The 43,677-nt window shown below is 38.8% G+C and carries 34 protein-coding genes (1 of these 34 running past the window's edge); 2 read left to right on the top strand and 32 right to left on the bottom strand.

Translation table 11 applies throughout. The annotated features are described in order from the left end of the window. From B5X70_RS09110 to B5X70_RS09015, 20 genes are all read right to left on the bottom strand, one after another. Positions 1-195: DUF4372 domain-containing protein (locus B5X70_RS09110; RefSeq protein WP_143255056.1), on the bottom strand; the 195-nt coding region annotated here is incomplete at its 3' end. Between the two features lie 675 nt (positions 196-870). Then, on the bottom strand, positions 871-2,016 hold the full coding sequence (gene lepB, locus B5X70_RS09105) for a signal peptidase I (RefSeq protein ID WP_079557592.1): 1,146 nt from the start codon (positions 2,014-2,016) through the stop codon (positions 871-873). Between the two features lie 146 nt (positions 2,017-2,162). Further along, positions 2,163-3,644 (bottom strand): TolC family protein, encoded by a 1,482-nt coding sequence (locus tag B5X70_RS09100; RefSeq protein WP_079557591.1) that lies wholly within the window; start codon positions 3,642-3,644, stop codon positions 2,163-2,165. Between the two features lie 465 nt (positions 3,645-4,109). Next, entirely contained in the window at positions 4,110-7,157 is a 3,048-nt protein-coding gene (locus B5X70_RS09095; RefSeq protein WP_079557590.1) for an efflux RND transporter permease subunit, read from the bottom strand. Positions 7,158-7,235: 78 nt separating this feature from the next. Further along, positions 7,236-7,628, bottom strand: a complete 393-nt coding sequence (locus tag B5X70_RS09090; protein ID WP_079557589.1) for a four helix bundle protein — start codon at positions 7,626-7,628, stop codon at positions 7,236-7,238. A 226-nt stretch (positions 7,629-7,854) separates the two neighbouring features. Continuing rightward, complete coding sequence (locus B5X70_RS09085; RefSeq protein ID WP_079557588.1) at positions 7,855-10,998, bottom strand: efflux RND transporter permease subunit; 3,144 nt, start codon at positions 10,996-10,998, stop codon at positions 7,855-7,857. Between the two features lie 371 nt (positions 10,999-11,369). Continuing rightward, on the bottom strand, positions 11,370-11,741 hold the full coding sequence (locus B5X70_RS09080) for a GxxExxY protein (RefSeq protein ID WP_079557599.1): 372 nt from the start codon (positions 11,739-11,741) through the stop codon (positions 11,370-11,372). A gap of 132 nt (positions 11,742-11,873) precedes the next feature. Continuing rightward, entirely contained in the window at positions 11,874-12,944 is a 1,071-nt protein-coding gene (locus B5X70_RS09075) for an efflux RND transporter periplasmic adaptor subunit (protein WP_079557587.1), read from the bottom strand. Between the two features lie 37 nt (positions 12,945-12,981). Next, a complete protein-coding gene (locus B5X70_RS09070) occupies positions 12,982-13,458 on the bottom strand; it encodes a hypothetical protein (protein WP_079557586.1) in 477 nt (158 codons plus the stop codon). Then, entirely contained in the window at positions 13,451-14,614 is a 1,164-nt protein-coding gene (locus B5X70_RS09065) for a 6-bladed beta-propeller (RefSeq protein WP_079557585.1), read from the bottom strand. The genes B5X70_RS09070 and B5X70_RS09065 overlap by 8 nt, the downstream gene beginning before the upstream one ends. A gap of 137 nt (positions 14,615-14,751) precedes the next feature. After that, positions 14,752-15,183: a hypothetical protein gene (locus B5X70_RS09060; RefSeq protein ID WP_143255055.1), complete on the bottom strand. Its 432-nt coding sequence runs from the start codon at positions 15,181-15,183 to the stop codon at positions 14,752-14,754. A 416-nt stretch (positions 15,184-15,599) separates the two neighbouring features. Then, complete coding sequence (locus B5X70_RS09055) at positions 15,600-17,708, bottom strand: O-antigen ligase family protein (RefSeq protein ID WP_079557583.1); 2,109 nt, start codon at positions 17,706-17,708, stop codon at positions 15,600-15,602. 353 nt (positions 17,709-18,061) lie between these two features. Next, on the bottom strand, positions 18,062-18,622 hold the full coding sequence (locus tag B5X70_RS09050) for a hypothetical protein (RefSeq protein ID WP_088328515.1): 561 nt from the start codon (positions 18,620-18,622) through the stop codon (positions 18,062-18,064). A gap of 378 nt (positions 18,623-19,000) precedes the next feature. Further along, complete coding sequence (locus tag B5X70_RS09045; protein ID WP_079557581.1) at positions 19,001-20,182, bottom strand: 6-bladed beta-propeller; 1,182 nt, start codon at positions 20,180-20,182, stop codon at positions 19,001-19,003. 94 nt (positions 20,183-20,276) lie between these two features. Continuing rightward, entirely contained in the window at positions 20,277-20,639 is a 363-nt protein-coding gene (locus B5X70_RS09040; protein WP_079557580.1) for a hypothetical protein, read from the bottom strand. 304 nt (positions 20,640-20,943) lie between these two features. Then, a complete protein-coding gene (locus B5X70_RS09035) occupies positions 20,944-23,094 on the bottom strand; it encodes an O-antigen ligase family protein (RefSeq protein WP_079557579.1) in 2,151 nt (716 codons plus the stop codon). 335 nt (positions 23,095-23,429) lie between these two features. Beyond that, complete coding sequence (locus B5X70_RS09030; protein WP_143255054.1) at positions 23,430-23,849, bottom strand: hypothetical protein; 420 nt, start codon at positions 23,847-23,849, stop codon at positions 23,430-23,432. 183 nt (positions 23,850-24,032) lie between these two features. Beyond that, positions 24,033-25,259, bottom strand: coding sequence for a 6-bladed beta-propeller (locus tag B5X70_RS09025; RefSeq protein WP_157666448.1), 1,227 nt, complete (start codon positions 25,257-25,259; stop codon positions 24,033-24,035). A 460-nt stretch (positions 25,260-25,719) separates the two neighbouring features. Further along, a complete protein-coding gene (locus B5X70_RS09020; RefSeq protein WP_143255053.1) occupies positions 25,720-26,097 on the bottom strand; it encodes a hypothetical protein in 378 nt (125 codons plus the stop codon). A 377-nt stretch (positions 26,098-26,474) separates the two neighbouring features. Further along, a complete protein-coding gene (locus B5X70_RS09015) occupies positions 26,475-28,517 on the bottom strand; it encodes an O-antigen ligase family protein (RefSeq protein ID WP_079557575.1) in 2,043 nt (680 codons plus the stop codon). A 483-nt stretch (positions 28,518-29,000) separates the two neighbouring features. On the opposite strand from B5X70_RS09015, the gene B5X70_RS18060 reads away from it, so the two are divergent. Beyond that, entirely contained in the window at positions 29,001-29,138 is a 138-nt protein-coding gene (locus B5X70_RS18060) for a hypothetical protein (protein ID WP_157666447.1), read from the top strand. Between the two features lie 138 nt (positions 29,139-29,276). Here B5X70_RS18060 and B5X70_RS09010 read toward each other — a convergent pair whose 3' ends face one another. From B5X70_RS09010 to B5X70_RS08960, 11 genes are all read right to left on the bottom strand, one after another. Next, positions 29,277-29,795: a hypothetical protein gene (locus B5X70_RS09010; RefSeq protein ID WP_079557574.1), complete on the bottom strand. Its 519-nt coding sequence runs from the start codon at positions 29,793-29,795 to the stop codon at positions 29,277-29,279. 240 nt (positions 29,796-30,035) lie between these two features. Next, positions 30,036-30,545 carry a hypothetical protein gene (locus B5X70_RS09005; RefSeq protein ID WP_079557573.1) on the bottom strand — a complete coding sequence of 170 codons (510 nt, stop codon included), beginning with the start codon at positions 30,543-30,545 and terminating at the stop codon, positions 30,036-30,038. Between the two features lie 88 nt (positions 30,546-30,633). Next, a complete protein-coding gene (locus B5X70_RS09000) occupies positions 30,634-32,376 on the bottom strand; it encodes a hypothetical protein (RefSeq protein ID WP_143255052.1) in 1,743 nt (580 codons plus the stop codon). Between the two features lie 179 nt (positions 32,377-32,555). Further along, complete coding sequence (locus tag B5X70_RS08995; protein ID WP_079557571.1) at positions 32,556-33,080, bottom strand: hypothetical protein; 525 nt, start codon at positions 33,078-33,080, stop codon at positions 32,556-32,558. A gap of 70 nt (positions 33,081-33,150) precedes the next feature. Continuing rightward, positions 33,151-34,197, bottom strand: a complete 1,047-nt coding sequence (locus B5X70_RS08990; RefSeq protein WP_079557570.1) for a hypothetical protein — start codon at positions 34,195-34,197, stop codon at positions 33,151-33,153. A gap of 99 nt (positions 34,198-34,296) precedes the next feature. Next, entirely contained in the window at positions 34,297-34,518 is a 222-nt protein-coding gene (locus B5X70_RS08985; RefSeq protein ID WP_079557569.1) for a hypothetical protein, read from the bottom strand. 316 nt (positions 34,519-34,834) lie between these two features. Further along, positions 34,835-35,899 carry a BF3164 family lipoprotein gene (locus tag B5X70_RS08980; RefSeq protein WP_079557568.1) on the bottom strand — a complete coding sequence of 355 codons (1,065 nt, stop codon included), beginning with the start codon at positions 35,897-35,899 and terminating at the stop codon, positions 34,835-34,837. Between the two features lie 59 nt (positions 35,900-35,958). Beyond that, on the bottom strand, positions 35,959-36,189 hold the full coding sequence (locus B5X70_RS08975; protein ID WP_079557567.1) for a hypothetical protein: 231 nt from the start codon (positions 36,187-36,189) through the stop codon (positions 35,959-35,961). 405 nt (positions 36,190-36,594) lie between these two features. After that, entirely contained in the window at positions 36,595-38,853 is a 2,259-nt protein-coding gene (locus B5X70_RS08970) for an O-antigen ligase family protein (protein WP_079557566.1), read from the bottom strand. Between the two features lie 396 nt (positions 38,854-39,249). Continuing rightward, positions 39,250-40,365, bottom strand: coding sequence for a DUF4221 family protein (locus B5X70_RS08965; protein WP_157666446.1), 1,116 nt, complete (start codon positions 40,363-40,365; stop codon positions 39,250-39,252). Between the two features lie 138 nt (positions 40,366-40,503). Beyond that, positions 40,504-40,881 (bottom strand): hypothetical protein, encoded by a 378-nt coding sequence (locus tag B5X70_RS08960; RefSeq protein ID WP_079557564.1) that lies wholly within the window; start codon positions 40,879-40,881, stop codon positions 40,504-40,506. Between the two features lie 616 nt (positions 40,882-41,497). On the opposite strand from B5X70_RS08960, the gene B5X70_RS08955 reads away from it, so the two are divergent. Then, positions 41,498-42,640: a helix-turn-helix domain-containing protein gene (locus tag B5X70_RS08955; RefSeq protein WP_079557563.1), complete on the top strand. Its 1,143-nt coding sequence runs from the start codon at positions 41,498-41,500 to the stop codon at positions 42,638-42,640. Positions 42,641-42,658: 18 nt separating this feature from the next. Here B5X70_RS08955 and pheT read toward each other — a convergent pair whose 3' ends face one another. Continuing rightward, on the bottom strand, positions 42,659-43,677 hold the end of the coding sequence (gene pheT / locus B5X70_RS08950) for a phenylalanine--tRNA ligase subunit beta (RefSeq protein ID WP_079557562.1). The gene runs 1,432 nt beyond the window's last position; the window shows 1,019 of its 2,451 coding nt (coding positions 1,433-2,451); its start codon lies beyond the right edge, outside the window — the gene reads right to left on this strand; its stop codon occupies positions 42,659-42,661.

Below are 43,677 nucleotides of genomic sequence, written 5' to 3'. Positions count from 1 at the left end.
AGCGTCAAGTGCAACAATCAAATCTCTAAGACTTTCACGATTTGTTAATTGCCCGAACATCAGAGAAAGCAGTTGGTTCCAACAAGTGAAATGTTTTACATATTTGTCTCCTTTGTATTTGGCAACAATACGATTGAATTTGCTTCTATTCAGAAACGAGACCAGTTGAGCGAAAACGTATTTGTCTTGATACATATGCAATCAGATTAATCTGATGCAAAACTAAAAATTCAAGTCCGTTCGCTCGAAAAACGTCCGCAACTAACTAAATTTCAAACTTTTCAAAGAGCTTTTTTAGATTTTAATGGGACAGTAATGATCCAAAACAACTAATAAATAAAATGTTTTTTAAAAGCATGACATTTTAAATTTTTAATTCTACTATTTTTTCTTTGACACATTTGATGATTTTCAGTTTGGGCTATGATGTTTTTACCCAAAATAGTTATACTAACCCTGAAAGGGTTTAATCAATAACCCGGGGTATAGCCCCGGGGTGATGAAACAAAAAAGCCACAGCTCTGAAAGGGCGACAGCAATTCTAATCCAATAGATTTTCTTCATCGAAACACTCATTTTGAATTGGGAAGATTGAATGATGTTCTTCATAATTATTTGTATCGTGCTACATTGCTTACGCCCTTTCAGGGCTAAATTTGATTTATATACATTTTCATAGGGCGTTGCCCTATGCTGATGATGTCGCCCCGTTGGGGCAATACAAAATCTTCTCTTCAAAGGACGGCCATTTTACTATGCAACACACAACATCCACAGGGTGTTGCCCTATGTTGCATATTACACCCCCGTTGGGGCTTCAAAAAGTTCACAAAATTTATTTTATGTCAACTTACATTCTCTCTCATTAAATCACCTTAATCTTTTCAATATCCGGGACATCGCTTTATTATTTTTCGAACTTGAATAAATTATAAAAGAGGCCTTTCCAATTAAATACTCTTCCCTTACCGGGCCAAAGTAGCGGGAATCCTCACTATCATGAAAATTATCGCCCATGAAAAAGTAATAGTCCTGGCAAAAGGTAAAGTGGCCACAGCTATCATTCACATGTCCACGGCGAAACTGAGCATCGTAATTCATCAGATCTTCGTAAATCGTCAGATTGTCAGGCGATCTCTTCATAACCAGTCCTTTTTTTGGCAGTACGTATGGGCCATAATTATCAATACTCCATGAAAGATGGTGCGAATGAGGAAAAACTGACCATGCTGTATCGGGTCTGACTGGGTCAATACCTGTATTAATCACCCGCGGATGCTGTTTTAGAATGTCCGTGTCACTTTTGGTTATATTTCCGTTAAACAGATATTTTTCAGAGACACTATTATTATGATACATCCTAATATTTAGACTGTCAAGAATAAAATATGCATCCTGTAAATCCTTAAACTGTGCTTTGGAATAAATGAGTCTGTTCTTAGGAGTTTCCTGCTTTTTTCCATTGATATATAAATCGCCATGAACGATCTGTAGAGTATCGCCCGGCAAAGCGACTATACGTTTGATAAAGATGTTGCCATTATGTGGATGGTTAAATACAGCAATATCACCCCTTTTGGGTGAAGAGTAGCCTTTGAGCCGGTTATATTCCCACCATCGCTTTTCAAGATCGGCACTTTTGCCCTCCCACAACCAGACAAGCAGATTAATCCATGAAACTTCGTAGGGAGAATAAGGTAACCTTGGCCCGTAAGCAAGATTGTTAACATATACCACATCGCCAGGAATTATGGTTTTCTCCATGGAGCCGGACGGAATGGCGTATATTCCAAAAAAAAGCGTTTTAAAAGTTATGGCTGCCAATACTGCTCCAATGATGACCAGTGGATAAATTAGCCAGGTAATTTTTCGAAACTTCACAATGACCGGCAACTTTGAGGTTCCCATCCAAAACAGAAGCCATACAATTCCCCACCCCATAGCCATCCACCATATGCCAAGGATAAGATGCAATAATATTAAGAATGGGAAAATGTAATTGATATATTTAATCATGGTTGTTGTAAGAGTTTTATCGTTTGGTTATACAATTTCCCCAAGGCGTTGCCTTGGGTTGGAATGAGTTGCCACGCTGTGGCGTATTGAGATGTCGTCCATCACTCATCCGATGACTTTGAGTCATCGGATGAGTTGTAATAATTTCACCTTCCATTCATTAATTTGTCTTCATCAAAAACAATCTCCTCCCCTTTTTCGAAATCGTACAGGGTTAATCTTCTCAGATAAAAATAACTTTGCCAGTAATCATTTATCGCATTGATGTATTGCAACCGGGCATTGTCTTTGGCTGCTTGGGAGGAGGTTAATCTGAGTACATCTGCCTGTCCGGTGCTGAAACGTGTCATGGTCAGCTCGTAGCTTTCGGTTGCCAGGGTGTCGGACAATGCCGCTGATGCTACCCGCGATTTTTGAATATTGAAGGCAATGGCTCGGGTGATGGCGCTTTGCTCGAATTGCTGAAGAGACTGCTGATTGGCTATTTCAGCCACCTGTTGACGCGACCGGGCCATTTGATACTGCCCTTTGCTACGCCCCCAATCTAATATCGGGATGTTGATTCCCACAGATATTTGTTGATAATTATCGAATTCGGGGCTGTAAACATTACTCAGTGTGCCGTCATTTTTACTCATTCCGTAGGACATGTTTACATCGGCCTGAAAGTGGCGTGCTGTTCTGGCTTGCTCAACATTTCTGCTGTTTTCCAGAATGCTTTGCTCCATTTGCAATATTTCAGGATTATTTTTCAGTGCTTTTTCCAGAACAAGCTGAACATCTACCTCATGAACGGGTATGTGTCGAGGCAGATCTATTTCCAGCTCAATGTTTACAGGCAGCATCAGAAAATTTAAAAGATTCTCTTTGGCTTCACGGTAATTAAGATTGGCCTCTTGCAGGGTTATGGCTGCATTGTTCTCCGACAACCGCAAATCCAGCAACTCTTCGCGGGAGACGGTTCCCAGTTCAAAACGCCTGTGCGCCACCTGTAGCAGATTTTTGGTGTTCTCCATATTGGAGCGTGCAATTTCCATTTGAATAGAAACACGTATCAACGCAAAAAAGTGCCTTACTGTGGTGAGGTGCATTTCCTCTACAGATTGCAGATATTCCTGTTTGGCTTTTTCAAATTTCAGAGGTTCAATTTTGCTTTGCCATTTCATGGCGTTAAATCCGAATAGTTGTTGCGAATACCCAATTCTGAATGGCACAGAGGAGTACTGAGTATAACTGTTCTCTCCAAAATTTTCTATGCGTCCCAGTTCCGATTGGACAAAGAAGGTTCCTCCTGTAGCCGCAACCCGCTGAGAAATATTGAGATTCAAATCTGAACTGAGATTCTCGGTACGTATAAATTCATCGGTTTGCGATAGTGAATTATAACGCAACCTGGATGCGTTGGAATATGACACCGGATTGGCTCGCAGAGTAACCGACGGCAGATAGTTGGCACGATAGCTCCGGTATGCCCAATAATCGGCCATATAGTAATGGGTGTTAAGAAATGACTGTAATGACTGCTCACGGGCCAACTCTAAAGCGTCGTCTAACGTAAGGCGAATGGAGCCTTGAGAAAAACAGGTTAGCTGGTGCAGAAACAAAATGATTATGATTTTTAGTTTCATTTTTTTAAAGTTTGATGTTCTATGTTTAAGGTTCGAGGTTGATGATTTTTTTTGTTACACGGAGTTACACTGAGTTTTAATTGTTTTCTCTGTGAATCTCAGTGTATTTCTCTGTGCAACTTTGTGTCACTTTTCTTTGTTACACGGAGAACACTGAGGAAGCACGGAGTTACACTGAGGTTTTATATATTTTTTTACTCTGTGTTGCTCTGTGTATTTCTCTGTGCAACTCTGTGTCACTTTTTTTTGTTACACGGAGAACACTGAAGAGACACGGAGATTCACTGAGTTTTAATTGTTTTCTCTGTGAATCTCGGTGTATTTCTCTGTGCAACTCTGTGTCACTTTTTTTTTTACACGGAGACCACTGAGGAGGCACGGAGTTACACTGAGGTTTGATATATTTTTTACTCCGTGTTGCTCCGTGTATTTCTCTGTGCAACTCTGTGTCACTATATCTCCATATCACTCATTTTTACACAAATAATAATAGCACAACGGAATAAAGTATAAACTCACAAATGTGCCCAGCACCATGCCGCCAATAACGGTCAATGCCAGTGGTTTTTGGAGTTCGCTGCCCATTCCGCTGCCCCACATTACCGGGGTGAGTGCTAAAATGGTTGTAATACTGGTCATAATAATGGGTTTAAGACGCCTGCGGCCTCCCTCTTTTATGGCCTTTTCAATTGGCATACCCGAACGGTAAAGCCTGTTGATGGTGTCAATTTTTAATATGGAATCATTGACAATGATTCCACTCATTACCACAATTCCAATCATGGACATGATGTTAATGGTTCCTCCAAAAATCCATAGCAGGAACAAAGCTCCGGCAACATCAATGGGAACCTCCAAAAGGATAATAAGTGGTTGTCTCAACGATTCAAACTGCGCCGCCAGAATGAAATAAAGCAGGAGCAATGAAATTAAAATCACCACAGACATCTCTTTCAACATCTGTCTGGCGCCAAACCAATTGCCGGAAAAATTCACATTGACATCAAATTTCTCCTTTAGTTCTCCGGATACAGTTTCGAGCCATTGCGGAACATTTCTGCCGGGAATTTTATCCATATTGAGAGGGACAAAAGCTCCCTGCGTGCTGCCATACAAAACTTTATAATCGTCGCGGTTGTTTACGGAAATCAATGTACTGACCGGTATCTCGGTGTTTTCGCGATTGATGACTTTGAGTTCGTTGAACATCCGGTTAACAGGCACGGGAGAATTCCCAATAACCATTGGCACATATTCGACTCCCGTGTGTAAAACCCCTACCTGAAATGCATTAAGTGCTGAAAGCATGCGATTGTACAACACCTGATGATCGACATTATACAGTGCCATCATTTCACTGCGTGCCCTAATTTCAATGTGCGATTCAGAGGCCGGAGGCATCACCTCTGCACCTGTCACTGTCCTGGTTAGATATTGAGCCATTTCTGTGATTTTTGACAATTCCGGAATACCCCTTTCGCCCTCATCACTCACCCGAATGACCAGAAGCGCTTCGTCCTGATGAAACAATTTCTCGAAAATTGTTTCAGGTGCGGCGAAAGAGAGTATGGCATCGGGCCATTTTGCTCTGATTACCGCAGAGAGGTGCTCCTTTAGTTGGTCAACATCCTCTTCCTTATCGCATTTGAAATATATTTTTGCTTCCGATACCGACTGATCCAAATCCTTATGCAACATATAGTTTTGAGTACCGGTATAACTGTTGCTGAAATTTGCCAATGAGCCTGCTTCCTCTTTAATGGTGTTTACCCTTTTGATGTTTTCATTGAGGGTGATGTTTGAATCCCAATCTATAACAACGAACACATCGTTATGAGTAAAGGCGGGAAAACGCTCTTTAGGCATGTAGATAGCCAGTAAAAACGCCGGTATTATAAGTGCCAGAAACACTATAATAAAGAGAGTCCTATGGCGGAATACCTTTTCGAAACCCTTTTCATAAAGGGTTTCGGTTTTGAAAAGATTAATCCTCTCCAGAAATCGTGTAACTCTGCCCTTGCGAACCTGTTTTTCGCTATTTGAGTTTCGGTTAAAGAGATGAAACAAAACCGGAATGAGCGTTATGGATACGATCAGTGAAGCCAGCAGGCCAATGCCTACGGCCATGGCCTGATCGTAAAATAAAGCACCCGAAACCCCGCTTAAAAAGATCAGTGGTACAAACACGGCACATGTTGTTAGTACCGATGAAATGAGGGGCCTTATAACTTCATTGGTTCCTTTTATGCATGCATCGGCAAGTTTATCGCCCCGTTCGGTGTATTGTGTAATGTTGTCGATGACAATGATGGAGTTGTCGATGATCATTCCAATGCCCAGAATTAAACCGGAAAGCGATATGATGTTTATGGACAAGCCTGCCAGATGAAAAAACAGAAGACTGATGATCAGAGATGCAGGCACCGATATCCCTATTAACCATGGTGAGCGGGCATCCTTGAGGAAAAAGAAGAGAATTAAAAAGGCCAGTAATCCTCCAAAAATCAGGTTGGTTTGAAGGTTGCTGATGGAGTAATCCAGTATGGCAGTCTGATCGCGTACAATTTCAAAATTTATACCCTGATAATTGTTTCTGAAATGCCACAAAAGCCCTTCAACCCGTTCTTTGAGCAAGTCCATGCGTGCATCGGACTGTTTTATTACTGCCAGAGACATTGCCGGCTGGCCATTTCGCAGGAAAACTCCCTCCTGCTGCTTTGGGCGTAACCCAATTTCTGCCAACTCATCAAGACGCATGAGCCGGGTGCCTATTTTTAACCGTATATCCTTAACATCGTTCACGGTGCGCAGGCGATTGGCAAAACGGATGTTGAACCTGTACTGCCCATCGGCCACCTCTATGGAGCCCATGGTCAGATTATTTTGCTCCAGTGCATTGGTTATTGCATGGTGCGATACTCCAAGGGATCGCAGCAGGTTCTCATCGGGTTCGATGTAGAGTTCGGGCAGCATGTGTCCGGTAACATCCACCATGGCCACTTCCTGTTGCTGTTCCAGCCGCTTGATGATGACCGAACGGGTTAGTTCGCTCAACTCCATAAACTTCACGTCATCGGTATTGTCCATCCAGATATTGATGTAAAACACGGGTAAATCAGATGCCGTTGCTTTAATAATGGCCGGTCGTTCCATGTCAGCCGGCAAATGACGCATGGCCTCGTCGGTTTTTTCATTTACATCGATAAACGCATAGTTTATATCGGCTCCATAACTGAAACGCATACGAATGGTTGCTCTGCCATCAAGACTTTCGGATGTGAGCTCTTCCAAATGGGGAACCTGCATCAGGTTATAGCGCATGGAAGCAATGATGCCCTCTTCGATCTGACGTGCCGATTCGCCCGGACGGTTCAACTGTATGGTTATCTCCGGAATATCTATTTCAGGCATCAGCGACACAGGTAATAGCCGGGATGCTACAATTCCGAGTGTTAATATTGCCAAAAATGTCATTATTACGGCAATGGGGCGGTGAATTAGGAATTTTATCATGTTTTTTTATTTGTTCGTGGGTTTGTGGTTGATGGTTTATAGTTTATAGTTGATGGTTGATAGTTGATGGTTTATGGTTTATTTTGGGTATTTGTTTCCTTTTATGTTTGATGAGGTTAAGTATTTGATGAGGTTGGTTAGTTTACCTATTATGTTGTTGGTTCGGTTATATATATCATTAAAGGTTTCTGTATTGATATAATTACAATCTAAAGCTCTATATAATTGTGACTGTACTTCGGAGGCTGATCCTTTGGCGTAAGAAAGAAACTGAATAAATTCTTTTGTTCCATCGCGGCCAAAACCTTCGGCTATATTATCCATTACAGAACCAGCAGAACGCCTGACTTGATCCTTCAACGAAAAATCTTTCTTGAATTCCCCAAGTGTTGTAATTTGATATATATCAGAGAATAATTTCCGGGCCAATTGCCAACACTCTATATCTTCAAACTGCTTAATTGTCGCCATATAATTAAAACTAATATTCCTTGATTATAACAAACCCCCAACTATCAACCCCCAACTATTAACTATTAACTATAAACTCAAAACCCTCAACTATACCTCCATCCCTTTCCCCCTAACCCCCTGAAGGGGGAACCCCAAACGACACTCCCGATATCCAGAACCATCAACCCTCAACTCACAACCCCCAACTATCAACTCAAAACCCTCAACTATCAACAATCAATTATCAACTCCCAACCCTCCTAACCAAAATCACCGGCAACCAAACCACCACCGCCAATAGCGAGAACACCAGCCCACCAATTGCTCCGGCTGACAGGGAGAACCAGAATCCTTCGTCTTTTCCTGCCAACAGGAATGGTGTTAATCCAACAATGGTGGATAAGGTTGTAAGTACTATGGGTATGATTTTATGGTTAAAGGCTTTTAAAAACAGTTTTAACTTATCATGGCGGGGTTTTCGGATTTTCATATTGTTGTAATCGTTGATGATGTACAATACGGCATTTACTGTAAGTCCACACAGCAAAATCATGGCTGCATAGCCGCCCTGATCGAAGTTTATTTTAAATATGGAGAATGTGAGAAACAATCCGATGAATGAGACGGGTATGGCGGCGATAACCGCCATAGGCTGCAAAAGCGACTCAAACAAAATGGCGCACAGCACAAAAACAACCAATGCCACGATGAGCAAAAGCCAGTACTGGCTTTTTTCATCTCTGTTCCATCCCCACCATGAACTTTGATCCACCGCGGCAAAACCCACCGGCAACTGCTCATTTATCATTTCAACATACCTGTCGCGCACCCGCCGGTTAAGTTCCCACGGACCAATGAAATCGTATTCAACCAGTAACCGGTACTCCTGATTCTCCTTCCTAATCATATCCCCGGTGCGTTCACGGGTTAAAAAGCCAACATCCTTAAGCCGGAAAGATGCGGTACCGTAATTGAGCATGTTGTTGTTCATATCCCAAACGGATGTGGATCCGACTGAAGCTTCTCGTAAATAGACCGGAATCATTATTTTATTGGCCGGCACATTTCCTGCATGAATTTCACGAGGCGATTGAAACAACAATTCGTAATATATGTTCCTTAATGAGCTGCCCACCTCTTCCAGCTTATCGGGATTAAGTCCCATCACGAAACCGTAACGCGGTTTCCCTCTCCAGGAACTCCCTGTTTGAAGTATCACCTCCTGAATGCGGGGGTTCAACAGAAGAGAATCCCTGAAAACACCGGCTTGCTCAAGCATCAGCTCATAGTTGTATCCACTGAACTCTATGCGGTTGTTCCGCCAACTATCATGAAATGCATTGCTGAACCCCTGCCCAACTCCGTAAATAGAGAAGTCGGCACTTCCTATCTGAATGGCCTGACGAATCAACTCATTTTTAAGAATATGAGGGAAAGCTCCGTTTTCTGCCTCCGGATTAAATGAAATTTCCAGTGTTGCGTTGTCAATGTTGTTGATGCGCGTTGTGAACAGTTCGATTTCATCGAACTGTGCCAGATAGTTTTCCAAACCGATAAAAACATCGTTCATTTGATGAATGGTTGACCCGTCGGGCATGGAACCCCTTGCATACAACCGGGTGCGTGACGCATCCCAGTTAAATCCGGAGGATGAAAAATAGTTGGTGAACCAATACCAACTCCCTCCTAATATGCGGTTTACCCAGGGCTTAATGTCCGATACGTATTTTTGGTTACCAAGTGTTTGGTTGTAGGTTTTATGATACCACCGTGGTTCCTGATCATCCTTTACGTCAATTTTGTCGGGAATGAAGAAAACCGGAAACCCGAAGCCCCAAACAATGACCAGGATAAACGCCCATCGCCATCGGAATCCGAAACGCAGAAAGCGTTCGTATAGCCGGGTAAACGTCACAATTCGCCGCTTACGGCGAATAAATCGACCTCTAAAGGAGTGTTTAAGTGGCAGCCTGTGAAGCAAAGAAGGAACAAAAAAGAGCGCAACGAAAAGTGAAACACCAAGGTTAACCATCATGACGATGGCAAAGTCAAGTAGATTGAGCCTTTGCTCTTCCTTCAGGAAGAATATGACCACCATTGCTCCCATGGTGGTAAGCGTAGCGGCCAATATGGCCAAAAATGCCTTCCGGTTACCGGAATGACGAATGTGATCGGCCATTACAATGGTGTTATCAATGATCATTCCCAAAGAAACTGTTATGCCGGCCAAACTGTAAAGATGAATTTCGATATCGAGAAAATAGTAGAAAATTACGGCTATGCTCAAATTTGCCAACAGGCTTAGCGCTATAATGAACAGGTATCGCCATTTACGGCTCACCAACAAAACAAACAAGAGCAGAATGATGAGTGCCAGCAATGCCCGCGAACTGATTTTTTTAACCTCGGTGCTGATCTCCTCCGATGCATCATAGTTTACCAGCAGTGAGAAATTTTGCGGGAATCCCGGCTGCAGCTCTTTTATGGCATCTTTAACGCGTCCGGCTAGTTCTACCTGATTGGCTTCACGGGTTGAGTGTACTACAAGATATATGGAACTGAGTCCGTTAACACGGTAGTAGCTTCGGGGTTGACTCTCTTTTAGTCGGGGCGTTGCCACATCGGTTAACCGGATAACTCTGTTGTTGAATTTACCGATTATAAATTCGTTCCAATTGACTGAATCAGAAGGAATACCTGTTAAAGTGAGGTTTATGGTTTGAGTGTCGGTACCTTGTTCTATGGCGGCAGCCCCCAGTTCGCGCCTTACCAGCTGGTTGCGAACGGCATCCCGCAGATGGTTCTCGTTCAGGCCAACCGAATTCAGCATGTTCTTATCGTATTCCAACTCCCATTCGGGCGATGAGGCTCCATAGGAATAGACACTGCTGATATCGGACATGTTGCTGATGCGGGGAACGATGTAACGATCCACGTATTGTTTGATGGCATAGCTGCTTCCCTCTCCATTTACGGTGTACACCAGCAGTTGTGGCGTGTCTTCGTAACCTCCCCAGCCATAACTTACACGTGGCAATACCACCCCCTCCGGAAGATTGCCATGAAGGCTCCGCATGAGGCTGGACGCCTCAAAACGTGCCGCATCCATATCAACACCTTTCTTAAAGGAGACCCTTATGGATCCGCGTCCTTCATAAGATTCAGATGTAATATTGCTGACACCCCGCATGGCCGACAGGGTTCCCTCAATGGGTGAGGTCACCTCTTTCTCAACCACTTCGGCTCCCATGCCCGGCCAACTGTAACCCACATGAATGGTATTGCCGGTTTGCTGCGGATGCAGCTGAACCGTAAGCCGCGGAATCAGCACCAACCCGATGATGGTAAGCAGGATGAATATGATGTTTATGGAAAAGGAGTTTTTCATTTTTTGTTCCTTGTTTTTGTTGCACGGAGTTTTTTTCTGTGCGGCTCTGTGTCACTTTTTTTGTTACACGGAGATCACTGAGGAGACACGGAGTTACACTGAGTTTTTTTTATTTTCTCCTTGTTTCTCTGTGAAATCTCTGTGCGGCTTTGTGTTACCTTTTTTTGTTACACGGAGATCACTGAGGAGACACGGAGATACACTGAGTTTTTTATTTTACTCCGTGTTTCTCTGTGAAATCTCTGTGCGGCTCTGTGTTACCTTTTTTTGTTACACGGAGAACCCGGAGGTGGCACGGTGTTACACGGAGTTTATATTTATTTTTATTTTTCTGTGTGGCTCTGTGTCACCATTTTTTGTGTCACCTTTTTTTATAAAACATACCTCTTAATACCATGCTTCAATAGTTTCACATTAAAATTTATCAATAGACCAACCTTCTTTTCTGCAAATCGCATATATGTTAAAATCTGGGCTTCATGAACTTCGTGTAGTTCTTCAACTACTTTTAATTCAACCACTACTTTATCTTCAACCAATAAATCTATTCTGTATCCACATTCCAGTTTAATAGCTTTGTATGATATTGGAACCGGGCATTGTCGAGCAACTTGTAGACCTGCATTTTGAAGTTCGTAGCACAAACACTCTTCATAAGCAGACTCGAGTAAACCTGGCCCCAAAGTTCTATGAACCTCTAAGGCGCAATGAATTATCTTTTCAGTAATTAGAGCATGTTTCATTTCATTATTATAAAGGTATATAGAGGTTGCCATAAATTAAATATTACACTGAAGTTCAGGGAGAATACACAGAGAAATTAATGAAAACTCCATGCAGCTCCGTGCCTCCTCAGTGCTCTCTGTGTAACAAAATCATCTCCGCGTAACTTGACTTTCGTGTGCAAGATTCAAATTATTCTCAAAGATCACTTCCATCCCCTCTTCCAGTCCGTCGGTGATGGTGACGTGGGTGGAGTTTTCGTGGCTGGTCTCGACGTATTTCCAGATGGCTTTACCATTTTCGTAAATGAATACGACCTGGCGGTTTTGGCGATACAGAACGGCCTCTTTGGGGATGACGAGGCAGTCGGGGATCGAGTTTTTTAGTAATACGCGGGCGTTCATCCCATCCATGAGTCGATGACCGGGGTTGGGGACGGTGGCGGTGATGCGAACCATGCCTCTTTCATCCACCGCAGGGTTGATGCTGGTGACTCTGCCTCTGAAGGATTCTCCCGGCAGAGCAAAGGGTGTGAGTTCTACTGTTTGCCCGTTTTTTATACCGGAGAGTTCTGTCTCTAACAGATGAAACACAAGGTGCATGGTGTTTAGATCCAGTATTTCGCAAAACTTTTGAAAGGCATTGGAGGGGTTGTGGATGCGTGCCTCCAGGTTGGTGACCACCCCACCCACCGGTGCCTTAATGGTGGTTTGTTCCAGGTTGCGTTTGGCTTCCTCCACCGCAATAGCCGCCGCATTGTAACCACTGCGAATGCGTGCCATCTTCATGATGTTTTCTGGTACCTGGGCTGTGTCACTGAGTTGGTGGCCATAGCCCAGCAGGCGGTCTTCCAGATCGATGAGTGCCTGGAGGTAGCGGTTATTGGCATCGTCCATACGCTTTTGATAGGTAAAGGGATCTACACTGCCAAGTACCTGTCCGGCAGAGACGGTCTCGCCCTCCATTACATATACTGCATCGATCTGTTCTTGCACCCTGAAAGGCACCACGGCCTTGCGCTGCGCCTCCAAACGGCCATTGCTGACCAGCTCCAGTTCGAAATCGGCCTTTCGGGCTGTCACAGTCCCCACCTCGGTAACGGACGGTTCAACATAAGAGAGCCTGGCGGTTTCAGCCGCTTCAGATTCGGATGCATCGCCGGCAGAGGAGGTGGAGCAGGCGTAGAGGATGAATGGGATGAATAGGGATGTTAGGTGTTTCATGGGTTTTATTTGTTTGTTACTGTTTATGTTTCACAGCTTAATCTTGTTCAACTATTTTATTATTTATGATTTTCGGCATGACATCTTTTAAGTACCTTTCTAATAATTGAGGTTTTTCCATTTTCGGCACGAAATAATGTGACGCGAAATAAGTTGAATCAATTATACATAAAAACGGTTCATCTGTTTTCATATTATTTAAGTGTTTAATGCGTTCTGGGAGTTTTACGAAACCTAAAGCAACATCAGAATCATTATCCAAGCCATCGATAAACACATGCATCACATCAGAATTTAAGTAGCTTAGTCTATTTAAAATATGCAAAACACAAATTTCGCACGCACTCTTCTGATCAATTGTAAATATTAAGGCATGAGAATGTGAATTGAAATATTCTTTCATCTCGACTTTAGAGTTTTCATCCAGATTTTCGATTTCAAATGTCGATTTATTTCTATTCACACAACTATAAACTGAAATCAGTATCGCTATTAAATTGATATACCTATTCATTAAAATTAAGTTTAGAGATTACTAAGATCGGATTAATGGATTTGCTGAAATCAATACTATAATATTCCCCAGCAGCCTTCAATGATTCGTTATCAATTTGATACTGATGGATTGGTGTGATCCAAAGTGAATCATTAAAAAAAAATGGGGCTAAAAATCCAGTAAATCCTTCAATGTCATTTATCTTTTGTCGAAATGATAATTTCACTTGGTCTTTTTCCATATCATATATAGCGTAAAATTGGTCTGAAACATCTGAAGTTCTTCTTTTGCCGAAAGTAAATAGCATATATCTGTCCGAAGCCATAAAGTAAAGACCTCCTAAATTGCCCATTCTAGTATTTTTTCTGTCCCTAAAATCTTGATATGTTTTGATAGACCTATAGTTTTCATTTTCCCAGTCCGGGTTCGGAGCTAATTCTACTCGATATTTTAATTTCTTTGTCATTCCTGAAAGCTCATAAATAGATTGTTCCTGTGGGGTTAGTAGTAAAATTGCGTTTTTGCTTCTGCAAAACCTCTCATATGGCATATGGCTTGCATTATCCATGAAAAAATCTCGTTTCATATCTAACCTTAGGGAATCTCGTGAGGTCATTAATAAATGAAAATTTGAAGGTTGCATATTGTCATCAGGGAATCCATCCATGCTTCTATAAAAGTAACTATATTCATCAGAATTAAATGCAAATGCACAAATATATGGTGGTGAACGCATTTGTCTAACAAAATCACCATTCAGATTGAAAAACAGAATTTTATGTTGGCTTCGATCATAAATAGATATTTCTTTGGTATCAGGATTTACCCAAGTTGATTGGATGCTCAAAAATTCCTCTGGACCTCTGCCATGCTTTTTTATGGAATTCATAAGTTTACCTTCAAAATTATAGATTAACACTGCATGTGTGGAGATATCGGTTACAACAATTAAACTGTCAACTATATCGATTTTGGAGATGTTCCCAATATAGGTTTCATCAGTATCATCAAGGAGAATAACATTATTAGATTTCACAAAGTCAGACATTTTCACTGTCTTGGTTTCATCGTACCTTAACTTGATAACAGGAACATCTTGCTGTTTTTCGGATTGATTTATAACACAGGCACCTAAAATCAATAAAGGCATTATAAGTATTATTGACTTTTTCATATTAAGAACATTTATTGTATTGCTGTTAAAATTGGTTGTAAAGATTATTTATTACTTGAGAACGCCCTTCCCATGTTGGGAAGGGCAAAAATGTTAAATGAACTTTAGTCATAAAATGTAGACAAAAACTCTTTAACTTACATGTATGCCTCACAAGGCGGCAGATGTGTGCATCGCTGCCAAAAATCGTCACCACAACATTTCCTTGTGACTGTATTGCTTCCGCTTGGTGCACCATAAGTATATCCGGCCTGACCAGTCCCGCCTTTATACATTGCACCGATACTTATGCTAAAAGCATGGGACGCATTGTAATAAGTAAATGTTCGATCTTGCTCACTTCTAGGTTTTGCTAAATCTCTTCTCATATTATCTATTTCCTGTTGTGTAGGATTATAGACATCCTGCATCCAAACTTGAAGCCAAAGAATTGTTGCAGATCCAGATCCTCCATTATAAGTAGAAGAACCATATACAGTAAATTCATCTAATAATCCACCATCAATTTCCGGGGTGGCATTGGCTACATTAATCATGTTTTCCAACGAAACATCTCCAATATTAGTCATTTGTAACATATTCATATTCAATACAGTTGCCGCTGCGAAAAAACCTGTTGCAATTACAAAAATCAACTTATTTTTCATAATTATAAAGATTAATGATTTAAATTTTAGCTGTTTACATTAACAGCCGTTTTTCAATTAGTAGTAAACTAAAATGCATAACTGCCTTGCAGATGCATTTTTCGAAACCACGTGTAAATGAAATACCGTGTGTTCTAAATTCATTATCTTTACGTCATCATTAAAGCCTCCTTTCTTTTTTAAGTTTGGAGGGAGTCGGAAGAGGAAGCGTGGGCTGGAGAGCTTAGGGGCTTCCTCTTCTTTTTCCCAGAAAAATCAGTGTTCAGTTACCAGTTATCAGTTACCAGTTACCAGTTACCAGTGTTTAGTTAGTTAACTCACTGCTCACTGTTCACTGTTCACTGTTCACTGATGACTGATAACTGCTCATTGATAACTGATTTCATTTCGTTAATTATCTCTCTAGTCGCCGAGGACTCAACTTTTACCGGGCTGTTAAGAATCTCTTCGGCGGTTTGTTGTGCTTTATGATGTTGGCCGCTTTCGGTATAAAGTTTGGCCAGTAAATATTTTGGTAATAGTAATGATGGGTTCATGTTTGCGCTTTTGATATAGGCGGCTTCGGCTTCCGGGTAATTGCCCAGGGCTTTGTGGTTGTCGCCCAATGCGTTTTGGATGATTTGGCTGCTGAAGCGTTGTTGTGCCAAGGCCAGTATTTCGTTGCTTTTTTGGTATTGCTCGTCCATGCTGAGGGCTTTGCCGTACATTTGCAGGAACAGTCCGGTGGTTTGGAGCACCGGGAAAGCTTCTTCGTAAGCCTCTGCTGCTATGTTGTAACTTCTCATATTGTAAAATCGGTCGGCTTCCTGCCAGGTTTTCATGGCTTGATAATGTGTTTGTCGCTGGGGTACTAAATGGATAGTTGCAGCGATTAATAGCATGGCTACCGGAATTGTCAGAAACAGTACTTTTCCTCCTGTAATGCTAAACACTGTTTTGGTGGTGCCTGCCAATATTGCTACTAAAACGACCAGTTGCAGGGTGAATGAACTGATGTCGAAAGGGTAGGAGAATAGGCTGAAGGTCAAAACTGTGAAGAGGGCTCCTTTTATTGCGGTTGAGAGTTCAGGGTTGATGGTTGATAGTTGATAGTTCTGGGTTGATGGTTGATAGTTTATAGTTGTGAGTTTATGGTTATGGGTTTCAAAGTTTGAGGTTTGAAGTTTAATGTTGTTGGTTGAGAGTTTTTGGTTGTTGGTTCTTTTTTTGAAAAATATAAGATATAGAATTCCTCCGGCTATCAATATTCCAATGAGTCCTTTTTCGAGCCAGAGTTTTAGTGGTTCGTTGAAGGGGGCTTCGGGTGAGCCGGCTACCATGGCCTGGGCTTCTGTGCCTCTGCCGGATGCGAACCAGTTGGCCTGTTCGTTCATGTAATGGGCGTTGAAAGCTCCTGTGCCGTGTCCGGTAATGGGGCGCTCTTTTATTAGTTGGGAAGTTACCTGCCACATGAGCAAGCGGCCATCGGCTGAGCCTTGTTTCATGATGTATAGTCCGGCCACGGAGGCGGTAGTCATGAGCAGAAATGCTGCGAAAAATAATGCACGTACCGGAAAACTTATTTTTTTTATGCGGTTGAATAGGTTGTCTCTAATTGGCAGGATTCCCGGATAGGCTATAACAACATACAAACACCCAACAATTCCTGCAATCCAAGCCGCACGTGATTGAGCTGGCGGCAATACCAGCAAAACTGATACTAGTGTTATCCATGCCAAAGTCTGGATAGCGTATTTGGCGATTAAATCATAGGGTAGGGTGATGCCAGCCCATTTTAAATAATACCCTCCGTGTCTCTCTGTGTCTCCTCTGTTTTTCCGCTTTAGCGGAATTTCACTTCGTTTCACCTCTGTGTAACAATTAGTGTAACACAAAACCCCCAATGCCACTGGTAACCCACTCACCACGAACCCCGAAAACGGTCCGGGATTGTGGAATGTACCGGTAATTGAAAAAAGTCCGTGATAGGAGTCTTCAAATCCATACAGTTGCAACAAACCTAAGCCTGTCTGCATTATTGTTACAATCATCCAAACAATGGCTATGCCCCAAACAAACACAAGCTGATGTGAGACTCCTCGCACAAAAAGGTAAACCACCATCCATAGTATAACATCAAAGTAGATATGCCCGGCAGAACGAAACGGTGTGCCAGATATTATTATTTCATTAAAAATGTACCAGATAGCAAAAAGTAGAACAAAAGTATCCGCTATAGTAAGACGGATAGTTCTAATAAAAGGGAAAGATATAACCAGAAAAAGCGCGGAGATTAAAGCAACCTGCTCAAGCCCATATTGTTTTACCGTAACAAGGGCATTAAACAAGCCACCTTTTGCCAAAAACACAGTAGCAAAAAGTGCAGCCACTATTATTATCTGAAAGTATATTATACTAAAGGTAGTGTATTTAATTTTCGAATTATGGTTAATGGATGGGTTAATCATTAGGATTTAAGTTATAGGTTTTTGATGTAAACAGCTTTAATATCAAAGGGTTGAAATTTTATTGTGAACTAAATTTACAAAGAATTTGGTTTTTGGATTTATAGTTTTAGATAATTATGTTCTAAAATTAGATGTTTTTAATAAAAATGAATTAAATCGGCTTAATTTCGTATATAAAACACAAGAACACAATACTATACTATATAAAAGATCATGTGTTTTACGGATTGTTATTCATTTAATAGTTCGTTATTATTTTCTATTTGCTTGATTTTCAGGCACATGTAAAACTTCTTGCTAAGCATGCAATATACTCATAATTAAGAGCTTGCATTTATCTAACATCTAATAATCTAAAAGTCTAACGATCTATTATCATTGATAACAGTATTATAAAACAGGGTTTTCATATCTTCATTGATCCATGGTGCGCCTACCATTTTTATTTTGCTTTCTTTGTCTATCAGCATGGAGCTGTTCATGATCCAATCGGGAATTTGGTTGTTGTTAATGAAAAACTGATGATCGGGGTCGATGATGATGTAATATTTTTCATCAATTTCTTCTCCCAATCGTCTTACTTTTCTGATAAAACTATCATACCCTAATGTTTGGATAACAAACAGAACTGTGTGCCCCGGAATTTCGTCCATCTCTTCCATTTTTTGATGCCACTCCACAAATTTGGGGTAGCAGGGGCTACAGCCATCCTGAAGATAAACCACTGACAGATGGTTGTATTTCTCCCGTAGCTGTTGCATTGAGATGAGGGAATCCCGGTGTTGAATGGTTTTGAATATATCAATGTTGAGTTGAGAGTTAAGCACTTCCCGCAACTCCTTTTCGGTTTGGGAGGACTGGGAGCATGAGACTAATAGGATTGTTAGTGCTAACAGGAATAGGTGCTTTTTCATTTATTTTAGTGTTGATAATACTTTTCACTTATTAGGAAATATTAAAATGTTTCAGGACACAATGGCACGAGTTGCAAACTCGCGCCAACGGCGGATAGGTGCTTTTTCATTGGGATTTGGTTCTATATAAAAATATTTAAGGACATAAAGGCACGAGTTGCAAACTCGCGCCAGCGAAGTACTTCCCATAGTTCCTTTTCGGTTTGAGAGGGTTGGGAGCAGGAGACGAATAGAATTGCTAGTGTTAATGGGAATAGGTGCTTTTTCATTGATGTTTGGGTTGATGATGTTTTGGGTTTATAGAATAATTAAAAAAAGTTTAAGGGCTAATAAAGGCACGAGTTTCAAACTCGCGCCAACGGGGCATATCTCTATCAATCAGTTGCTGATAAACTTAAAAAACACAAGAATAGGATTGCTATTTTCTGAAATTGAGTCCAAAATATTTTCAACTTTTTGAAAATGTGGAAAATCATTTCTATATGGCTCAAGATTCCATCCGATACGCTCAAATTGTGTTAGAAGGTTCTGAGCTTCAACTATAGTGAGTATGTTATTATCGTCTCCATCATGAGCAAAATACATGCCCATACCCAATGCAGCCATATCCTCTCTATGCCATCGAAATACTTCCGCAGTACTGCTTTTCTTGGAGTAAATTACTGTTTTGCCTGGTTCAAATCTAAATATAACATAATCATCTGTTTCACGAAAATTACTGATGAAAAACCCAAATTCCTTCTCGCTACATAGTTGAAATAATTTGGAAATTTCATTATCATTTACTGACATTAAATAGTTTATATCAATGCTATTTTCGTTAAAATTTAATTGATATTTTGGCACAATTCCATCTTTAGTACATAAATAGATATTATAGTCCAGTGGTGAAAAGAAATAAGGCCTATTGCTTTTACAAACCATGGGGTATCCGGTTCGCTGATATGCAAACTTCAATACAAAGTCGGGTATTTCATAAGACCCTTTCAATGAATTTGAGCCATAAGGTTTGACCCATGCGTACTTCTTTTTAATGGGATCTATATCAAACAGCATAATTTTACCATCAACAGCCATAACATTGCTATAGATATCATCAAGCATATCTTCTGCAAGAAAATTTCCCTTAAGATCATAATACAACAGTTTCATAGGTGCATGAGCATATACAACTATTCTTTCATTCTCAAAATCTACACAAAAATCGCCAATTTGTGTATATTCTGCAGGCCCTCTTCCAAATGACTTAATACGGAATGAGAAAGTTCCACAGTTGTTAAAAGCCAACACACTATTGCTTGTCCTATCAAGAATATAAATATAATCATGTGAAACAACGAGCCTGTTAATAGATGCTATCAGTGATTTTTCTGTAGTTTCAAGAGGAACTATTTTAATGCTGTCAAAGTAATCGGAAGACTTAAGAAAATTCTCTTCTTGTGGCACTTGCAGATTTATTACTTCGATATCTTTTGGTGCTATGGTCGTTTTTGATTCTGTTTTACAACCCCAAAAAAGAAATATTTGCAACCAGAATATAAACAAGAATAATTTGTACATTTCTATATATTTTAAGTTTTAAAAAATCTAACATCAGGATAACTTACCCGATGCTAGATTATTCTCTTTATGTTAAATGCATGCACTTATTTGATTATGGACAGGGATTTCCGCCACACGAGTCATAACCACCTGTACAAGTAATACTTGGCGTACAACATAATGTTCCACCTTGTCCTATACAATCTGTTGAAGTGTAATTGTATGAGAAATGACAATTCCAAAAATTATGTCCATCGTATAGCTGATATGTACCAGACCTTGTCCCAGAGTCGTGGACTTTTGCTCTATATGAACAATTTTCATCGCCTACATTTTCATCCTGGGCCTGCGCCATCACCGCAATCGCATCAAGCGAAATATCACCGGCACTATTACCTTGTAAAATATTCATATTAAACATAGTTGCCACTGCGAAAAAACCTGTTGCTATTGCAAAAAATAACTTTTTCTTCATAATAATAAAGATTAATGATTTAATTTTTAGCTGTTTACTTTAACAGCCGTTTTTCAATTAATTGTAAAATGAATTGCATCACTGCCTTGCAGGTACATTTTTCGAATTCACGTATAACAGAATTACCGTGTGTTCTAAATTCATTATCTTTACGTCATCATTTAAGCCTCCTTTCTTTTTTAAGTTTGGAGGGAGTTGGAAGAGGAAGCGTGGGCTGGAGAGCGATGTGGCTTCCTCTTCTTTTTCCCAAATCAGTTACACGGAGAACACGGTGGAGACACGGAGTTGCACTGAGTTTTATATTTTACTCCGTGTTCCTCTGTGTATTCTCTGTGCAACTCTGTGTCACTTTTTTTTTCATTTCTTGAATTATCTCTCTAGTCGCCGAGGACTCAACTTTTATCGGACTGTTAAGAATCTCTTCGGCGGTTTGTTGTGCTTTATGGTGTTGGCCGCTTTCGGTATAAAGTTTGGCCAGTAAATATTTTGGTAATAGTAATGACGGTATCATGTTTGCGCTTTTGATGTAGGCAGCTTCGGCTTCAGGGTAATTGCCCAGGGTTTTGTGGTTGTCGCCCAATGCGTTTTGGATGATTTGGCTGCTGAAGCGTTGTTGTGCCAAGGCCAGTATTTCGTTGCTTTTTTGGTGTTGCCCATCCATGCTGAGGGCTTTGCCGTACATTTGCAGGAAAAGTCCGTTGGTTTGGAGTGCCGGGAAGGCTTCTTCGTAAGCCTCTGCTGCTATGTTGTAACTTCTCATATTGTAAAAGCGGTTGGCCTCCTGCCAGGTTTTCATGGCTTGATAATGTGCTTGTCGCTGAGGGATGAAATGGATGGTTGCAGCAATTAAAATTATGGTAGTGGGAATGGTCAGGAATAGGGTTTTTCTTCCTGTAATGCTAAACAGTGTCTTGGTGGTGCCTGCTAGTATAGCTACTAAAATGACCAGTTGCAGAATGAATGAGCTGATGTCGAAGGGGTAGGAGAATAGGCTGAAAGTCAAGGCTGTTAAGAGGGCTCCTTTTATTGCGGTTGATAGTTCGAAGTTTTGGGTTGATGGTTGATCGTTTATAGTTGTGAGTTTATGGTTTTGGGTCGAAAGGTTATATGGTGACAAGGTGACAAGGTTATAGGGTTGAAGGTTTTTTGAAGTTTTAGGTTCAAAGTTTGAGGTTTGAAGTTTAATGTTGTTGGTTGAGAGTTTTTGGTTGTTGGTTATTTTTTTGAAAAATATAAGATATAGAATTCCTCCGGCTATCAATATTCCAATAAGTCCTTTTTCGAGCCAGAGTTTTAGTGGTTCGTTGAAGGGGGCTTCTGGTGAGCCGGCGACCATGGCCTGGATTTGGGTGCCTTTTCCGGATGCAAACCAGTTAGCTTGTTCGTTCATGTAAAGGGCATTGAAGGCGCCTGTGCCGTGTCCGGTGATGGGGCGCTCTTTTATAAGTTGAGAGGTAACCTGCCACATGAGCAGGCGGCCATCGGCTGAACCTTGTTTCATAGTATAGAGGCCAAAAGCTGCTGTGGCTAAGGGTAGCAAAATGGCGGTTAATAGCAGAATGCGTATGGATTTTTTTAAAGATAAAAACTTATTTCTCAGATTTTCTTTAAAGGCTAACAGCCTAGGGTGTCCGGCAAGTACAAATAAACTACCGGCAATGCCTGCAATCCATGCAGCACGCGACTGTGCCGGCGGAAGTACCAGCAATATTGCTATCAGAGTTATCCATGCCAAAGTCTGAATAGCATATTTGGCAATTAAATCGTAGGGTAGGGTAATCTTCAACCATTTTAAAGATTTCCCTCTGTTTTTCCGCTTAGGCGGATTCCGAAGAATACATGGTGAGGTTTCGGAATTCCGCTTAGCTTCAACTTCACTTCGTTTCGCCTCTGTGTAACAATTCGAGTACCACAAAACCCCCAATGCCAATGGTAACCCACTCACTACAAAACCAGAAAACGGTCCGGGATTGTGAAAGGTTCCGGTAATACTGAACAGGCCGTGGAACGACCTCTCAAAGCCATAGAGTTGCATCAGTCCCAACCCGGATTGCAGAAATACCACCACCATCCATACGATGGCGACACCCCAAACAAACTGTGAATTTCCGGATAATTGTCTGACAAACATGTAAACCAATCCCCATAGCAAGATGTTAAAAACAATTAAGCCAAATGGAGCATAATTATTGACGTTGTATAGTTCATTTATAACATACCATACAGCATAAAGCACTACCAACAAGTCTGTTTTTGTTAATTTCATCTCTTTCTGAGATAAAAAAACAACAACAAACAGAGCGCCTGCAATTAGAGATATAACTTCGAGGCCGTATTGTTTGGAAGTAACCAGTGCATTGAAAAAACCCTGAGTTGCCAAAAATGAAGTAGATAGCATGGCAGCAATCAGGAGTAGCTGGAGCGTAATTTGCGTATGTTTGAGACCTTCTTTCATTTGGGATTAGGGTTGTTCTCAATATTTAAAAGTACCAAATACTAATGCAAATATGATAAATTATGTATAAATATCCAAATGGGGGGGGTCTTTGTTTGTTAAATTTTGTTAATAGTTAAAAGTTTGAGGTTTCATACCACTGCTGAGTTGAAAGTTTATAGTTGATAGTTTTGGGTTGCGCAGTGTTCAGTTACCAGTGTTCAGTTATTAGTGTTCAGTTACCAGTGTTCAGTGTTCAGTGTTCAGTGTTCAGTTACCAGTTATCAGTGTTCAGTTATTAGTTATTAGTTATCAGTTATCAGTGTTTAGTTATTAGCTAACTTACTGATCACTGTTCATTGTTCACTGTTGACTGATAACTGATGATCGGGATCGATGATGACGTAATATTTTTCATCAATTTCTTCACCCAATCGTCTTACTTTCCTAATAAAACTATCATACTCTTCTGTTTGAATAACAAACAGGAGAGTATGCCCGGGAACATCATCCATCTCTTCCATTTTTTGATGCCACTCCACAAATTTGGGGTAGCAGGGGTTGCAGCCGTCTTGCAGATATATCACTGACAGATGATTGTACCTTTCTCTAAACTGCTCCATTGAGATGAGGGAATCCCGGTGTTGGATGATTTCAAACATCTCAATGTTGATGGTTGAGTTAAGGGCTTCCCTAAGCTCCTGTTCGGTTTGGGAGGGTTGGGCGCAGGATGCTAGCATTAATAATAGTATAAATGGCATTAGGTGTTTTTTCATTGACGATTTGTTTTGATGATGTTTTGTGTCTATTGAAAGATACTAAAATGTTTAAGGACTAACAATGGGATAGGTTGCCGCTCGGCTTTGCCGCTTTGCTTACAAAGAATTGAAAACCGACGTAGTCAAACTTGCGCCCACGGGGGGGGAGGTAACTAACTAGTTTAAAGTAGCTGATTCATACTAAAAATGATTAAGATTGAATTTTACTAAAACAGGGTTAGAGTCTTCTTTTAAATTATTATACAATTTACTAAACATTGGATTTTCTTCCAGAAATTCGATCCATGCGGGAGATGTTTTATCCTCAATATAGTCTGCAATTTCGAACACTTCATATGCATCTAATATAGTAATAAACTCATTTCCTATTATGGTTGTGGGGCTAATCAACATACCATCTAACCAACCTCTAGTACTATATCCAAGTTTTAATATCTGGCTATCTTTTGAATAAAATGCGCTTACAGAGTATTGGTGAAATCCAAAACTGAAATAAATATGATCTTCGCTCTCTAGAAACTGATCTACACCAGCAACATAGTTCTTTGCCCTTTCCCTATATTCATGAAAATCTGTATAGAATAGCTCTTTTATATTGTCAGGCATATTATATTTTCCGAAATCAATATGGTAACGTTCAGAAATATGACCGTTTTCTTCAATTTGATAAATCACATTGCTCCTTTCACGATTGAATAAAACCAAATCATCATATACATGAAAAGTTTGGTCGGGAATGCTACTATATTGAGAAGAATGTGGATTAGGAAAATAAGATGCTTTTACTTGTCCTAATTTATCGGAAACTATTAAAGTAAAATCTTGTTCATAGTTTCCTGTATAATAGACTAAAACTATACTATCACTTAAATGATAAAACCTGTATCCCTTAATATTTTCATAGACTTTACTATATGCATTGTCGCCAGAAATAGAATAATTCAATATTGTTAAAGGATTTGTAATGGATAAAACACCAAGTTCACCAGTTTTATGGTTAATTTCAACATCCCGGTTGTCTATATACTCTAAAGGGCCTCTTCCTTTTTTACCAAAACTTCTCATGAATCTCCCTTTATCATCGAATTGAAGTATTTTTCCTGATTGTCTGTCACTTATAATGTATGAATTATCGTAACACAAAACTTTACTCACATCGCTAATAATACTTTCGCTGTTTGTCTCTAGTGGGATTAACTCCAGATTACCAATATAATCTTTAAGAGATATGCGAAAATGCTCAGGAGTATTGAATGGATGTTCGATACCTTTGCTATCCAGATTTACTTTAATTGTTTCCACTTCATTGTTCGAAATAGCTGAAATGCTTTTCTGATTACAACTTAGTAAGCCTATCATAAAGAAAAGGCACACAGCAATAACAAATCCTCTGTATTTCTGACGCATAAAGTTCGTTTTTCTATAGTTATAGCACTTTTCAATAATCCTTTCACTGCACAAATAAGGCATGTATATCGTTAGTATCATTTTTTGAAAATTTATGGATATATATAATATATTTTTCAAGGAAAAATTTCAATCACTAAATGTCGATATCGTTCTTCCATATTATTGAGTTTTTATGATATACGAAGTCGATTTAGTATAAACAATCATTCTGAAAAATCTGAATTTAGAAACAGTTACACCAATTAAATTGTACAGGTGCCTCGTTAACACTTTACGCCATATTGCATATAATTCTACTATGCTCTATTGCATATGAATGATTTAGCTGTTCTCATCATTATAGTATTATAAGAATAATAGTCAGATCAAATCGGTTTATTTGCAATCTATTTAGCGCTAAATATAATCTCAATAACTTCTGCATTCTTTCGTGTATACAGGCACCTGTACCAAAAAATTATCTCCTTACAATCACCTCTTGGTGAGTTGGACACAATACTGGGGTTCTACAAGTACCAGGTTCACTAAAATTACAATTATATGCACAATTTGAACATCTCACAACCTTCCTATCCAATACCACTCTATTGCCTTGCGCGTCAACACTAACATAGCTAACGGTAAATTTGCAATCAAGCATATCATAAGAGCCGCAATTAGTGCAATCATCATTATTGTTACCCCCGCCATTCTCTGGATCCCGCGCCTGCGCCATCGTTGCTATATTCTCCAACGAAACATCCCCAACACTATTACCTTGTAAAACATTCATATTAAACACAGTAGCCGCCGCGAAAAAACCTGTTGCTAATGCAAAAATTAACTTCTTTTTCATAATTATAAAGATTAATGATTTAAATGTTAGCTGTTTAATTAAACAGCCGTTGTTCAAATAATTGCAAACTAAAATGCAGAACTGCCTTGCAGGTGCATTTTTCGAATTCACGTATAACAGAATTACCGTGTGTTCTAAATTCATTATCTTTACGTCATGTTAATCTCCTTTCTTTTTTAAGTTAGGAGGGAGTCGGAAGAGGAAGCAATAGCGTCGGAGCTAGAGGGCTTCCTCTTCTTTTTCCCAGAAAAATCAGCGTTCAGTTAGCAGTTACCAGTTATCAGTTACCAGTTACCAGTTATCAGTTACCAGTGTTTAGTTAGTTAACTCACTGTTCACTGTTCACTGTTCACTGTTCATTGTTCACTGATGACTGTTCACTGCTCATTGATAACTGATTTCATTTCATTAATAATCTCTCTTGTCGCCGAGGACTCAACTTTTATCGGACTGTTAAGAATCTCTTCGGCGGTTTGTTGTGCTTTATGGTGTTGGCCGCTTTCGGTGTAAAGTTTGGCCAGTAAATATTTTGGTAATAGTAATGATGGTATCATGTTTGTGCTTTTGATGTAGGCAGCTTCGGCTTGGGTGTAATTGCCCAGGGCTTTATGGTTGTCGCCAAGGGTGTTCTGTATGATTTGACTGCTGAAGCGTTGTTGTGCCAAGGCCAGTATTTCGTTGCTTTTTAGGTGTTGATCGTCCATGCTGAGGGCTTTGCCGTACATTTGCAGGAACAGGCCGTTGGTTTGGAGCGCCGGGAAGGCTTCTTTGTAAGCTTCTGCGGATATGTTGTAACTTCTTATATTGTAAAAGCGGTTGGCCTCTTGCCAGGTTTTCATGGCTTGATGATGTGTTTGTCGCTGGGGTATGAAATGGATGGTTGCGGCGATTAATAGTATGGCTACCGGAATGGTCAGGAATAGGACTTTTCTTCCTGTAATGCTAAACACTGTTTTGGTGGTGCCTGCCAATATTGCCACTAAAACGATCAGTTGCAGAATGAAAGAACTGATGTCGAAGGGGTAGGAGAATAGGCTGAAGGTTAGCAATGAGATTAACGCACCTTTTATTCCGGTTATGAGTTTAGGGTTTAGGGTTGATGGTTGATAGTTCTGGGTTGATGGTTCGGGGTTGATGGTTGATAGTTTATAGTTTATAGTTGTGAGTTGATGGTTATGGGTTGATAGTTGAGAGTTTATGGTTGTGGGTTTCAAGTTTAATGTTTGAAGTTCAAAGTTTGGGGTTGGTTGTTTTTTTTGGAAAAATATAAGATATAGAATTCCTCCGGCTAATAATATTCCAATAAGTCCATTTTCGAGCCATAGTTTTAGTGGTTCGTTGAAGGGGGCGTCTGGTGAGCCGGCTACCATGGACTGGGCTTGGGTGCCTTTGCCGGATGCGAACCAGTTGGCCTGTTCGTTCATGTAAAGGGCATTGAAAGCTCCTGTGCCGTGTCCGGTAATGGGACGCTCTTTTATTAGTTGGGAAGTTACCTGCCACATGAGCAAGCGGCCATCGGCTGAGCCTTGTTTCATGATGTATAGTCCGGCTACTGAGGCGGTAGTCATGAGCAGAAATGCTGCGAAAAATAATGCACGTACCGGAAAACTTATTTTTTTTATTCGCCTGAATAGGTTGTCTCTAATTGGCAGGATTCCCGGATAGGCTATAACAAGATAAAGACATCCAACAACACCTGCAATCCAAGCCGCACGTGATTGAGCCGGCGGCAATACCAGAAAAACTGATACTAGTGTTATCCATGCCAAAGTCTGGATGGCGTATTTGGCGATTAAATCATAGGATAGGGTAATGCCAACCCATTTTATATAATACCCTCCGTGTCTCTCTGTGTCTCCACTGTTTTTCCGCTTTAGCGGAATTTCACTTCGTTTCACCTCTGTGTAACAATTAGTGTGACACAAAACCCCCAATGCCAGTGGTAACCCACTAACCAAAAACCCCGAAAACGGTCCGGGATTGTGGAATGTACCGGTAATTGAAAATAGTCCGTGATAGGAGACTTCAAATCCATACAGTTGCAATAAACCTAATCCTGACTGCATTATTGTTACAATCATCCAAATAACGGCTACGCCCCAAACAAACACAAGTCGATGTGAGGCTCCTCGCACAAAAAGGTAAACCACCATCCATAGTACAACATCAAAGTAGATTTGCCCGGTAGAACGAAACGGTGTGCCAGATATTATTATTTCATTAAAAATGTACCAGATAGCAAAAAGTAGAACAAAAGTATCAGCAATAGTAAAACGTATAGATTTGATAAAAGGGAAAGATATAACCAGAAAAAGCGCGGGGATTAAAGCAACCTGCTCAAGCCCGTATTGTTTTACCGTAACAAGGGCATTAAACAAACCACCTTTTGCCAAAAACACAGTAGCAAAAAGTGCAGCCACTAATATTATCTGAAAGTATATTATACTAAAGGTAGTGTATTTAATTTTCGAATTATGGTTAATGGATGGGTTAATTATTAGGATTTAAGTTATAGGTTTTTGGTGTAAAACAAGAATAATGTCATACGGGTGAAATCCTATTGTGTCTCAAACCTACAACAAGCTTGGGATTTTGGCTTCTAATTTTAGATAATTATGTTTAAAATTTAGATATATTTAGTGAAAATGCATTTGATTATAGGGGTGAATTTGTACGTAAAACACAATAGTACAATGTTATATGAATAAATATGTGTTTGTGGTTTTGTTATGTTTATTATATAGCGATTTGCGGAAAAAATTATTGAAAGTAGGTTTTTGGAGAAGTATTAAAATCTATTAGCCTTTTCGCTTCGCTTAAACTTTGCTACAATATGCCAAATAGTTATTTAAGAAACTGATCATTTCTATATCACCAAGCCTTCGTGAGTTAAATTAATTGAGGTGCAAATTTCTTTTTGGGCTGTCACAGTTCCCACTTCGGTAACGTATGATTCAACGTATGAGAGTCTGGCGACTTCAGCCGCTTCAGATTCGGGATGCATCGCCGGCGGAGGAGGTGGAGCAGGCGTAGAGGATTAATGGGATGAATAGGGATGTTAGATGTTTCATGATATTACTGTTAGTTTAGAGTTTTGTGTTGATAGTTCATAGTTGATAGTTTAGAGTTGAGGGTTGCGCAGCGCGGCTGAGTCATGAGAATCGGGAATAGTTCATTGTTTATGGTTTATAGTTAAGGGAAAAAGAGTTGACCAATTCGGTGAAATGAGATTTGTCTTTTTCGGTGTATAGGATTCCATCTATTTTAAAAGCTATGTTGTTTATAATAAGGTGTCCGCTTAAATAAAAAGTATCTTTCTCATATGTTGTTACCGGACTAAACATTCTGAAATTTAAAGTTTCACCAAATTCTATGCTGCTTAATAGTTTATAAATAGAATCGGCATAGCCGGTTGAGTCCGTTAAAAGTGACTCAAGTGTTGTTTTTAGACAAGCGGGAACCAACTTAAAGTAAGAACCATTCTCTCTTTGGAAAATGTTTGATCTGCCATTCTTATTAACGACTGACCAATTTGAGGCACTACTAAATTCGATGATGATGCTATCTTCAATAACATACTCTCCTTTCTCCCTGAGCAATTGTCCTTGTTGTTCTTTATTTGTATTTTTTTCTTCCCCTGTCAGATGGAAACTACAAATACTGAAAGATAAAAATAGAAGAATTAATGTTTTTCTCATTTGTTTTTTTGTTTAGGGCTTATTGTTTCGAGTTCATGGTTGATAGTTTATTGTTTTGGGTTAAGGGTTGCAGGTTTCTTTGCGAAGCGAAGTTGAAGCATAGCGGAATTCCGAGAATCGGGAATGGTTTGTAAGTGGTCATTGTTTACTGTTCCTTTTTTGATAACTGTTCATTTTTCACTGATGACTGATAACTGTTCATCGCTCACTGATCACTGTTAACTGTTGACTGATAACTGTTCATTGCTCACTGCCTATGGTTTTATAAAACAGTGTTTTCATATCTTCATTGATCCATGGTGCGCCAACCATCTTAATTTTATTTTCTGAATCAATCAGCATGGAGCTGTTCATAATCCAATCGGGAATTTGGTTGTTGTTGATGAAGAACTGATGATCGGGGTCGATGATGATGTAATATTTTTCATCAATTTCTTCTCCCAAACTTCTTACTTTCCTAATAAAACTATCATACTCTTCTGTTTGAATAACAAACAGAAGAGTATGCCCGGGAACATCATCCATCTCTTCCATTTTTTGATGCCACTCCACAAATTTGGGGTAGCAGGGGCTACAGCCGTCTTGTAAGTAAACCACTGACAGATGGTTGTACCGTTCTCTAAACTGCTCCATTGAGATGAGAGAATCCCGGTGTTGTATGATTTGAAACATTTCAATTTTGAGGGTTGAGTTAAGGACTTCCCTAAGCTCCTGCTCAGTTTGGGAGGGCTGGGAGCAGGAGGTTAGCATGATTAATAGTATTAGTGGGAATTGGGTTTTTCATTATATGTTTTAGGTTTTTATAGTTGATGGTTTGTCTTTTTGGTGTTTTGGCTTTCTATCGCTTTTTATCAGTGTGTATTTCTTTGAAAAAGTTAAAATCATATTTCCTATTATCTTTTCGATAACTGTCATGTCCAATTTCATGTTCAGCATATTGAAAATTAGAAAATTTATTCTGTAAATCATTTTTAAATTTCCTCATTGAATTAATAGGGATTTGACTGTCATAAATGCCATGATGGATATTAATAGGAATATTCCTTATTTTATTAAAGTGAATATCTATGTAATTTGCTTGAGGAAGTGGTGATCTTAAAGAAACTGCTTCAATTCGTTCCGGAACCTGATTTGCCAATATTAGTGATCTTGTTGCTCCTGAGCAAGTACCGGTTAAATACACTGTATTTGCATCAATTTTTTTATAATAATCAGATATGTGCTCAAGAACATTAATAAACTCCTCCTGAAAATCATCAGGTGAATATTCCGGACCATTGCCATATAAATAGCAAATTGCAAATCCTCGTTCACATGCCAATTTAGCATCAATATGAATTTGCTCGTAATTTGCAGTATACCAACTTGTAGAAAATATTGAACATGGTATTTCGTATGGAACAACTACAATTAAGGGAATGGATTGCGATTTATAATAAATTTCAGGTAGTTTTATTAAGTATTCTAGTTTTTTCTCACGTTTGGGCAAATCAACCACTCGAAAAGCAAAGTCATTATTTGGCGTGGACGAAGTGTTGTTTATTAAGGAGTAGAGCCTGTATATCCAATTAACTAAATTTGTGTTGTAATATTTTACAGCACTTTCACCTTGAGAATCAAAATTGTCATAACAAAAATTAATTCTCCCTTTCAGGGATTCAAATTCCTCATTACTGAATAATTTCTCACCTTTGTTTTCGTTTTCATAAACCAGTTTCTTATAAAATGAATGTAAATCGCCTTTAAAAAAAAGTTGTGACAACATTGTGCCTTCTGAATCTAAATATGCTTTATAGAATCCATCTTTTAAGCTACTTGTCTTAAATAATTCTTGTTCATTACCAGATTTTATAAAAAGTAAATCATAAGAAAGCGATGTGTCATCCATACAGGTAGCCTTTGCAGTATTGATTTCATAAGGACCGACGTAAAACTTTATGGAATCTCCTACAAGTGGGTTGATGATAAAATTTTCATGATAATTTGTTCGGAATATTTCCTGAGACTTCTCTCTATTGGCTAATGCAATAAAAAAACCCCATGCATATAGATTAGACTCACGATTAATTTTAGCTGAGAAAACATTTTTACCCTGTTTCAATTGGACTTTTAAAAACTTATCGCAAAACTTGCTAATATTCTTTTTATTTCTTTCTAAATAAATTAATTTCCCATTTAACCAAATGCAATATGACGCCGCCCCATCCACCATCATATAAAGTTCTAATTCGGAATCTGAATAAACATTGGTGGTTAAGTACACATTGCTTCTGTGTTCAATGGAATCGGTGAAAAGCTTCAAATCATTGGTTAAGAATTTATCGGTAATAAATTTTACTGGTACCCCCTCACCTGACAGTTTTTTTGCATTTGATGGACTCAGATGCGATTCTTTAATGTTGTATTTTGCCAAATCGTCATTAAAAAACGTGGTATAGGCGCTTTGCAGCGTTGTGTCGTAGCTAAACGGGCCTACCATATACCAGTTGTTCAGTATTAAAACACCATCTTTATTAAAATCAAGTTTATTTAAATGGTTGTGGTTGTTACAACCATTTAATAGAATTACTGCTACCAGCAAGCAGTTTATGTTTATTACTATTTTATTAAAACTGTTAATTCGCATCGTTGTTTTTTGATTACTACTTACTCAAACCTGTTTTTCTTGACTCACCGTTCACCGTTCATTGTTTATGGTTTATTGCGCTGTGCGGAATTCCGATACGCTTCATCTCCGTTTTTCGTTTTCCGTTTTCCGTTTCACTGATCACTGCTCACTGTTTTATAAAACAGATTTTTCATATCTTCATTAATCCATGGTGCGCCAACCATTTTTATTTTATTTTCTTTATCTATCAGCATAGAGCTGTTCATAATCCAGTTGGGAATTTGGTTGTTCTTGATGAAAAACTGATGCTCTGGATCGATGATGATGTAGAACCTTTCGTCACTTTTATTGGAGATTTCGCTGGTTTTCTTGAAAAAAACATCAGGCCATTCTGTTTGTATGATGAAAAGCACTGAATAGTCTGATATGTTACCAATTCTCTCCATTTCTTGATGCCATTCTACAAATTTGGGGTAACAAGGCATGCAGCCTTCCTGAAGGTAAACCACGGATAAATAACTATATGTCTCTCTGAACAGCTGAAACGATATTTTCGAATCCCTGTGTATTACGGAATCGAATTGATCTATATTTAGTTGTGTGTTTAATATTGAGCGTAGCTCATTTTCGCTTTGAGAAACACGGGAACAGGAGCAGAACAGAATAGTAAATGACATTACTAATAATTTAATCTTCATTGTTTTCAATTAAATTTGTAAGTTAATTCAAAATAACTCCATTTAACAATTAGTTTAAAATCCCTTCTAAGGAAAAATAACCGAGAGGGTTCTCTTTATCTTCAAAATAGAGAATTACTCTATCGTAGACTTCATCTATGCAAAATGAAGAAAAGCTATATCCTGTCTCAATTACTTTAATAAGATCTCCTGTACTATTGAAAGTTAATAACTTAGATGGATATTCCATTTGTGCTGGTTGACCTTCTTCTAATATTACATGCTTATCTCCTAGGTATGAAGCAAGTATCAAGTCTTTATAAATATCTACTCCTTGGAAGTATTGATTAAATTCATTATTTTGATTGTTGATTAAAGGTCCACATATGTTATATATTAAGTCTCCGTTTAAATTACAAATAGTCATAAGGTCTAAATTCACATAACCCCTTATATATCTATCATTTTTTCTATCCAGCTTAAAACTTGAATATGTTTGTCGGTGATCATTAATTGCAGAATGCTCATATCCGTACCTTTCCGTTTTGGAGGTATTAAAATTATATTTCGCCAAAGTCATTTCCGCTGCATTAGCACTTAACGGAACTACAGCAATTCCCAGTGCTATACTATCATTTATAAGCTCATAATCTACTAAAAACATTTTGCTGTCCATCGCTTTATTAATAGAAGGTAAGAAGTTCTTATTACTAATGACACTATCTATAGGAAATTTCCATCTAACCTCTAAACCGTAGTCATCAACCCAAAAGAAGTCTCCGCAAAAACTGATAACACTTTGTCCTAATCTGGTAATCTCTCCAGGGCCTCTTCCCAATACACCTGTACTTGTAATATATTCAAAAGAACTTCTGTTAAATATGTGGATTCCTTTTTCGTTTGTTGGTGTAAAATCATTAAACATTAAATAGTCGCCAATTAATTGAAAATCTCCAAACCGCACATAGAAATCCTTATTAAAATCCACAATTAGATCTTGAATATTCACTGTTTTAACTGCTTGGATACTGAATGGTTTTGCATTATCAAGTTTATGGTTATTGCATCCAATTAGAGCAATGAATACAATTGGGCTTATGTATTTTAAAAGTTTCATAATATTGACGTTAGTTTACTTGTTATGAAGTGAATAATTGAGCTGAATTATAACCTCAACTCTATTTCACTTCTTTTATTTATTTAGTTATTCATGATGTTACCAGTGAAGTTCAATAAAGGGTCTCCACCCACGATCATAACAATAGCCCTTAGTGCTACCACATGGATTAGCAGAACTTTCCGCCTCGGCCTGCTGCATAATCATAATGCTCTCCAATGAAACATCACCGCTACTATTGGCTTGTAACATAGTCATATTAAACACAGTCGCCACTGCGAAAAAACCTGTTGTTATTGCAAAAATTAATTTCTTTTTCATTTTTTTAAATTAGTTGTTTAATGAAATATGTGAAAGAAGTTTGAATAAGCTGAGACGTGAAAACTTGGACTGCCAATAAAAGGCAGTCCAAGTAAACAATAGCATTACCATCTTTTTTCCTCATATCGATGGAATCCAAAACAATAACACATGCCCCTAGATGTCAGACAACCATTTGGACAACCAAAACTTTCCGCCTCGGCCTGCTGCATAATCATAATACTCTCCAACGATACATCACCTGCACTATTGGCCTGTAACATATTCATATTAAACACTGTTGCCACTGCGAAAAAACCTGTTGCTATTGCGAAAATTAACTTCTACTATTATGAGTTAAACTCCATTTTAATAATTCAACATTACTTGTTATAGCTCCAAAAGAATATAAATATCTATCATCAGCAGTAACTGCTATTGACTGTAAATTAAAATCCAGAACATATTCACATACTTTATTAAGTTCCCAATCAAATACGTGAATTGTATTACCAAATGCAGCATCATAACCATGTTCAGCGACTGATTTACCTGAATATAACAGGTAAATAAACTTATCGGTTACAGAGAAATTAAGGTAAGTAAACTTGCTTTCAGATGATAAATGAATCCGTTCTCCTGTTGTTGCTAAAGTTGGATTATATGATGAAGTGTTTGATTTAATTGTAAATTGTTGATTTTCGCAATAGGTAATTACTTCTAATAGATCATTTGTAAGAAGACTAACATTTACAACTCTTCTTTTACTAGGATGATGTACAAGTACCGATTGAAAAATAATTCCTAATTCAAATTGTCCAATATTTTCTGTTATAGGATGAAAGCCAAATATGGAATCTCTATTATTTTTAACATCAATTAGAGCATATTTTCCATTTGAAAAGAATCCTGTTGCTAAATAGTATTTATCAATCATTAAGGGAGTCATAAATGAATACATTACCTCTTTATTTTTTACTCTTAGATTTGCAATAATGTTCATTTTAGGTTCAGTAGGAGAATTGAAAATTTCTTTGAAAGGAAATTCTGCTATTATATTTGTGTTAACGGTATTAAAGGAAAACTTTTCATTTTTTATAAATAAACTAGACGGCGTGATAATCTCATTTGGCCCACTGCCTTTTTTCCCAAACCTCTTTAAAAAAATCAAGTTTTTAATGTCTATTACACCAAAATAGTAGTTATTTACTTCATCTTCGAAGAACAATAGAGAATCTGAGATTAGCATCTTGTTAGGATTGCCAAAAAAACCGGAATCAATATTAACAACATCATTTTGTATATGGTAAATCGGATAATCTGGTTTATACTTAGGGTTACATCCATTTGCAATAATCGAAAATATTGCAATAACGAAAGGTATTTTGATTATGTTTTTCATAGTTTTTCAAAGTGAATTAATTATGCGGAAAAGCATAAGCTTTTCCGCATAAAACTTGTTTAAATGAATATGCCATTAATAAAAAAACCGTCATCCCACAAGCACCAACCCCAAGGTATGTTCATACAGATGCCATTACTACCTCCCCATTCTACTTGCGCCTGCGCCATCGTTGCAATACTCTCCAGCGTAACATCCCCGGCACTATCAGCCTGTAACATGTTCATATTAACTACAGTTGCTACTGCGAAAAAACCTGTTGCTATTGCAAAAATTAACTTTTTCTTCATTGTTATAAAAATTACTTGTTTAAAGATTAGCTGTTTTGAAAACAGCTTGTTGAATTAAAACTTTTAATAGAAATGCATCACTGCCTGGCAGGTACATTTTTTGTAACCGAATAATTCAGTTATCGTAATTTGTTTTAAAACTTTATCTTTGTCACATTATACCGAAGTTCTTCGGCATAATACTGACGATTTTTTTCATAAACGTTTTACCTCCTTTCTTTTTTAAGTTTGGAGGGAGTCGGAAGAGGAAGCGTGGGCGTAGGAGCACAGGGGCTTCCTCTTCTTTTTCCCAGAAAAATCAGTGTTCAGTTACCAGTTATCAGTTATCAGTTATCAGTGTTCAGTTATTAGTTAACTCACTGTTCACTGATGACTGTTCATTGATAACTGATAACTGTTCACTGTTCACTGCTCATTGATAACTGATCTCATTTCATTAATAATCTCTCTCGTCGCCGAGGACTCAACTTTTACCGGGCTGTTGAGGATCTCTTCGGCGGTTTGTTTGGCTTTATGGTGTTGGCCGCTTTCTGTGTAAAGTTTGGCCAGTAAATATTTTGGTAATAGTAATGATGGTATCATGTTTGTGCTTTTAATGTATGCGGCTTCGGCTGCGGGGTAATTACCCAGGGCTTTGTGGTTGTCGCCAAGGGTGTTTTGGATGATTTGACTGCTGAAGCGTTGTTGCGCCATTGCCAGTATTTCGTTGCTTTTTTGGTGTTGTTCATCCATGTTGAGGGCTTTGCCATACATTTGCAGGAAGAGGCCGGTGGTTTGGAGTGCCGGGAAGGCTTCTTCGTAAGCGTCAACTGCTGTATGGTAGCTTCCAAAACTGTAAAAGCGGTCGGCCTCCTGCCAGATTTTCATGGCTTGGTAATGTGATTGCCGCTGGGGTATGAAATGAATGGTTGCGGCGATTAATAGCATGGCTACCGGAATTGTCAGAAACAGGACTTTCCCTCCTCTAATGCTAAACAGTGTTTTGGTGGTGCCTGCCAGTATAGCTACTAAAATGACCAGTTGCAGGATGAATGAGCTGATGTCGAAGGGGTAAGAGAATAGGCTGAAAGTCAAGACTGTTAAGAGGGCTCCTTTTATTGCGGTTGATAGTTCGAAGTTTTGGGTTGATGGTTGATCGTTTATAGTTGTGAGTTTATGGTTTTGGGTTGCGTAGCGTAGCGAAGTCCCGAGAATCGGGAATAGTTCAGGGTTGATGGTTGATGGTTGATGGTTCGGGGTTGATGGTTGATAGTTTATAGTTGTGAGTTTATGGTTTTGGGTTGCGTAGCGTAGCGAAGTCCCGAGAATCGGGAATAGTTCAGGGTTGATGGTTGATGGTTGATGGTTCGGGGTTGATGGTTGATAGTTTATAGTTGTGAGTTTATGGTTTTGGGTCGAAAGGTTATAGGGTTGAAGGTTTTTTGAAGTTTTAGGTTCAAAGTTTGAGGTTTGAAGTTTAATGTTGTTGGTTGAGAGTTTTTGGTTGTTGGTTCTTTTTTTGAAAAATATAAGATATAGAATTCCACCGACTATCAATATTCCAATGAGTCCTTTTTCGAGCCATAGTTTTAGTGGTTCGTTGAAGGGGGCTTCGGGTGAGCCGGCTACCATGGCCTGGGCTTCGGTGCCTTTGCCGGATGAGAACCAGTTGGCCTGTTCGTTCATGTAAAGGGCATTGAAGGCGCCTGCGCCGTGTCCGGTGATGGGGCGCTCTTTTATTAGTTGAGAGGTAACCTGCCACATGAGCAGGCGGCCATCGGCTGAGCCTTGTTTCATAGTATAGAGGCCAAAAGCTGCTGTGGCTAAGGGTAGCAAAATGGCGGTTAATAGCAGAATGCGTATGGGTTTTTTTAATGATAAAAACTTATTTCTCAGATTTTCTTTAAAGGCTAACAGCCTAGGGTGTCCGGCAAGTACAAATAAACTACCGGCAATGCCTGCAATCCAAGCCGCTCGTGATTGAGCAGGCGGAAGTATCAGCAATATTGCTATCAGAGTTATCCATGCCAAAGTCTGAATAGCATATTTGGCAATTAAACCGTAGGGTAGGATGATGTTCACCCATTTTAAATAAATTCCTCTGTGTTTCTCCGTACTGTCTCCGTGAATCTTTGTGTAACAAATTACCCCCAATGCCAACGGCAATCCACTAACCACAAACCCCGAAAATGGTCCGGGATTGTGAAATGTTCCTGTAATACTAAACAGGCCGTGGAATGACTTCTCAAAGCCATAGAGTTGCATTAAACCCAGTATCGCCTGTGCGCAAACAACCATCATCCAAACAATAGCCACACCCAATATAAAGTACATGTTGCCAGATGCCTGCCGAACAAACATATAGATTACTCCCCAAAGGAGCAGTGGAAATAATAAATGATCCAAAGGTCTTAAAGCGCTGCCAGAAATCAGCTCACTAATAAAATACCATGCTGCGAACAGTAACACCAAAACATCAATTGCAGATACTTTTAACTGTTTCCTGAAAAGTGAAGAAACAACAAAATACCCCACAACAAACAGGCATGCCATTCCCAGTCCGAATAGTTTGGACGTAAGAAGGTCGTTGAAAAATCCTGTGAAAGTTAGAAATAAGCTGCAAAGCGTAGTAGCAATAAGCAGCACTTGGAAAGAGAGGTGGATATGGTTAGTAAAGGTTCTCATTTTTGGGAATTAGGGTCTCTACTTTGTTTGGGGTTCGGATTAAAGAAATTGTAACTATTACAAATGTATTAACATTATTTATATTATCAAATATCGGGGGGGGGGTTATGTTAATAATACTTAATTTATGTTTTTGGCGCATGGTTGTTGAGGTTGATTATATTTTAAGTTCAATGTTTAAAGTTTAATGTTTTCAGTGTTGCGGAATTTAAACACAATATAATTCTGATACATAATATTTGATGATTCCGGAAGCCTAGAACCGGGAATGGTTTGTAAATTGTCATTGTTTACTGTGTTGTTGATGTTTTGTATATAAGAAGATTAAGGACTAACAAGGGCGCAGGACAGGCCAAATATTAAAAAAACGATATGCTATATGCGGATAACTTCTTGTTATTGGTTTATTGGTTCAACAGTAAATCTTGCGAATTTCAGATGATCTGGATCGAATTCGGGGTGGTTTTCGTGTAAACCGAAAAATAATCCGTCTTTTGTTATGAAATTTGAAGAAGGATCATAATGTTGAAACGGCATGGTTGTTTCTCCAATAATTTTAAATTCAGAATCTATTATTATTACAGAAAAAACAGGAGGTGTAGCAATCAAAGAAAAGTAATAATTATCATCGTAATTCCCTGACACCTCATACCCTGGGTAGAATATCCGATAGAAAACATCTTTCCAAGGATCGTATATAATTGATAAGTATCGAGGTCTTTTAATTTGATTATAAAAACTATTGCCACCAGAATTAGTGTTAACTCTAACTCTATTAAATCTGCTGAAATTCTGTTTATTTGTAACCCCTTTAGTTTTATCAAAGAGATAGATTTCATCAAGAACACTAAATGAATATATTAAACAATTATCTTTAATCGCCATCGTAGGATTGTGAGATAAGCTTGTGTAATTTGAAGGAAATTCAGGATATTTCATTTCCGCTTCATGCATGCTATTGTCTTTGAGGTTGTAATATAGGCCAATAGGCGTGTTTTTAAAATCATCACTTTTAAGATCAAATTGAAAGCTCAAGAAAAATATATTATCATTAATTCTTACCGCACTATTCCTGCTCCCACGTGATGGAGCAAAAATGAGGTATGGTTGGTCAGTGTGTTGCGAGTTCCATTCGATAAAATCCAATTTTTGGAGGATTTTATCGTAAGTGTCTGTCAATATAACTGAGGTTTGCGATGTTAAGACAACAGAGTCCATATTTATTACATGGAAGCCCGTATAAGTTGAAATTCCCTCGGGGCCATACTGCTGATAGTTAGTTGATTTTTGTAAACTCAAACTTTCTAAACAGAAAAAATGTATTTGGTTATTACTACCATATGCAAGTATGTTTTTAGAACTGTCTCCTTTAAGAACCTGAATGTATTTGCTTTGCGGGTGGAAATTAGGAGGAATCTTGATTGAAAGAAGAGATTCCTGTTTTGACAGTTTTTGACTTGATTCAATAAATATAGCTTTATTGTTGCATGACATAATGGAGAGAAATGTCATGATTAGTACATAAAATTTATATGTATTTGTGATCATAAATTATGGTCGGTTAAATGTTAAAACAGTAATTGTGGAGTTTTTCCACTATAGGGGGTAGCCGGTCTGATGTGGTTTATATCAGACCGGCTACTAAAACTATTAGCACCCTGCACATGCTGGCCAATCAGGATCTTCACTAAGTGTAGGCCAACATTCACCATCCCAAATGACACATCTCCTGTTACTTGGCTCATTACTTGACTCATCGCCCTGCGCCTGCGCCATCACAAGTATACTGTCTAACGAAACATCCCCGGCACTATTACCTTGTAACACATTCATATTAAACACAGTTGCCACTGAGAAAAAACCTGTAGCTATTGCAAAAACAAGAAGGCATGCCATTCCCAGTCCGAATAGTTTGGAAGTAAGAAGGTCGTTGAAAAATCCTGTGAAAGACAGAAATACGTTGCAAAGCTTAGTAGCTATCAGCAGCACTTGGAAAGAGGTATGGATATGGTTAGTATAGGTTCTCATTTTTGGGTTTTGGGTGTTTTTAGGTTTGGATTAAAGTATGATTAACTATTACAAAAGTATAATATATGTTTTTAAAATCAAATTTTGGGGGGGGATGTTATTTATTGTTTTTAGCCCAAGGGTGTTGAGGTTGGTAATGTTTTAAGTTCAAGGTTTTAAGTTCAAGATTTCGAAGCGCAGCAGAATGAAGCATAGCGGAATTCCGAGTATCAGGAATGGTTAGGGATGATGGTTAAGGGAAAAAGAGTCACCTGCAAATCGATTTTTGTGAAATGAACTTGCTTGTACAAGCGGATTGAATGCACATCCAGCCCGACTGCAAACAAGCAGATAATTTCGAGACCATATTTTTTAGCTGTAATTAAATCGTTGAAGAAACCCCTTATTGTCAAATGTATATCTTACTCACTTTATAACCATAAACTTAAAATACTTAACCTCTATATCTTATACTATAAATTAAACGCCTGAGACCTCATCCCACCTGTGTGTTTTTCTTGAATATGGAATCCTCACAACTAATTTAATCACTTATTGTTTATAAACCCTGTAATCAATTTATGAAAATTAAATTTATATTACATAAATTGCAAATGATTTTTGAACAGATGGGAAAATGTTTTTTTTAATAACTGCACTTAGTCCATTTTATATCACTGTAATATGGGCGATTTTACTTTTTTTAAAAGGACGAATGAATAATCCTCCGGCACTTGTTTTGTCGGTGTTTATGTTTTTTTCTGCTTTGCTTTTTTTTACTCATGCTTCTTATTTTCTTGGTTATAAGGAGTTTTATATTGCATTGGACTCGTTGTATCTTTTCACTTCTTTGTCTGTTTACCCCCTTTATTATTGTTACGTTAGGATGTTAACACGAGATGTTAAGATCAATTATCGGAATGTTTGGCATTTTGCGCCAGCTGCTGTTTTGGCCACTATTCTTTCAGTAATAATGTACTATTCTTCACAGGAAGATAAAATGGTCTATTATCGTGAAGTACTGATTTATCAGAATCGTGAAACAATTTTTATGGGTGGTAATGTTTCCCTTATGGCTGTTGTTTTTTTTATCAGTCGGATTGTATTTGCTTTTCAGGTAATCATATATTTGGTTTCAGGATATAGATTGGCGAGTCAGTATGATGATCGTTTATTACAATTTTACAGCAATCTGCAAAACCGACAACTGATATGGGTGAGGTTATTGAGCCTGGTTTTTTTATTTACATCCATCACCAGCTCAACAGTGAATGTGATTGGTCGTGGTTTTTTTCTTGATCATCCTGAAATGCTAATTATTCCTTCCGGCTTGTTTTCTGTTTTGTTGTTTTTAATTGGTTATCAGGGAAGTATTCAACAATTTACGGTAAAGGATGTAGAGGAGGAGTCTGAGGAGACCGATTCTCTTCCGCAATTGACCACAACGCGAGAGTTGCTAAAAGATTTGATTCTTGATTTGATGGTTAAAGAGGAGTTGTTTCGGATGCCTGATTTACGAATCACATTGCTTTGTAAGAAGCTCAATACTAACCGAACCTATATTTCAAGTATTATTAACGAAGAGTTTGGTGAGAGTTTTAATGGCTTTATCAACCGTTACAGGGTTGAGTATGCAAAGAAACTGATGAAAGACAACCCTGCTTGTGATTATTCTCTGGATTATCTTGCATCAGAATCAGGTTTTGGCTCAGCCAGTTCTTTTATCCGGGCGTTTAAACAAATTGAAGGCATCACACCGGGGAAGTTTTTGAAGGGTTAAAACCTATTGGTCTCTTGCTTACCTTAACTTCGCTCCCAGTTCTCTCTCGAACGCCATGGTCAGTTTCTGCATGGTTTTATCAATCTGTTTGTCTGTAAGAGTTTTTGATGTGTCTTCCAGTACAAAGGTCACCGCGTAGGATTTTTTTCCTGCGCCAATTTTATCACCTTCGTACACATCGAACAAGGAGATTCTCTTAAGCAGATTTTTCTCTGTTTTTCGGGCTGTTTGTTCAATGGCAGCATACTGAACAGATTCATCAAGTAAGAGCGCAAGGTCTCTTTTCACTTCAGGGAATCTGGACAGTTCTGAGTATGTAATTTGTTGACGGGAGGATGCTTTCACCAGATTATCCCAGTTAAATTCTGCGAAGAAAACAGCTTCATCAATGTCAAACTCCTTCAGAAGTTTGGTTTTCACCATGCCGATGGTCAAAAGCACCGAATTTCCAGTTTTATATTCCAGTCCGTCAGAAAGCAGTCCGGGAGTTATGCCTGAAACCTGACACATTTCAGGTGATATTCCCATCTTTAACAGTACATTTTCTGAATGTGCTTTAATGTCGGCAAAGGATGCTTTTTTTGCAGGAGAATACCAATTGGCAGATGCCACGTGTCCTGTCATGAACAACGAGAGGCGTTGTTCTTCAATGTAACTTTCCTGAACAGTAACATCACTGTTTCCTTTCAGAAAATAACAGTTTCCAAGTTCAAACAGTTTTAAATCCTGATGTTGGCGATTTCGGTTGTGACGAATGGTCTCCAATCCTCCAAAAAGTAAAGTTTGGCGCATGCCGTTCAAATCACTGCTTAAAGGGTTGGCCAGAATAACAGTTCGTGATGCAGGAAATTCGGTGCAATCATCGTAATAGGCCGACTTTGTTAAGGAGTTGCACATGATTTCCTGAAATCCGCTTCCGGCCAATTGTGCGGAAATTTCGTTTCGTAACTGGTGATGGTTGGGCTGTGGCGAGTAAACAATGGTGGAGTTTACAGTTGTGGGGGCTTCAACGTTGTTGAAACCGTAAACCCTAAGAA

It is taken from the genome of Alkalitalea saponilacus (genome assembly GCF_900168165.1).
In the GTDB taxonomy this organism is placed as follows: domain Bacteria; phylum Bacteroidota; class Bacteroidia; order Bacteroidales; family Marinilabiliaceae; genus Natronoflexus; species Natronoflexus saponilacus.
Note: the sequence above shows the minus strand (reverse complement) of the source record. Positions and strands in the feature narration are given on the sequence as shown.

Excerpts from the sequence above, each read along its gene's own strand:
- lepB (WP_079557592.1), bottom strand. The coding sequence starts at position 2,016 with ATGATTAAATATATCAATTACATTTTCCCATTCTTAATATTATTGCAT.
- B5X70_RS09100 (WP_079557591.1), bottom strand. The coding sequence starts at position 3,644 with ATGAAACTAAAAATCATAATCATTTTGTTTCTGCACCAGCTAACCTGT.
- B5X70_RS09095 (WP_079557590.1), bottom strand. The coding sequence starts at position 7,157 with ATGATAAAATTCCTAATTCACCGCCCCATTGCCGTAATAATGACATTT.
- B5X70_RS09090 (WP_079557589.1), bottom strand. The coding sequence starts at position 7,628 with ATGGCGACAATTAAGCAGTTTGAAGATATAGAGTGTTGGCAATTGGCC.
- B5X70_RS09085 (WP_079557588.1), bottom strand. The coding sequence starts at position 10,998 with ATGAAAAACTCCTTTTCCATAAACATCATATTCATCCTGCTTACCATC.
- B5X70_RS09080 (WP_079557599.1), bottom strand. The coding sequence starts at position 11,741 with ATGAAACATGCTCTAATTACTGAAAAGATAATTCATTGCGCCTTAGAG.
- B5X70_RS09075 (WP_079557587.1), bottom strand. The coding sequence starts at position 12,944 with ATGAAACACCTAACATCCCTATTCATCCCATTCATCCTCTACGCCTGC.
- B5X70_RS09070 (WP_079557586.1), bottom strand. The coding sequence starts at position 13,458 with ATGAATAGGTATATCAATTTAATAGCGATACTGATTTCAGTTTATAGT.
- B5X70_RS09065 (WP_079557585.1), bottom strand. The coding sequence starts at position 14,614 with ATGAAAAAGTCAATAATACTTATAATGCCTTTATTGATTTTAGGTGCC.
- B5X70_RS09060 (WP_143255055.1), bottom strand. The coding sequence starts at position 15,183 with ATGACTAATATTGGAGATGTTTCGTTGGAAAACATGATTAATGTAGCC.
- B5X70_RS09055 (WP_079557583.1), bottom strand. The coding sequence starts at position 17,708 with ATGATTAACCCATCCATTAACCATAATTCGAAAATTAAATACACTACC.
- B5X70_RS09050 (WP_088328515.1), bottom strand. The coding sequence starts at position 18,622 with ATGAAAAAGCACCTATTCCTGTTAGCACTAACAATCCTATTAGTCTCA.
- B5X70_RS09045 (WP_079557581.1), bottom strand. The coding sequence starts at position 20,182 with ATGTACAAATTATTCTTGTTTATATTCTGGTTGCAAATATTTCTTTTT.
- B5X70_RS09040 (WP_079557580.1), bottom strand. The coding sequence starts at position 20,639 with ATGAAGAAAAAGTTATTTTTTGCAATAGCAACAGGTTTTTTCGCAGTG.
- B5X70_RS09035 (WP_079557579.1), bottom strand. The coding sequence starts at position 23,094 with ATGAAAGAAGGTCTCAAACATACGCAAATTACGCTCCAGCTACTCCTG.
- B5X70_RS09030 (WP_143255054.1), bottom strand. The coding sequence starts at position 23,849 with ATGAAAAAACACCTAATGCCATTTATACTATTATTAATGCTAGCATCC.
- B5X70_RS09025 (WP_157666448.1), bottom strand. The coding sequence starts at position 25,259 with ATGCGTCAGAAATACAGAGGATTTGTTATTGCTGTGTGCCTTTTCTTT.
- B5X70_RS09020 (WP_143255053.1), bottom strand. The coding sequence starts at position 26,097 with ATGAAAAAGAAGTTAATTTTTGCATTAGCAACAGGTTTTTTCGCGGCG.
- B5X70_RS09010 (WP_079557574.1), bottom strand. The coding sequence starts at position 29,795 with ATGAGAAAAACATTAATTCTTCTATTTTTATCTTTCAGTATTTGTAGT.
- B5X70_RS09005 (WP_079557573.1), bottom strand. The coding sequence starts at position 30,545 with ATGCTAACCTCCTGCTCCCAGCCCTCCCAAACTGAGCAGGAGCTTAGG.
- B5X70_RS08995 (WP_079557571.1), bottom strand. The coding sequence starts at position 33,080 with ATGTCATTTACTATTCTGTTCTGCTCCTGTTCCCGTGTTTCTCAAAGC.
- B5X70_RS08990 (WP_079557570.1), bottom strand. The coding sequence starts at position 34,197 with ATGAAACTTTTAAAATACATAAGCCCAATTGTATTCATTGCTCTAATT.
- B5X70_RS08985 (WP_079557569.1), bottom strand. The coding sequence starts at position 34,518 with ATGAAAAAGAAATTAATTTTTGCAATAACAACAGGTTTTTTCGCAGTG.
- B5X70_RS08980 (WP_079557568.1), bottom strand. The coding sequence starts at position 35,899 with ATGAAAAACATAATCAAAATACCTTTCGTTATTGCAATATTTTCGATT.
- B5X70_RS08975 (WP_079557567.1), bottom strand. The coding sequence starts at position 36,189 with ATGAAGAAAAAGTTAATTTTTGCAATAGCAACAGGTTTTTTCGCAGTA.
- B5X70_RS08970 (WP_079557566.1), bottom strand. The coding sequence starts at position 38,853 with ATGAGAACCTTTACTAACCATATCCACCTCTCTTTCCAAGTGCTGCTT.
- B5X70_RS08965 (WP_157666446.1), bottom strand. The coding sequence starts at position 40,365 with ATGACATTTCTCTCCATTATGTCATGCAACAATAAAGCTATATTTATT.
- B5X70_RS08960 (WP_079557564.1), bottom strand. The coding sequence starts at position 40,881 with ATGAGAACCTATACTAACCATATCCATACCTCTTTCCAAGTGCTGCTG.
- B5X70_RS08955 (WP_079557563.1), top strand. The coding sequence starts at position 41,498 with ATGTTTTTTTTAATAACTGCACTTAGTCCATTTTATATCACTGTAATA.